The organism is Shewanella morhuae, assembly GCF_900156405.1.
Lineage (GTDB): Bacteria > Pseudomonadota > Gammaproteobacteria > Enterobacterales > Shewanellaceae > Shewanella > Shewanella morhuae.
This window is the reverse complement of sequence record NZ_FTNN01000010.1, coordinates 115,344-160,608: the sequence shown is the minus strand read 5'-3', so window position 1 is coordinate 160,608 and position 45,265 is coordinate 115,344. Positions and strand designations below refer to the sequence as shown.

Sequence of the window (45,265 nt, the reverse complement as noted above, 5' to 3'; positions counted from 1 at the left end):
AGCCTTTTTTAGGATTTCTTTCTCAAGGTTAATACGCTCAATTTCTCGTTTAAGTGCCCTTATTTCAATCTGCTCAGGCGTCATGGGTGAGGCTTTAGGAGCAAGCCCTTTACGTTCAACCTGAAGTTGCGTTACCCACTTACTGACCGTTGATTTACCTACGTTCATGGCTTTGGCAGCCGCTTCTTGTGTATAGCCCTGGTCAATGACTAATTGGGCAGTTTCGAGTTTAATCGCTGCGCTATATCGAGCACGTTTACTTTTATTCATTTTGTCACCTAAATTCGCTATGAATGAGATCATAACATTTCTTATTAGGTGGCCAAATTCAGTGTACCACTAAACACCAATATATAAAAGATCGTTACGATTGCTGATAACATTTAACAAGCCACTTAAATTCATTCCAACCACTAAAAGCGTGGCCTACACCTGACTAGCTAACGCTCGCAATTTAGCGGAGCGTTATATTTCTTAGTAAGCATTGTACAAAGGAGTTAAACGGATGTTCGAGTACAAAATGGTACAAATCCCACCAAATATAGCTGTTCAGATGAAGGCTCACAAAGGGAATGAGGCAGCTGCGTATCTTGAAAATGTTGTAAATAAATATGCGTCTGATGACTGGGAATTTCAGCGTGTAGATAGTATAGGGGTTCAAGTTCAACCTGGCTGCATGGATTCGCTTTTGGGTAAGAAAACCGAAAATAGTAGTTACTATGTGATTACGTTCCGGAAGGAAAAATAATTTTGGTTTGGCTCTCTATAAAGTTGATTCTAATGTATAGAGTCATAGCGCCAACAAGGCTAAGAGAATCATGCTTATTTGAGCCCACATGCTCTGAGTACGCGATTATCGCTTTAAAAAAATATGGATTTCTAAAGGGGTGGTTTCTTTCAATCAAACGTATTGTAGGCTGCAAGCAACCCCATGGTGGGGTTGATTATCCTTAAATAAAATAAGGAGAATCAAAATCGCCCACAAAGTAACGTGGGCTGAACTTTGCTATTGTTCAACTTATTTTGGAGCTTTAACCCATACAAATATTAATTCGAAACACGCCAATTAACGTACTGGCTATATCATGCTTTTGTCCCAAAGCGTGCTGCGTAACGCTTTTAAATCTACAGATTACGCGAATGCACGAAAGGTGAGCCATGGTGATTGGCGAGACGACCGTCCGCCCCATGGACGGGGCGGTCGAGCATCCAAGGATGGACTGGCTGCGAGTCGACGAGCAAATACTATGGCAAGCCTGTGTGAGTGGATATCAGCAAACGCTAAACTGCTAACAACTGAAATTACTGATCCCAAAACACTACTTTTCAACACATTTCTGTCCAAAAGCGTGCGGCGTATCGCTTTAAATATACAAGTTATGCTAGTGCGCAAAAAGGCGTGTCATGGTGATTCGCGTGACGACCGTCCGCCCCATGGCCGCTTTTTGGCATCCATGCCATCGCGGCATTTGTGAATCCTTTCACATCAGACGGGGCGGTCGGGCATCCACGGATGGACTTGAACAACATCCTTATTTAACTGCCAGTTCGCCGTCCATGGCTCTCGTTCATAAGCTCAGAAACCCTAGGTTTCTATTCACCGTGTCGATGAGTGAATGACATGGCAAGCCTTTATGAGTGGATATCAGCAAACGATAAGCTGCTAACAACTGAAATTACTGCTCCCCAAACACTACTTTCCAACACCTATCTGTTCCCAAAGCGCTATCAAGCTCTACGCTAAAACCACTCAAAACTGAGAATGAGATGCTGAAGGTTGAATTGGGCATGAAACAAGACAATAAAAAAGTGCTTTATTTTTCAATAAAGCACTCATTTCTAAGCTATTCAATCATTAATCAAATTACTAAATTTATTAATGATTAAAGTGATATGTAGAGTGGCCAGCCGAGGAGGCCGACAAGACCTTCTTTGTATTCGAATCTTTCTAAGCGCTCGGGTGAGGCGTCGCTGAGTAAGAGTTCGCGATAGCTTTTCGCAAAGTGCAGAGTACGCAGCAGGGCGGGAGCAAAGTTTTTACCGAGATCTTTACTGATGGTTTCAGCGAGTTCTGCGGGTAATTCTGCTAACGCTTTCTGGGTTTCCAATTCAATATGCTCACGGGTAAACCACTCATCTTTTAGAGTGATTTTGCCGATACGCTTTTTCAAATCCTGCCTGACTTTGGCGCCATCAAACAATAATCGATACAGTACCACTTCGGCTAATACACTCTCTAGATTGAGAAAATCTAGCGGGTCATAGCTCGATTGCGCGTAAAATTGCGCGAATAAAGCTCCAATTGACTGTTGGCGCTGATGCTCAAGTAGGGCATCTTGATAGGCTTCATAGCCTAACCATTCTTCTGCATCTGGCGGGCTAGACACTTGTTCAAGCAAGAACTTATCGACATCACCGTACAGTGACTTGCCGTTGACGAGTTTATGCTTGCTGACAGTGCTGAGCATGCTCCAGCCTTTTTGAAAGCATTTGACTACGCCATCGGCGCTGAGCAATAAACGTATTGCTTGCTGCGGATTTTGGCTGGATAACTCCAGCAAGCCAAGACTGACTACGCCAATCACATCGTGCGCTGCTTGTTCGAGCAGGTGCATTTTGTATTTGTTGTAAAATTTATCGGCCAGTTTGAGGCTCATCAAAATAGCTTTGGATTTGATTTGTGACAGCTGTTCATCGCTCAGCGTGTCGTCTGCTTGGCCTTGGGCTAATACCTTGCTCAGGTAGGGCCCTTGATCTACATCACGCAGTACCAATTGCATCAAATAATTCCTTAATCCAAAAAGCTAAACATATCATCGACTTCAGCGTATTCATCCGTCACTTGGTTTTTCTCTTTGGCTTGAATTACCAGTTCGTTAACAAACTTACTGATGATCATTTCCCAACCTGAGCTTTCGTTACGCAGTAAACTCTTGATGGCTTTTTCAACATCGGGCGCGAGCTCGTGGATTAAGGCCATTAGGCTGCGTGGGTCGTCTATGCTGAGGCTGTGAGTATCTTCACTGGCAACGCGGCTGTCGTAGCCGATGGTTTCAGTGTCTTCTTCGTCATCATAGAGATCGGTGTAGCCGTCTTCATCTTCATGCTTCTCGCCTAACATCATTTCGATGAACGGGATCGATAAGTAAAAGAGGCCAGCAGGATCGTCGGCGATACATTCTAAAATGGCAGTTTGTTTTTCTTCGCTATCCTGGATACGAATTAAATAGGTCAAAAAATCAAAGGTATGCTGAATCAGTTCTTCGGCATTGTTTTTAATTTTTTCTTCCCAGTACAAAGGCTGTTGACAGACGATGTCGCGAATTTGTTCTGGCGTCATGAGTTCAGACATGATCGAAGGGCAGGAGATATCATGGTGACTGTTGATTTGTGTCAGCGTGACGATATCCATGTGTTCGATAACTTCGACTAATTGCGCGTCGCTCATGGTATTGGCGATGATTTCAAAGCGTTTACTGGCTTGTTTTGGCTCTACATCCGCTAACTGCTTAATTTCAGCGACGGTAATCTCAATGAGACTAGTGTTCATTAGCGGTCCTCGTCATCATAGTGATCGTAATAGCCATCTTCTTCTTCGCCTTCATCATCATCGTCGTTATCAGACGTGCCAACATAGTCGTTGTCATCATCTTCATCGTCGTGATGCTTTGCTGCTGGTATAGCTTTACCTTGAGTTTCAAGTAAATACAATACGGCGCAGCTTTCTATCAATAAGGTTTCAGAGTAACTGCGTACGGCCAACACCAGAGGTAAATCGGCATTGTTAAAGCCAATAGTGACTTTGAATTCATCCCACTCGGGTTGAGTTGCCGTATTTATCCACTGTGCCCACTTGAGCTTAGCTTCAGCGGGAAACTTAATTCGACCATAAAGTGCAACGGGCAGGTACTCAGGCACAGTATCGAGTATCTTAGGATCGGCTTCTAACACCTTTTTGATTTGGCTAGTAAATTGCTCTAGCGCTTTAGGTGTATCAGGATCGTCTTAGGATTCGATATTGTCGTAGGCATTATTTTTTAGCTCATTAATGCGTGAGATATTCAATTTTTTAACCATTTGGCACTACTCTAGAAAACGCTCAAGGATAAAATTGGTCCCACAGCTCGCGCATGGCGCTGGCGGGATCGGTCACTATTACGTTATTGAAATCTTTAATAAACGCATTTCGTCGCTTAGGATCTGACAACACATCATAAGCATTTTTAACGCGTTCAAGTTGTATGGCAGCTTGCTGCTTTTCCTCTTCTGAGGCGCCTAACAACTTGTCGGGATGATATTTGTTTGACAGCCGTCGATAGGCTTTTTTAATGTCGTCTTCTTTGGCACTGGGTTTTATGCCGAGCACACTAAAGTGGTTAATCATGCTTATACCTACAAGGCGATGGTTCTGATATCGCAAGATAAAAAGGGTTTGACTCTGATCATCTTTAAATTCGTGGAATTATATCAGTCAGCCGTGGATCATAGCAGAAATCCCTACTCAGCGGCAAACGCGCGAGCAGGAATTTATGCTTTAGTGGCAGGTAAAAATTCTTTTAACTTTAATCTGTTGCGACTCATTACGTTAGCACGCTGTTATGTCGCTTAAATCTTGTATCCAAGTCAGAATTACACCTAATGCTAACTTAAGCTCGATACTAAACGTAGGTTCATCCCAAGGGTGAGCATTTGTTTTTGTTCACGCTGTAAGTCTTTCATAAATAAGCTGATTTTTCGCTTGTGGCTTGGTAGTACTAGCATCAGTCCATCAGGAATGACCTTGATATGATCTAAGGTCAGCGTTTTGGCGATACGACCCAGATTAAGTAATATTGCGAGCCGTAGTAGGCATAGTAGTCGATTTAATGTGAGTTTATGGCTGGGCTCAAGCTCAGTGAGCATCAAGGCATTGGGCTTTTTTCGATGGTTGCTGATAAGCCGTGCTAAATCTAATTGTAATGCTTCGCTAAACCCAGGCAAGTCACTGTTACTGATGATATAGCCACCGTGTTTATGCAAAGACTTTGAATTAATGTGTAGCCCAATTTCATGTAAGGTTGCGCTGTAGGCGAGTAGGCGCGCGTGCGGCCTTAATTGCCAGTCATGGGCTACCTGTTCAAACAGCGCCATAGCGGTATCGCGCACCTTAGTGGCGTGGGCCATATCGATATGATAAAGCTGGGCAATACTATCAACGGTGCGGTGGCGAATATCTTGATACTGGCCAATTTTTGCCAGTTCATAGAGTACGCCTTCACGAAGGGCGCCTGTGCTAAATTCCAGTTTATGTATTGGTAAGCGCCTAAAAAAGCTGATTAAAATAGCTAGGCCGGCGGGCACTAAAGGCGTGCGTTTATCATCAACATGGGCAAATTTTATCTGGTCAATATGGCCACATTTTATCAACTTGACCTTGAGTTTTTTTAGCCGTGACAGTGTGATGGTTTCATCGACGTGTTCTTCTTGAATCGCTTCGCAGATGGCTTTGACGGTACCTGAGCTGCCTAAGGTGAGCTCCCATCCGCCGGCAAAATATTCCTTTGAGAGTGAGGCAAACTGTTTATCGGCCGCGCTTTGTGCATCACGAAACGAAGCTGAGGTAATACGGCCATCGGTAAAAAAACGTTCATTAAAACTCACGCAGCCGCAGCGCAGGCTCGATAATTGTGTTGGGGTATTTTTATGACCGATCACAACCTCGGTAGAGCCGCCGCCTATATCTATGACTAAATTACTTTTTCCAAGCACTTGGCTTTGGGCAATGCCATTATAAATTAAGCGCGCTTCTTCATGGCCCGAAATCACTTCTACCGGATAGGGTATAATAGCGAGCGCCGCTTGGATAAATTGTTCGCGATTTTTGGCAATTCTCAGAGTGTGAGTCGCGACTAAGCGTACTTGGGCTTGGTCGAGATTAGAAAATCTTTGATTAAAATCTCGTAGGCAGTTGAGGCCACGTTCAATGGCTGCATCGTTAAGCACATTGTGTGCATCGAGCCCCGTTGCGAGCTGAACCTGTTGTTTTTCTTTGTGCAAAATTTGCAAGCTGCCATCTTGCTCGCGGGCAATAATAAGATGGAAACTGTTTGACCCCATATCGATGGCGACAAAATGGTTCGAGGCTGATGGTGTCAACATGTTAATTGGTGACTGTGTTTGCGAATGAGTAGCGCCCAATCAGATTATCCTTAAGCAATGGCAGTGAAATAAAGTCAGCATTTAGCCAACGTTGGCCTGTAACTGTTGATTTATATCGGGCGCAGCAGAGTCATCTTGCTGAGCATCCTCATCATGGGTTTGCTGTTGTAAGGCATTGAATTCTTGCTGTTGACGCTTTTCATAATTAATCAAATACTGATAAATGGCAATTTGAGAGCGTACTTTTCGCTTGTTACCACGATTGCGATAAGGATTACTTTGATCCTTATTGATGATGCGAGCTTTAGTATTGTCATTGAATTGTAATGATAAAATATCCATGACCATCTGTTTTAAGCGCAGATCATAAATAGGTACACTTACTTCAACACGATTATCAATATTGCGGCTCATCCAATCCGCGGAGCAGAGAAAAAGTTTATTTTCGCCGCCGGCATGGAATAACATCACGCGGGAATGCTCGAGGAATCGGTCTACAATACTGTAAATTTCGATATTATCGCTGATCCCCGGAATTTGAGGAATGAGCGAACACATACCACGAATCAGTAGCTTGATTTTGACCCCAGCTGCGGATGCTTCATACAGTTTTTGCACCAACGACTCATCGAGTAAGTTATTTAATTTTAAGGTGATCGCTGCTTTGATATGGTTTTGAGCATTGATGATTTCATTATCAATCAAGCTACTGAGTTTTTGTCTGGCATCGTAGGGCGATACGATTAAGTGCTGGAAGTTATCGCGGCGATATGGATGTTCAATGAGATCAAATACTTGTTCAACCTCTTGGGCAATTTTTTGATTGGCGGTAAACAGCGATAAGTCGGTATACACTCGCGCCGTGCCCTCGTTAAAGTTGCCTGAGCCGACGTGACAATAGAGTTTAATTTCCCCTTGTTCTTCGCGGCCAATTAAACACAATTTAGAATGCACTTTTAAGCTGGTAATTCCGTGATGAACCTTCACGCCCGCTTCGGCCAAGATGCGTGTCCACTCAATATTAGATTGTTCATCAAATCTAGCTCTGAGCTCGATAACCGCCGTAACCTGCTTACCGTTTCTCACTGCATCGACAAGCGATTGCACCACATGGGATTTTTTAGCTACTCGATATAAGCTAATGCGAATAAAACGTACCGCAGGATCATATGCCGCTTGGCGCACCATTTCGGTAAAGTGCGAAAACTTATGATACGGATAGTTAAGCATAATATCGCCCATCCGAATGGCATCGAAGCTGTTGGCACAGCGGCCAAAACCTGCACTATTGAGTGCGGGTAGCTTTTCATTTTCGAGATAATCTCGGCTTGGGTTTGGAAAAGCAATAAAGTCTTTAAAACTGTGATAACGCCCACCAGGGATCAAGCATTCGGTCGAGCTGATGTTCAAATTATCTTTGAGCATAACCAACATATGTTCAGGCATTTCTTTGTCATACACTAACCGTACCGGCTCGGCGGTGAGACGTTTTTTAAGGCCTTTGGTCATTTTTTCGAGCTGAGTTTGCTCTAGCTCGTCGGTGATATCAAAATCGGCATCACGGGTTAATTTCATTGAAAATACTTCAATGGCATCGTACTCGAAGAAGGGGCCAAAGAGCTCATCTACGCAATGGCGAATAATATTGTCGAGTAAGATTAAATACTTTTTTGTTTTACTCTTTTCAGTCGGGAGTTCGATAAAACGCGGTACATTTTTAGTGGGCACTTCGACTAGGGCATATTGGCGGCGCGCTTTAGTAAATAAACAGACACACAGATAGGTGGCATCATCGTTGATTTGTTTAACTAAACCGCGGTTATTGTTGACAATAAGCGGGGCAATATGTCGTTTTAAATGGTCTCTAAAATGCTTTTTTAGCCAGTCGCTGTGAAACTCGCTTAGCTGTTTTTCATTGATTAATAGAATATTACGCCGTACAAGCTCGCGCATTAAGTCCGTGTATATGCCGTCGAACCTTTCTTGCAGCGCCATCACTTTAGATTGAATTTTAGCCATTAAATGGCGGCTGTTACTGCGACCTTCCTGTAGGGATGAAAGCAGCATTGAGCGCCTAACCGAAGCGACACGCACCCTGAAAAACTCATCCATATTATTGGAGAATATACCTAAAAAGCGCACTCGTTCCACTAACGGTACATTATGATCGCAGGCTTCTTGCAACACTCGCTCGTTAAAAGATAGCCAAGAGAGTTCTTTATCAATCGAAAGTTTGTCGGTATTGGGGGGCACTGCACAGCTCCTTTAAGCAAGCGTCATGGCGCGATATACAATAACACTCATCCGTGTTTGTGCAATCAGCTTTAGGTGATTAAATTTGTTGTGGTATTAACGCTACTCCTAGCTTTTTGTTAGGTGAAACTTGATGGTGTAACGTGGCTAATGGTGCACGTTAACTCCTTGGGCATTATTGCAAACTATGCTATTGTGCTCGGCTTTTTTATCGCGGGAGTAAAGGTATGTTTGTTGGATTTGATTATGGAAGTGCTAACTGCGCCATAGGGATTATGCAGGGTGATACTGTGCAGTTATTGGCCTTGTCAGAGCAATCAGCTTATTTACCTTCGACCTTATATGCGATGGACAGAGAGCTCATCGCCGAGGCAGTTTATCGCGGTCTTCCTACTGAATTTAAGGCCGATTACGCTAATAAACGTGCCGCGCAAATAAGTCGCGCCCGTATGGTGCGCCACGAGTTAGATCTCGATGCCAACACCCAAGCGGTCTTTGTTGGTGAGCAAGCGGTAAGCGCCTATTTAGACATGCCGGAGGAAGGGTTTTATGTCCGTTCGCCAAAATCTTTTTTAGGTGCAACGGGTTTAAGACCCGAACAGGTTGCCCTGTTTGAAGATATTGTTACCCTGATGATGATGCATATTAAAGTGCGCGCCGAATCGATATTGGTTGAAAAGGGTTTGGCTAAACCCGGCGCAGAGGCGACAATTACCCATGCAGTGATTGGTCGCCCAGTGAACTTTCAAGGCATAGGCGGCGAAGAAAGTAACCGTCAGGCAGAAACGATTCTCACCTTAGCGGCGAAACGTGCGGGTTTTATCGGCGTTGATTTTTTGTTCGAGCCGCTAGCGGCAGGAATGGATTATGAAGCGACCTTGACCGACAACAAAACCGTGTTGGTTGTTGACGTGGGCGGCGGTACGACCGACTGCTCAGTAGTCAAAATGGGGCCAGCTCACAAATATAAAGCGGATCGCAGTGAAGATTTTCTCGGTCACAGCGGCCAGCGAATCGGCGGTAACGATCTTGATATCGCCCTTGCAATGAATGCTTTTATGCCGCATTTTGGTTTAGGTTCGTTAATGATTAATGGCAAACCTATGCCCAGTAAAGCATTTTGGAATGCTGTGGCGGTGAACGATATTAGCGCCCAGCGAGAGTTCAACACGTTAAGTAGTCGTAAACTGATTGATGAATTGATTAAAGAAGCCGAGCAGCCACAGTTACTGAAGCGATTGTTAAAGGTGCAACAGCAGCAGTTAAGCTATCAACTGGTTCGCCAAGCCGAGCGTGCGAAAATTGCGCTGTCAGATACCGATAATACTGATGTTAATCTGGATTTTATCGAAGCGGCGCTGCACGCGGATGTGAGTCGTGAATTGTTTGAAAATGCCATTGAGCCGTCGCTGACAAAAGTGGAAGCCCTGATGCACCAAGCGCTCACGCAAGCTGCAAAAACTTTGGCAGCAACAAATGTCGCGGTAAACTGCTCTGCAACAGAGGATTTATCCGCTGAAGCAGAGTGCAAACCCGATGTGATTTACGTGACGGGTGGCACGGCACGAAGCCCTGCGATTTATGCGAAAATCAGCGGTATTTACCCTGATATACCTGTCGTGGTTGGTGATCATTTTGGCTCAGTAACGGCAGGGCTAACCCGCTGGGCACAAAAGCTATTTGCTAAGCACTAACATATAAGCAGCACTAACGTAAAAGGATGTATGTATGAGAACACGACTTAAGTGTGCGTTTGCGGTAACGGTGGGTTTATTACTCGCTGGCTGCGGTGACGATGTGGGTAAGGTGAGTCTAGGGCTTTTTACCACCAAAGATGTGATTATTGATGCGAAACAAGATCCTAAAATCCCAGGCGTAACTTGTCATATTAGTCGTATTGAGGCTAATTTAGATTTTGCCGATCCCTCCGACATGAGCATCAGTTGCCGTCAAACAGGGCCAATTAATGCAGCCGATCTCGCTAAGATTGACATGGGCAAGCACGGTGAAGTGATTTTTACTGAATCCTTAAGTATTTTGTTTAAGTCATTAAAAGTGCGCCGAATTTATGATGCGCAAAACCAGACGTTGTTGTATTTATCCTATTCGACCAAAGAGACTAATGGCAGTCATAAACATGCACTCTCAACCGTGCCGCTTTATGGCTCGGCGGCGTGGATCGATCCTGCGTTAAAGGTGGGTAAAGCGAATTAATCTAGGCTCATTGAATAAGTTAGCTTTATTTATTAGCCTAAATATTTACAGTAAACAGAAATAAAAAGGGGCGGAATATTGATTCCGCCCCTTTTTTTATATGCGAGCACTTGCCACTAAACCGCTTCGTTATTCAGCTAATCACCTAGTCGGTTGTAGGTAATAGGTAATAGGTAATTACAGCGACGTTGAAATATGGCTACTTCGCTTTAGCCGCCAACACGGCATTAAAGCGTTCAAAGCCTGCGCTGAGATCGGCAATTAAATCCGCGGGATCTTCTAAACCAATATGCACACGAATTAACGGTTTACTTGCATCCCACTGCGTTGCCGAGCGGATTTTATCAATGCCAAAAATACCAAGTATTAAACTCTCGTAGCCGCCCCAAGAGAAACCCATTTTAAAGTGATGCATATTTTCAACCAGTGCGGTAACTGCATCGGCGTCGCCTTGTTTTAATACAAAAGAGAACAAGCCGTTTGAGGCACTAAAGTCGCGTTTAAAAAACTCGTGGCCGGGGCAGGTATCAAAGGCTGGATGCCGTAGATGATCAACTTCTGGCCGAGTTTTCAACCAGTTGGCAACTTGTAGGGCATTTTTTTCATGTTGCGCCATACGCACGCCTAAGGTGCGCAGGCCGCGGGCGGCAAGATACACATCGTCTGGTGAGGTGGTTTGCCCCATTAAATAACTGTGTTCACGTAATTGTGGCCAGTATTGTTCATTGGCGGTGGCGGTGCCTATCATCACATCCGAGTGACCAACGATATATTTGGTTGCCGCTTGAATCGAAATATCTACGCCCATTTCAAAGGGCTTACTATTGATGGGTGAGGCCCACGTGTTGTCGAGCATAGTAATCAGCCCATGTTCGTGGGCGATGCGGCATAACGTTGGCACATCTTGCACTTCCATGGTGATAGAACCGGGAGACTCTAAAAATAACACTTTAGTATTGGGGCGGATAAGCTCGCTAATTCCAGCGCCAATCAGCGGATTGTAATAGGTGGTTTCAATACCAAAACCGCCGAGAATATGGGTACACAAATCTCGCGTTGGCTCATACACGCTATCAACCATTAATAGGTGATCGCCCGCTTTTAAAAATGACAGTAATGCAGCGCTTATCGCCGCCGCGCCAGAAGGATAAAGTGCCGTGCCTACGCCGCCTTCCAATTCGGCAATCGCCGCTTGAAACGAAAAATGAGTTGGAGTACCACGGCGGCCATAAAACATTTCGCCATTAGTTTTGTTTTTAGCGGCGTGGCGCATTTCTTCCATCGTTTCAAACACAATAGTCGAAGCACGAAAAACGGGCGGATTGATTACGCCTTTGGTCCATTTTTTATCTCGACCTAAGCTGACAATTTGGGTGGCTTGATGAGGTTTATCTGTCATTGGAGAATTACCTTGGCATGTAGGGTGAACAAATCAGTTAGGCAAGTTTTGAAAAACACTTACGCTTAGAGAACACTTAATTCTTTTGAGACAAGCTACTTTCAAAAGCAGCGACAAGAGAGTGTAATCTGTTGTTATATTGGCCATCTTAGCATTTGCACGCCAAAATGACAGGAGGCGTGGTGATGAGTTTGACTCATGTTATTGCCTCCGGCATGTGCGATTTTAAGATAAAAATCGCCCGTGCTGCTGAGTAAGCGTAATGGCTGTTTATCTGCGCCAATATTAACTTTTACCCATGCACAGCCATTTTAGCTTAAAGGCAGCGTCACTAGAATATCTACGCCATTACGCTCACTACGATTACGGGCGAGGATTTGTCCCTGGTGAAACTCAGCAACTAATCGGGCGATATACAGCCCTAAACCAAGATGGGGTTTGTCTTGGACTTGATTTATCCTTACCGACACCATGGAGTCAAAAATCTGCTCCGACATATTAAGTGGGAGTTCTGGCCCTAAATTACTAATCAGCAATGTGGCTTGCTTGCCGACTTGGGTGAGCGTGACTTCGATAGCGCTGTCTTTATCGCAAAACTCAATCGCGTTGGCGATAAGTTTGTCCATCAACTGCGCTATGTATTCGGGCACGCCTTGCATCATCAGTGGTTGTTCAGGCACTTTTACACTAAAGCGCTGTTCTGGATAGGTCATTTGATAACCTTGCATACAACCACTAACCACTTGGGAGAGTGGGAATTTACAGATATCAGCTTGAGTTAAACTCTGCTCTAAGCGGGTTGCTTCGCTCATATTATTTAAAATCATGCTTAAACGACTAACACCTTCTTGGGCGCGGTCGACATATTTCTGCGTGTCTTTATCTAATGTTTGCAGATTTAAATGCTCAAGGGATGAACGCACAACGGCTACGGGGGTGCGTAGTTCATGGGACAAGCGTGATGACATATTTTCTAAATAGTGTGTGTATTGCCCTAAACGTCCAACGATGCTGGAAAAGCTGCGTGATAAATCGCCAATTTCATCCCGTGCTTTAGATGGCTTGAGGTGATTGCGTACTCGACCTTGGCTATCAATGGCATTTTCTGCTTCATCGCGCAGTTTGCGAATACGATTTGAAATACTTGAGGCGAAGAAAAATAGCGCTAAAGTGCCCATGCTCATAATGGTTAAAATCACGTTAAACAGTTTTTCTAGCGCACGGTTACGTAGTGAACGGATGCCGTGGGTAGTTTCTTCGGCGACAACCGCGCCCATCACATTGTTGTCAATCCAAATTGGACTGGCGGCAGTGAGTACGACGGCTTTATTATCTGGAGTTAAACGCCACGTTGAACCTTGCTGACCCGCGAGCGCCTTTTGGATATGACTACCGTCAAGTTCAGTCGAGTCTTGTAAGGCATCAATAAAATCTTTGGGCGGTTTTGTGAGGATTTTATAATACAGTGGACGCAGGTAATCGCGCTTGAAGGTTTGCCATAACGTGGTGCTTTTTTCATCCTCTAAAGTGCGAGTCCACACACTATTATTTGCGCGAATATCGCCCGATTTAGCCAGTACGCGGCCATGTTTATCGACTACCCATATACGTGAGCTGTTATGGCTCATGCCCTTGATAATACCTTCAATTTCAGGCGACGGTACCAATACTGTACCGAGGTTATCGACCGTATCTAAGGCTGAGGTTCCGACTACAGCAACCACATCGCGGTATTTACTGTCGTTAACATCAGCAATGGCAAATCCAAGCTTGCTGCCGACCATGTTTAAAGGGATGCGCAGCTCGATATTGTAACCCACATCGGTAGTCGCCCATTGGCCTTGAATACGCACCTCTGGAGTGACGGGCACCGTTTGTTTAGGGTTAGCGGGTAATTCAAATGCGCTAATCCAACCCGGTTGCGTAGTGGTAATGATATAGCGTTTGAATTTATTGTCCGGTGACAGAGTCGCAATCGAGAGATGATCGTTTCTATCGACACTTAAGGCATTTTTCCCACGAAAAACGACGCTTGGGTCGATGACCTGAAAAAAAGCATATAGATAACCATCGTACTGGCCGACCATGTGGGTAAAACTTAAGGTGAGTGGTGTATTTGGGTTGGCGCGCATGATTTGATGCGCTTCACCGTATTGTATAAATCGGTGCTGATACTCCTGCCACTCGTTGAGTTTACCATCGAGTAAAATTGCTCCTGCTAATGGATAGGCATATAAATCGCGGCTTTTCTCTACTTGTTTTAAAAAACTCGCCTGTCCATCAAATAATTTAGGCCGCTCGTGTAGTGCTGTAGCCAGTGCTTGAGTTGTGCCCTCTAATGTGCGTTCCTGACCGTGGCGTAGATATTTTTCCATTTCCCACACGTATTGATACCCCAGCCAAGGTAGGCAGAGCAAAAACAGGCTAAGGCCGATGACTTTAGTGCGAAGACCAAAGGGGAAACGTATCATCATTTAGGTATCAGTATTTATAGAATTAAAGATAGTCTGTCTATTTTTACCCATTATATCAATGGTCTAAATAGTCTGTTGCTGCGCTTAGGTTAGGATAAATGAGTCTAGGCTAAACTATCCCAGCGATAACCCATGCCATAGACAGTATCAATACAGTCAAACTCTGGCGCATTAGCGATAAATTTTTTGCGAATACGTTTCACATGGGAGGTGATCGTGCTGTCATCAACAAAGATTTTAGCTTCTTGCATTAATTCATGTCGGCTGCGTACATGGCCAGGATGTTTAGCTAACGCATGCACCATCCAAAATTCGGTGACGGTAAGTTCAATCGGTAACTGGTTCCAATAGACTTGCATGCGGTTGGCATCAATTGTCAGTGGCCCTCGCTCAAGCAGATATTCCTGCGGTGTTTGGCTTGCGGCGAGCTCAGAGCGGCGAAATAAAGCGGCTAAACGCGCTGTCAAATGCGGAAAACTGACTTCTTTACTTAAGTAATCATCGGCGCCTAAACGCAGACCACACACAGTATCAAAGTCACTGTCGCGGGCAGTCAAAAAGATGATGGGCAGCGTGCTAGACATCGCACGCAGCGACTGACATAGCATAAAACCGCCGTCAATTTCATTACCTAAACCAATATCAATAATGGCTAAATCTGGTAAACGGGTGTTAAAGGCTAACATGGCCGAGGGTCTGTCGGCATAGGTTTGCACGCTATAACCGTGTTGTTGCAGCACGTCCTTGTAATTCTCACGAATGGCCGCTTCATCTTCCACTATAGCGATACGCTTCATAGAGCCATATTCCTATTGCCTTTGGGACTTAAGTTTTCGTGACTATACAGGATTTTACCCGAGAAAAAAGACCACAAATACAATTGCCATTTTGTTGCCACAATTGATAGTTGCATTGCCATTTTCTATCCCTGCTCATGCCATTCCATTTGTGTTTAATAGCCTTATTAGCTTTGCACCTGTTTGACCTGATGCGGTTTTGAATTTGAGATTTCAGGGATGAGTGCAGCATCGAGAATAATCAGAAAGGAATGGATGATGAAAAAAACGCTAATTAATCTATTGGTGTTAAGTCTATTAAGTGCGCCCGTAGCCAGTGTTTTTGCGCGGGTTTCATTAAAAAACCAAGCGCTTGGACAAGATCAAACCTTAGAGCACGCTGCCAATGTTAACGATATGGCCACAGACAATGAATACAGCCATGAAGATGACGAAGTTGAAACCTTAATCGGCTTAGGTGGTGGGGCATTGGTCGGTGTATTGGTTGGTGGTCCTGTTGGCGCAATTATTGGCGCTCTAACCGGTACCTTGATTGGTAAATCCGTTGGCGACACTGACACGTTGCAAGTTCAGCAACGACAACTCCACCTGCAACAATCTGAGTTATCTTTGCTGAGTGCAAAGCAGCAAAAAACTGAAAAACAGGCGAGCGAATATGCCATGGCGCAGCAAGAGCTTGATCAATTGTTGTCAGCACAGCGTCAATTACTCAGCGAATTAGCATTAGGACTTAACGTGCAGTTTCGTACGGGCTCCTCTGAGGTCGAAGCACACTTTTTACCTCAATTAGACGATGTGGCCGAGGTGATGAATTTATCACCAGAGCTTAACTTAGAGCTTAAGGGCTATGCCGACCGCCGAGGGGATGTTAGCTACAACCAAGCACTTTCTGAGCAGCGTTTACTGGAAGTACGTAGTTACCTTATTCAGCAAGGCGTTGCTGCACCGCGCATGACCACCCAAGCCTTTGGCGCATTATCGCCATTGCAAGCCCTGCAAGATAAAGAATCGGATGTATTTGATCGCCGCGTAACCTTAACACTGCAACCACACATAACCATGATGGCACAGCGCACAGCTGAGTAGCGGCCTCGTAACGTCATCTATTTTATAGCGTTTATATTAAATGCAACCAACGTCAGTTTATATTATTTAATAGAAGGAAGCCTTTGTGATGGTCACAGGGAAAAGGGTAAAAGAAGTCAGTGAAACCATAGCGATACTGCTGATTAGTGCTGCTGTGTGTTGGTGTTTGCCCTTTGTGGCATTAGCTTCACCTAATAGCACTGGCACACTGCCAGAGCCACAAAATATAGCTTCGACTCAGATAAATATTATAGAGCCGCAAGCCATTAATTTTGATGATATTACCCAAGGCATGTTGCTTTACCGTCAACAGAGTGGTGCTTGGGTGCCATCCTTGCCACTTGATACCCAAGTGGTCATGCAAGTCTCTGGATTAAGTAACCGCGTCAGCGTGAAACAAGTTTTTCGTAACAACACTGAGTTTGTGTTGAATGGACAATATTTGTTTCCGTTACCCAATGAGGCTGCTGTGGATTCGCTGCGATTACACATAGGCCAACGAGTGATTGAAGGACAAATTCACCCGAAGGCCGAGGCTAAGCAGATTTTTGAGCAGGCAAAAGCGGAGGGAAAACGTGCCAGTTTAGTCAGCCAAGAGCGGCCGAATATGTTCACCACTGAAGTGGCAAATCTAGCACCTCAAGAGGAACTGATAGTAGAAATTAGTTACCAAGAGACCATTAAATATGAAGATGGTGTGTTTAGTTTACGTTTTCCGCTGGTGGTCGCGCCTCGTTATATTCCGGGCTTAACCTCTGGCGTAAGTGGTAGCGATTCAAGTGATCCTATAGCACAGGGAAGCCAATCGAGCCGAGTGACTAGCTCACAGGTATTTGATGCCGACCGGATTATTGCGCCAGTGCGAGATGCAGCAAGTGGGCGCGATCCTGTACTTAATGCGAATATCCAAGTGCTGCTGGCAAAGGGTGTCGATGAAGCGTCGATTGAGAGTCTTTATCATGACATCAACCTTAATCAAGCCAATAGCGGCGCCGTTGATGTGTCACTGGCTCAAAGTGTGCCCACAAACCGTGACTTTGTATTGCAGTGGCGTGTAAAGCAAGGCACAAGCCCTATTGCTTGGGTATTTAATCAACAAGGTAAAACTTATCAATCTAATAGCGATACCGTCTCTCAAAATACGTTTGACACAAGCAAAGATAAGAAGGCAAGTGACGATAACTACAGCTTAGTGATGGTACTACCGCCTAAGGTTGAAAAAAGTAACCAGCCGAGTTTGCCCCGTGAACTAATTCTAGTGATTGATACGTCGGGCTCGATGGCGGGAGATTCTATCGTTCAAGCTAAAAATGCACTGTTGTACGCGTTAAAGGGACTTAAACCAGAAGACTATTTCAACATTATCGAATTTAACTCAGAATTATCTCAGCTGTCTGCAACGCCATTAGCTGCGACCTCGGCTAATTTGTCCCGCGCTCGTGAGTTTGTGAACCGTTTACAAGCTGATGGTGGCACTGAGATGGCGTTGGCACTGGATGCTGCATTACCCAAGTCGATGGCTAATGAAGCGACAAAATCATCGCAGCCTCTACGCCAAGTGATTTTTATGACAGATGGCTCGGTGGGTAATGAACAAGCCTTGTTTGACTTAATCCGCTACCAAATAGGTGAGAGCCGTTTGTTTACTGTTGGCATAGGTTCAGCGCCCAATTCACATTTTATGCAAAGAGCAGCTGAGCTCGGTCGTGGCACTTTTACTTATATTGGTAAAGTTGATGAGGTCGATGAGAAAATCAGCACTTTGCTGAGCAAAATTCAATATCCCGTGTTAACTGATATTCAAGTACGGTATGACGATGGCAGTGTTCCCGATTATTGGCCGTCACCGATTGCTGATTTATATCGAGGTGAGCCTGTGCTCGTTAGCCTTAAACGCGGTGCCCGTGAGCCGCAGGAGTTGGTGATTTCAGGACGTCAAGGTCACAAAAATTGGCAACAGTCATTATCATTGCAGGATAACGCCGCGGACCTTATTACCCATCAAAGTAAGGGGTTAGATTTGTTCTGGGCCCGTAAACAAATCGCCGCATTAGAGCTCAGTAAAAATGGCGCCAATGATGACAAGGTCAAACAGCAAGTTACGGCTCTATCGATGAACTATCACTTAGTCAGCGCCTACACCAGTTTAGTGGCAGTTGATTTAACGCCAATCGATTCAACTGCGACCAGCCGTGATGCTGTGGTGCGTCAACACTTACCTCTAGGCTGGCAGCCATTTGGCGTATTACCGCAAACCGCCACTTCAAGTCGTTTGGATATGCTGCTTGGTGCGTTTACCTTGCTACTAGCCTTAATGCTGGCAAGGTCGATTCAGCGGCAAAGACAAGAAGATAAGGCCGCCTTAATGACATTGGTTTGTGAACAATGAGTTACGAGCGATGAGCAAAGTGAGAACGCAGCGATTTTTAGTGGTGGGATTATGTTTAATTGGCGCAACATTATTAGGAAAGGGATTCTATATGCAGGCTAAAGCACACTTTGCCCAGTATTTGATTGAACAGGCATGGACTAAAACATTAGCGGATGGCAAATCCCATAAGCCTTGGTCATGGGCGGATACTTACCCAGTTGCAAAATTGTCTATTTACCGCCAGCCCGCGGCGAATACGGTTAGTGAGGCTGAGCTTGATGACAGTTTATATGTCCTGGCGGGGGCTTCTGGACGAAATTTGGCTTTTGGCCCAAGTATGATGTTATCCAGTGCGCCAGCGGGACAAATAGGTAACACTGTGATTGCCGGCCACAGGGACACTCATTTTGCAATACTCAATGGTATGGCGGTAGGTCGCCGTTTATCACTACAAACGCTCAAGGGAAATAACATTATTTATGAAGTAGTTGCTACTCAAGTCGTGCATGAAACGGCAACCCAATTTATGGCACCGTCCGATGATAATCGTTTAACCTTGATTACCTGTTATCCCTTCGAGGCGCTTCAAGGTGGCGCTGAATTGCGGTTTGTGGTGCAAGCCATACCGGTCGATGATGAGCTACTGCAAACGGGTCGTAAAGGTATACCCGCTGCAATAGAGAGTGAGTCGCAAGGAAATGTTGTCAGTGTGTCCCGCTTTACACATTAATATAAAGATAATGTAAGCCTTAGCCTAAGTTTGAATCCAATTTAGGCTAAGGTAGCAATCAACTACTAATTGGTAATACTCGATTTCGGCCTAAACGCTTGGCGTCATAAAGCAATTTATCCGCCGCTTCAATCAACTGCATACCCGTTTGTTTATCTTGCCATTGTGCAACGCCAAATGAAGCACTGATATTATTGATACGTTCATCTTTGCGTCTGTCTTTCAAACTAAGTTTTTCAAGACCACGGCGCATGCCTTCGGCTAGTTGCCTAGCGACACGTAACTGACTTTTAGGCACAATAATCGCAAATTCTTCACCGCCAAAACGATACAGTTTCACGCCATCACGACAAGATTCCTGCAAACGTTTAGCCACAGCTCGCAATACTTGATCGCCAAGCTGGTGGCCATAGGTGTCGTTAAATAGTTTGAAATGGTCAATATCGACTAAAATCACGCAGGTGCCTAATGGGGCTTGCGCCAACATACCGCTAAAATCGATGTCAAAAGCGCGGCGATTAAAACAGCCTGTTAGGGCATCGTAGAGTACATCTTTTTCTGTTTGTTCGAGTTTTTTCTTTAAGGCATCGATTTCGGTTTGAGCTTTTTGCAATTGGCCCGTAAAAAACTCTGTGCTAGAACGAATATTGTCAGACTCTTTCACTAAGCTGCGTACTAAATCAAGTACCTGTTCGACACTATAGCCTTCATCTTCAATACGATTGAGTTTTTCAAAATTACTATCAATACGCGACTGAAAGTCATTAGCATCCAAATTAGTGTCTTTGAGTGATTGGGATAACTCAGTCACCATAGCATCTAAACTCTGGCGCATTCCTCTTACATCGAGCTCGACCGGATCGGCAACATATTGGCGATATAATAGTTCACTACTAACGGGAGGGCAGGTGTTGTACTGGGAAATCACTGTATCGAGTTGTCGATTTAACTCAGGGTTTTGCTCTCCAACATAAGTGTACCAAAGTGCATAGTTAACCGGTGTAGTCGGAATTTTATGTTTGAGCATCAAAGGCACTGCTTTTTTGAGATTGAGTGCCGCAATTTGTAATAACTCTAACGACATATTGTTACCTTACTCAATGAAAATGCACGGATATTAAAAATTTTTTACTATTTACGTCGCCTCAGCGATAAAAATATCGGTACGTAAAAGGTGTTATTATTGTTTTTACCTAGCAGCAGTGATTCTGTTTACGCATGGCTGCCATCATAAATAGAAGATGATATGGTAAAGTTTATCCTTAAAATCAAATAATGATAATAACTTGGGAGAAAGTTGTGAAAAATATCATCTTAGCCACCAGTCTGATGGCCACGGTCTCATTTCCTGCCTTTGCTGAAACAACATTTATGCAAAGCCTCGATCTCGCGCAATACCGAACCGATGTTAAAACGCTAGCGAGCGATGCCTTTGGTGGACGCGCGCCCTTATCTGAAGGTGAGACATTAACTTTAGACTATTTAGTAAAAGCATTTAAAGATATGGGTCTAAAGCCCGGATTTGGCGACAGTTACTTACAAGCGGTTCCTTTAGCGCAAATTAGCGCAGATCAACATATGCAGCTTGATATCGGTGGTCTTAAGTTTGCCAATGGCAGTGAATTTACTGCCAGAACCCAAAGAGTCTCCGAAAAAGTCAGCTTAAATAATAGCGACGTAGTGTTTGTTGGCTACGGTATTAATGCGCCGGAATATGGCTGGAATGATTACCAAGGGGTAGATGTAAAAGGCAAAACCGTTATTGTACTCGTCAATGATCCTGGCTTTGCTACTCAAGAACCCGCAGTGTTTAAAGGTAATGCCATGACCTATTACGGCCGCTGGACTTATAAGTATGAAGAAGCCGCGCGTCAAGGCGCAGAGGCTGTGTTTATTGTGCACGAAACAGCTCCGGCAGCCTATGGTTGGGGCGTGGTGCAAAACTCTAATACGGGGACTAAGTTTACATTGGTTGATGCCAATAATAACCAAGGACAAGTTGGTATTATGGGCTGGGTTCAGCACGAAACTGTGCAAAAAATCTTTGCTAAAGCAGGGTTAGATTTTGATCTTTTAAAACAGCAAGCAGCAAAACCAGCCTTTAAGGCAATACCGCTTAAGCTCACCGCACAACTTACATTAAATAATCAAATTGAACGCGCACAGTCCCATAACGTTGCTGCATTATTACCAGGTAAAACTCGCCCTGATGAGGTTGTCATGATGCACGCCCACTGGGATCATCTTGGCACTGTGATTGAAAACGGAAAACCTGAGGTTTTAAATGGTGCGGTCGATAATGCCAGCGGTGTGGCTGGTGTTCTAGCATTGGCTCGATACTTTAAGCAGCAATCGAGTTCTGCGCCATTAGAACGTTCTATTCTTTTTAGTGCTTTCACGGCAGAGGAAACCGGTCTGATTGGCGCGCAGCATTTTGCTCAGCATCCTAGTGTGCCAACAAAAAATATTGTCGCCTTTTTAAATATCGATGGCATGAATATGAATCAAGGCGTGAATTACATCTTGGGTTATGGGGAGGGAGTGTCTGAGTTAGAACAATACTTAGATAAAGCCGCTAAGGCGCAAGACCGCTCGGTAAAAGCCGATCCAAGACCGCAGAATGGTTTGATGTTCAGATCCGATCACTTTGCGCTAGCCCAGCAAGGTGTCCCAGGACTGTTATTCATGAGTCTTGGGGATACCGATCCCGATTATATCACCCATAAATACCACCAAGCCGCGGATGACTATGATCCTAGTTGGTCATTGGCAGGCGTGAGGCAAGATCTTGATTTAATCGCCAGTATGCTTACCACGTTAGCTAATGGCACTGATTGGCCTCACTGGCTTGAGTCATCAGACTTTAAAGCCAAACGTGAACTAGATGGCCGTAAATAGTTGAAACGCGTTTAAGTAAAATGGCGTCGAGTAGACGCCATTTTGTTGTGCCGTTTTAGATATTTAATAATACACAAAGAAGAATACTTATTAATTAAAAGGTATAGCTAACTGAAAGCATAGGGCCAGTAAAGCTGTAATAGATATTATAGTTCGCAATTTGTGTGTTTTTAGTGGGTGAATTTTGGGCGATATCAACGTCAACTTCGTAGTAATTATAGGCCACATTCATACGCCAATTCGGAGTAATTTGTGCATCAACACCGAGCTTAATATCAACGAGATTACCTTTTACATCATTGAGTTTTACATAAAAATATTGTGCATGGCCGGTAAATTGCCAACCGGGGATAAACTCATAGTGGCCATATATACCAACATCTGGCAGAGGTGCGGTGACACTTTCGTCAACAATGCGCGGAATAGCTTGGCTACCACAGACATTATTCACTAATTCTGAAGAGGAACAAACTCCGATTACCCCTTCAAATCCCATTTTGATAAACATGGTATGCAGTCCAAACGACAAACCTACGTCATAGTTACTACTTTGAAACATATCATAGCCATAACCTAATCGCAGCACATCAATATTTAAAGTCGAATTCAGTCTGCCACCGGCTTTAATATCATAAATATTATCATTAATTTCGATCAGAAAGGGCTTAGATAATGCTTGGGTTTCGGCGTTTCTATGGAGTTTCTTCCAGTCTAGGTAGATATTGTGACGTTCGTTAAAGTGGTAATTTAGCTCGATGAAAGGTAAAAACTCGTTTTCGGCTAACTGTAGGTCAGACTCATAGTCCAAGGTAAAATTATTACCTGAAATAGGGTTTGTAACTTCCATATTTGTATCTGATTGCGAATAGAAACCACCGAACTCAATAGTAAAATCATCGGCTTGCACTTGAGTGCTCACGAGTGACGCTATGATTAGGGGTAACAAGCGGATCGACATATTAAGTAGTGACTCCAGCATTATTTTTATTATGTTTAATGATTAGATTTTGCTGTTGTTAAATATTCGATAAAAAATCGACTTTGGCAGTCTAACAGCAAATATAAAAATGTGAATAAAATGTTTTTAACACGCTGTTTTTTTGTGATCAAAAATGGTTTATGTATAACTTTTATGCGGCTGTGTGAAATTTGAGCGATAAATCACATTCATTTTCGATTGAAGCTTAAAGATGAGCAACATATTCGCGGTAAATTATCGAAGTTATTATTGCTAGGGGTAGCGGAACAATTTGAGTGATACTAATGAAGATGAAAGATAAGGTAAATAAATGCAGGGGAGTCATTAGCTTTAGAATATCTAGCGGCAGATACCGCTAGATATTATGCTTATTTAAATATTTTCTTCGGTCTTAAAGGTCGATAGAGGCTAGCTCGATGCCAGCGTTGCCATATTATTAGTTTCAATATTAGCTGATGTACCGTCTGCCACTATTTTAGGGCTACTTGGCTCGTCTTTATTAAACATGCCTAAGCGGATACGAATAAAGTGTAAAATTTGCGCCGCTATATCCACATTTAAACAAGACTCCAAACCTTCAAATCCTGGAGATGAATTCGCTTCACAGATTTTATAATGGCCGTTATCGAATAATAAATCGATACCCGCAACATCAAGATCGAGAATATTGGCTGTTTGGGTGGCTAACCATTCAATTTCAGGTGTGATCTGAAATGGGCGCGCTGAGCCACCCGCACTCACGTTAGCTTTAAAGCTATCTTCCTGACCGCGCCTTTCATAGCAACCCGCAACACGACCCCCAATCGTAAATACCCGTAGATCGCGGCCATGACTATTAGCAATAAACTCTTGCAAAATAATGTTAGCGTTTTTGTTGGTCGCTTCAATTAATTGCATTAAATCATCGAATTCTCGTGCCTTATGGGATAAAAATACGCCGCTGCCCTGTGAGCCTGAAAGTGTTTTAATCACCACAGGAAAACCTAGGTGACGTTCCACCAGATTAATATCGACAGGGAATTTAACCAGCATGGTTTTAGGCGTTGGCAAATTTTTCTCGGCCAACAACTGCTGGGAGAATAGCTTGTCTTTAACAATTTCAATGGCTTTAGAAGGGTTAAGGCAATACACGCCTAATCGCTCTAAGTGGCGAATAATGGCTAAAGCAAAGTAAGTCGTACCTGAGCCCATTCGCGGAATAATAAAATCAGGCAGCTCGACGGCTTGCCCATTCAATAAAATACTCTTGTTATCTTCTCTGGTGACAGTTAAATCAAATTCATCTGGTGCGTAAACTGTCAACTCGATGTTGTCAGCTTTGGCTGCCGCCAGTAAACGATCAATTTCATACCATTCAGGTTTTAGCTGAGTCGCAGTTTCTTTATATAAAATCCAACCACGCATTTAGTAGCAAACCTTAATTATCATTCTTTATCCTCAGGTTCAGGTTCATCCTGAACATCATCTTCAATATCAAATACAGCATCGGCTTCGAGTTCTATTTCGGGCTTGGTTGCAGGCAAATGCACTGTACCAACCACGGCATAAAAGGGCTTCCCCATGGCGAGCCTGCGATACTTTACCCAGATCTGTTCTAACAAGCTACTGGGCGCGATATTTCCTTTGGCGACTTCGACAAATTGGGCTTCTTCAGCGGTACAAGGTAAGGTTTTACCTTCGGCTAAATTCTTCATCGCATGCCCATACAATTCAAGAAGTTCAGCTTCTTTATTGGTGAAATCACCGCTGCGTTTAAAGCCTTTGGGGAAATTAGCATCATCGTAAAAACGTTTTTGAGAGTTAAAACTTACAGTAGCTGAGCCGTTAAACGTCTCAGAACCCTTGTTAGCGCTTAGAAAAGTCTGTTCAGACATGGCAGTTACCTTCTGGTTTTTGATACACAAAGATTTGCAACTGGAGTATTGGCTAGTATTATTGATTTATAAATCAAAAAAATTTGTCTATGTTGGTCAAGAATTTTTATGGATACTGATTTACTAAAAACCTTTCTTGAAGTCTCCCGTACTCGCCATTTTGGTAAAGCGGCAGAAAACCTTTATTTGACTCGCAGTGCGGTGAGTTTTCGGGTTAAGCAACTTGAAAGTATCTTGGGTGTCGCGTTATTCGAGCGTCAACGCAATAATATTCAACCTACGCCAGCGGGCGAGCGTATGCTCGGCCACGCTGAGGCGGTACTGACGGCGTGGGAGCGGGCTAAACAAGATGTTTCCTTAAGTCAGTTACAATCGACTCAGCTTGCTATTGGCGCAGGGCCGAATATTTGGGACGCCTATCTGCAGGGTTATTTACAAGGATTGCATGTGGGGTTGCCTGGCGTTGCACTGCGCACAGAAGTCTTACCGACCAATGCGATGACGCGCCAATTAATGGATCGTACTCTTGATATCGCGATTTCATTTGATCCCCCAAAACTAGAACAATTTGAATTACAGCAACTGGGACAAATTAATCTGCTGTTAGTGTCGAGTATTAACGATCAAAGCGTCGATGCCGTTGTGGCGGGACAGTATGTGAAAGTAGATTGGGGAACGGCGTTTAATATTGTCCATGCGCAGGAGTATGCTTCATTGCCGGTGCCTACACTCCACACCAGTTCGGCGAGTATTGCTTTAGATTTTATTTTAAATAATGGCGGCTGTGCATTTTTGCCTGAGCATCTAGTACAGCATGCTTTGCGCCGCGGTGAATTACATCTTGTTAATGGCGCAAATGCGATTTCACGTAATGTGTATGTGGCTTATTGGGCGGAAAACGATCGCTTAGCTCAAATAAAACAAGCCATCGGCTTTTTAAAGGACGATGGCTCAGTGTTTGCTCATGCGACTATCTAAACATCGGTCTAAACGTCGGTGTTAGAGCACCAGAGGCGTCAATACGACCAGCCAAGTTAACCCGCACAGCGCAAGACTCATAAAAACGGCTGCCGATGCTATGTCTTTGGCTTGGCCGCTGAGTGGGTGGATTTCGCTACCAACCCTATCAACCACGGCTTCAATCGCCGAGTTGAGCAATTCTACAATCAATACGATAAATAACGTTAGAATCAGCATTAGGCGTTCAATCGTACTGATATTGACCCACAGCGCCACAGGTAACATCACGATTGCTAAGATTAATTCCTGTCTAAAGGCGGCTTCGTGTATCCAAGCCGATTTTAAGCCCTTCATTGAAAAGCCTGTAGCTCTGACAATGCGTTTAATGCCGTGATTGTTGGCTGGTTTCATCATGTTTCCAATTAACATTAGCGCCAAAGCGCTGAGACTTTGCTGGTTCAAATAAGAGCAATCAAGCAAAAAATACCCGTTTGTAACATTTGACCAAGTTAATAAATTGCGCCGCAGTATAGCCTGAGTTCATAAGCGTATAAACACTTAACTGAGCAAATTGATGGTTAACATTCTTTGTTAACTTAGTGGGTTAGTGATTTTTGTGGTTATTTTGATGCAATTTTAGTTGTTCGATCTAAGCTTGATGTTGGAGCAATACTAGAAGCGAGCAAAGGAATGACTCACATGAAAAAGTTACAATATTTAACATATTACTCATCGCTTAGGTGGTATGTCTTTACTCTGCTATTTAGCTTGTTTCAGTGTTTGCCTGCTTTTTCGGCTGTACAAGTGTCGCCGCCAATACAACTGGCAACCGTGTTTGATGGTGATAAAGTACAGCAAGACATTAATATTAAAGATTTTTTGATCAGTGAAAAACTCGACGGAGTTCGAGGTTACTGGAACGGTAAGGCATTATTCACTCGACAAGGTTATGTTATTGCTGCGCCTACTTGGTTTACTGCGAATTTTCCGGATTATCCTTTAGACGGTGAATTATGGCTCGGTCGAGGTCAGTTTGAAGCCATGTCGAGTTTAATCCGGCAAAGTGTTGCTAATGAGGAAGATTGGCGCAAGGTACGGTTTATGATATTTGATGTACCAAAGGCGGGTGGTGACTTCAATAGTCGTTATCAATTTGCGCAGGCCAAACTGAGCGGTAAATCGAATTACCTTGAAGTCATAAAGCAGTTCCAATTAGCAAGTCTTGAGGCTTTGTATCAAAAACTGGATACCCTTGTGGCTAAAGGTGCTGAAGGATTAATGCTCCATCGCAGTTCTGCAATGTATATGATTGGCCGTAACCCTAATTTGATGAAGTTAAAACCTTATTATGATGCTGAAGCTATAGTCATTGCCCACATTCCGGGTAAAGGCCAATTTGCAGGGCAGATGGGCGCATTGCGAGTACAAACACCAGATGGGCGAGTTTTTAGTATTGGCACTGGTTTTAGTCTTGCACAGCGTCAACATCCCCCCGAATTGGGCGTGACTATTACCTATAAATATCTAGGCCTTACAGTGAACGGCTTGCCCCGTTTCGCGAGTTTTTTACGAATACGCAGTGATGTGACTACAAATAACATTCAATAGTCGAGCATAGATTGACTCGCGACTATTTATCAAAATTATGCTTATGAAGTCAGTTTTATGTTGTCTTAGATTGATAATCTAGGCTCAAACGACATCCCATCACTTTATGATGGCTGTAAAAGCGCTTTGACGATAGAGGTATACAAGATAATGAAGCAAGCAAGAGTGCAACGCATATTAATGGTGTGTATGGGCAATATCTGTCGCTCACCTACTGCAGAAGCAGTGTGCCGCGCTAAGATTGCGCAGCGCAGGCTGAATATTGAGGTGGATTCTGCTGGTATTATGGGCTATCACCAAGGCGATAAACCCGATAGTCGTGCTATTGCCGCGGGTAAAATGCGTGGTTTTAGTTTTGAAGGAATGCGGGCTCGGCAGATTGTAGATGCTGATTTTGAGCATTTTGATTTAATTCTTGCGGCGGATAAGGCCAATTTAGCGGATCTGCGGTATCGTTGCCCGCTCGAGTATCAGCATAAATTACAGCTAATGCTTGCTTACGGTAATACGCAAGTCAGTGAGGTGCCGGACCCTTACTACGGTGGTGCAGAAGGTTTTGAATTAGTGCTAGATTTATTAGAGCAGAGCATGGATACCTTGCTTAATAATCTTGTATCAAGCACACCAAAATAACGGTGAGTTAACGCTTATATATTGCTAAATATCTCGTAATAAAAAAGCCAGCACATTGAACATACTGGCTTACTGCTCAACTGCTCATTGATTAATCGTGGCGTTTGCCTGAACGTTTAAGCCGCTCATTAGCCAGTTTAGCCTCTTTCTCTGCTTCTTTTATGGCCAAAACACGGGCGACTTCAATCTTCTCAATCTCGGCCATCGCAGGCGTTTCTAATGAGAGTAAACCGATTTTTCCTGAGCGGTATTCATGCAGTAATAATTCAGATGCTTTGTGCATATCAATACGACCACCGGGACGCAGGGCGCCACGTTTACGGCCAATCGCTTCAAGTAAAGCCACATCATCTTTGGGTAATTCGCTGAGGTTGTAACGCTCACAAATCTCTTTGGGATAGGCGGTTAAGAAATACTTCGCGGCGAACAGGGCCACATCTTCATATTCCATCGCCGTATCTTTGATGGCACCCGTGACGGCGAGACGATAACTACTGGCTTCGTTATCTACTTTGGGCCACAAAATACCTGGGGTGTCCGATAGCACGATACCGTTACGCAAATTGATGCGTTGTTGGGTTTTGGTCACTGCGGGTTCGTTACCGGTTTTAGCGATGACACGGCCAGCCAAGGTGTTGATGATGGTGGATTTACCTACGTTGGGAATGCCCATTATCATAGTGCGAATATCTTTTTCAGTTTTATCGCGACTTGGCACTAACTTGCGGCAGATATCAGGGATTTTTTTCACCATAGCCGCTTGCAGTGTAGTGATTGCGGTTGCCTTAACGCCTTGCTCACGCTCTAAGTATTCAATCCATTGCGCGGTGATCTCAGGATCAGCCAGATCAGATTTATTCAGCAGTTTAATACAAGGTTTGTCGCCTCTAAGCTGAGTCACCATGGGGTTTTCGCTACTGTAGGGGATACGCGCGTCCAGCACTTCGATAACAAGATCGACCTGAGGCATTGCCTCTTCAATCTCTTTGCGTGCTTTGTGCATATGCCCTGGATACCACTGAATTGCCATGATAACGCCTTGTCCTAAATAACTTAAAGAGCGGCTATTCTACCTTGAAGGTGACAAATATCATAAAAAAAGCGCCCGAGGGCGCTTCAATTGCTTAATCCTTGACTGTCTCTGGGATTAATTCAGGTTTTATAGCCGTTTTTAAGGCTTAGATAACCCCGAGTTCGCGCAGTCTTTCCATCAGATAACTGTCGGCGGTATAACGCTCTGACAGCACAACGGCAGGATTGGGATGCAAGAATAATGGTAGTGAAATCCGTGCTTTGGTTTTATCTGCGCCCTCTGGGTTAATTACGCGGTGTGAAGTTGATGGGAAATAACCGCCAGAGGCTTCTTGTAGCATGTCGCCGATATTGATAATAATGCTGCCAAAATCACTGGGAACATCTAACCAAGTACCATCTTTAGCTTTCACTTGTAGCCCTGGCTCATTGGCTGCAGGTAGTACAGTGATAAGGTTTATATCCTCATGAGCCGCGGCGCGAATGGCGCCCATTTCTTCACTGCCCGTCATCGGTGGGTAGTGCAGAATGCGTAATAAGGTTTTTTGGCTATTGGCAATCATCTCAGGCAATGGTATTGAAAACTTAGCTTTTACATCGTCTGGTGAGTAGGTTTCAATCCACTCTAATAATTCAGCGGCCAGCGCGTTGGCTTTTTGGTAATAGGCAAGAATATTGGCGCGCAGCGAATCGGGAATTCGGCCCCAAGGATACACGTGGTAATACTCTTTAATATCTTTGATTGTGTTGCCTTTGGCAGTTTCAGAAATTGATGCAGGAAAGAAACCGTCGTGGGTTTCTTTTTTAAACATATAGTCGTGTTTAGCGTCTGAATTAAAGAAGGCTTGCCACTCGGTATAGATATCTTCAACTAAGCGTTTATCAATCGGATGATTCGATAAAACACCAAAGCCTGTTTCCCTTAGTGATTCAACAAATTGTTGAGCACTATTTTCAGCGCGGTAATCAATGGTTTCTAATTTCATTTAAATTTCTACTTATTATATATAGTTATAATTTGACCCGCAGCAAGTGTAGCCGTGCGCTGGAGTAGGTGCAAATACTCAGCGCGGGTGAGTGGTAGCAACTGCTGTATTTTTCATCGCTTATACAATCGACGACATCAAGACTTATATTAGGCCTTGCTTGAACGGCAAGATTTTAGCCGCTAAACCCGTTAGTATGGTGCATTGAATTTATTGCCATTGGCGCGCTTAACATAAGCGTTTTGAAGGCAACTGCAATAAATCTTGCTTGGAGTAGGTCTTATTTTTAACTTCCTAATGAATTTGCTCCTTAATCAAAGAGTATCGAAATAGACAACGACGTGAGTTGAAAGGGCACTAATATGAATAAACTGACCGATTTTGAACACTATGTTATCGAAGAGAAAGGCACTGAGCGCCCCTTTAGTGGTGAGTATTATGATCATGATGCTAAGGGTTTGTATTTATGCAAAAAATGCCATGCGCCTCTGTATCGTTCCGAGCATAAATTTAATGCCCATTGTGGCTGGCCAGCTTTTGATGATGAGATAGCCGGCGCAGTGACTCGTAATATCGACGCCGACGGGCGCAGAACCGAAATTGTCTGCAGCCAATGCGGTGGTCACTTAGGCCATGTATTTGAAGGTGAGATGTTAACACCTAACAATATTCGTCATTGTGTTAACTCCGTTTCTATGGTATTCAAAGGGATGGATGATGCTGTTGAGCAAGCATCAAATAGCTTTGCAACTTTTGGTGCGGGTTGTTTCTGGTGCGTTGAAGCGATTTTTAACAATTTGAAAGGCGTAGTAAATGTCACCTCAGGTTATGCTGGCGGTGAAGCCCATGATGCCGATTATAAATCCGTTTGCTCGGGCCAAACTGGCCATGCAGAGGTTGTGCATATCGAGTTCAACCCAGAGGAAATTGATTTTACAACCTTGTTGCAGGTCTTTTTTGAGAGCCACGATCCGACCACACTTAACCGCCAAGGTAATGATAAAGGTCCACAATATCGTTCTGTGGTGTTTACCCACAATGCTGAGCAGATAGATCAAATCACTGCAATGCTGGCTAAATTGGAGGCGGCAAAAGTGTTTGATGCGCCAATAGTGACCCAAGTGTCAGCATTTGATACTTTTTATCCTGCTGAAAATTATCATAACGATTACTTTGCCTTACACGGCGAGCAGCCTTATTGCCAAATGGTCGTGCGGCCTAAGGTCGAGAAAATTAAAGCGTTATTTGCGGAATTACAAAAGGCGTAAGCTATTTAGCGCATAAAATGTTAAATAAAAAATGCCACTGCTAAAGTGGCATTTTTTTATGCGCTTTATTAATCAGAAACGTAATTAACGGCTTTCAGCTAACCACTGGGCATATTGTTTAGTGTAATAGCTAACAATTAGATCCGCCCCAGCACGCTTTAAACCAATAAAGGTTTCAGTGACCACTGCGCGCTCATCTAAAGCACCAGCAAGGGCGGCAAACTTAATACCTGCATATTCACCGCCGACTTGATAGGCAGCGAGTGGCAGATGAGTTTCTTGTCTTAAGCGGCTAAGTACATCCAAATAAGGTGTACCAGGTTTAACCATCAGGATATCGGCGCCTTCGGCTTCATCTAATGATGCTTCTAACAGGGCTTGGCGGCCGTTGGCATAATCAAGCTGGTATCCCTTGCGATTACCGCTGAGTTCACAATCTACTGCGGCTCTAAAAGGGCCATAGAAGGAAGAGGCGAATTTTGCCGAGTGGGCTAGAATCGCCACATGCTCAAACCCTGCGGCATCGAGACCTTGGCGAATCGCCTTAACTTGGCCGTCCATCATAGCTGATGGCGCTAGCATATCGGCGCCTGCTGTAGCGGCGGTGATTGATTGTTTGACTAAATTCTCAACAGTGAGATCGTTACAGACTTCATTATTGTGTACCACGCCACAATGACCGTGATCAGTGTATTCACAAAAACAAATATCGGGGATCACCATCATCTCTGGTACGGCAGCTTTAATGGTACGCACCATGCGGGCGAGTAGACCATCGTCGTTCCACGTGTCACTGCCTTTATCATCTTTAGTATGGGATATACCAAAGGGCATTACATAGCGGATCCCAAGTGCATATAGTTCGCGAACTTCTTCTGCCAGTGCACTTTCAGGTAAACGGCTAATGCCAGGAAGCGTTGAAATGGGCACTGCGTGGGTGATGTGCTCTTCAATAAATAGGGGATGAATAAGATCGCTCAGTGAAATATGTGTTTCGCGCAGCAGATCGCGCATGGCTTCTGAGCTACGTAAGCGTCTTAGACGACGTAATGGAGGAGTGTTTAACATGGGTTTTCCTTATCGAAGGCGGGTTAATGCAATCGTACAATGGCAAGGGATGGCTTCAATTTATACTTGTCTGCTCTGACAATCAAAGAGAAAAATGTTTCCTAAAAGAATGATAATGGGGAACGGGTTTATTGATCATTGACTTAGATCACACTTATTACTCTCGTGCTCGCTTGCAGCTGCATGTTATCCGAGCGTTATTTTAATGGAGTTGCGTGTATAGGCCTTTGTTTTCGGGGATTTGATGTTATTATTTGCGTCAGTTTCCTCATGGCATATTCGCAAAATACAACAACAGTTAATTTGATGCGATATTTTGCCCGCTATCCGGTTTTGAAATGACAATAACACACGAACACCCAGCTTGTATTTTGGCCCTAGATACTTGTACTGAATCTTGCTCCGCGGCACTGCAATATCAAGGTCAGATTTATGCTGAACTTGCCGACGCCCCACGTGAACACAGCCAGCGCTTGTTACCTATGGTCGATTCAGTGCTTAAACAAGCAGGTATTAGCGTAGATAAAGTGGCTGCAATTGCCTACGGTCGAGGCCCCGGCAGCTTTACGGGCATCCGTATTTGTACCAGCATGACTCAAGGTTTGGCACTGGGTTTAGATATACCTGTCATTGGTATTTCAACCTTAGCCGCAATGGCACAAATGGCGATACGTGAACATCAAGCTGAGCAAGTGTTATGTACTATTGATGCACGCATGGGCGAAGTTTATTGGGGGCAGTTTGTGGCCATCAACGGTATTGCCACTTTAATCGGTAAAGAAATGGTTAGCGCGCCCGCTGACGTGCAACTTCAGCTCGATACTCAAGCGCCAATTGTGGGTTGTGGCACAGGTTTTGACGCTTACCCAGAATTACTCACCCTCGGTGAAGGTATTTTAGTGCTTAATTCCGTGAAATATCCCGATGCACGCGCTATGCTGATACTGGCTGAAATAGGCATAAAAGCTGGTTTGGCAACCACTGTAGATGCGCTTGAACCGGTATATTTACGTGATACCGTCACCTGGAAAAAATTACCGGGTCGTGAATAAGCAGTTATTGGGCTTAGTTTTGACTCAATCGCCGCGATAAGATCTCAGCTAACAGATGCTAATGTTATTAACGATGCATGGTATAAAACTTAAGGCTTCTTGATGCAGATTAATGTGAATCAAACGAGTTTGACGAACGCGGTAGCGAGTAATAGACCCGCTATTGCTCAGGGGCTAACGGCGCCTGAATCGTTACGCCCAGTGATTGAGCAAGATGCCGTCGAAGCCGCCAGTTTAGATAAGCCTAAAAACGCTGCGGGAAATTTACAATCAAGACTTGGTGCACATCTTGAGTATGAACAAGATACCCGCGGTCACCAAGGGGCAATAGCCCAGTATTTACAAACCCAACATGCCGCCAAACGCGATGAAATTCAGCAAATGGTGGGTGTGGATTTATATGCTTGATGATCAAAAAACGCCTCATCGTTCTGCCTCACTATTCTCCTCTTCTAAATTAACCGCTACTGCCGCCAGCGGTGTTCCTAGCCGTGGCCTGTTTATGATCGAACTGGTTTTTGCCTTATTGATCACCCGTATTCCCTATTTAAGCGTGCCGTTCAAATGGCTTGAAAGTTATTTTCATGAATTATCCCACGGCATTGCGACTATTTTAAGTTCGGGCATTGTCAGCCATATACAGCTGTTTCCTAATGGTGCTGGCTTTTGCTTTAGCCAAGGGGGTTCGCCGCTATTGATTGGTTTTGCGGGGTATTTCGGCGCAGCTTGCTGGGGATATTTAATCTACTTACTCGCGACTTGGCCAAAGGGGATCCGTGTGAGCTTTGCCTTACTGGGCGCTTTAGTGGTGCTAAGCGGCTTACTTTGGGGTAGAGATCTTCTCACATTAGCGATTTTAGCCGTGTTGACCATCATTTTGTTATTACCGCTAAAACTTAGCCAAAACAAAATCTTGACCCAGTTTTTACGTATTATTGGCTTGATGATCATGCTCAATGCGCTGGCAAGTCCAACGGTGTTGCTAGGACTTGGTCAAGGTGATGCGGTGATGTTAGCGGAGCGTTCTTGGATCCCCGCGTGGATTTGGGTAGGACTTTGGTTATTAACCAGTGCCTGCGCCTTGTATTTGACGTGGCGCCGTGTCGATAACGCTGCAAATCGATAACTCATAAGGTCTTTTAATACCTCAGACGTATTGTGCTTTCTTCAGGTATTTTTATGTTTTGCGGTTTGTGGGTTTAGATAAAGATTAATTGACTCATCACTTTGAGCCATAACCACCGGTGTCACTTAAACCTAGGTTTTACGACTTCTATTCCTTGGATTTTTGGCTATTGACTGCTAGCTTAGACTTTCGGTATCCATGGAGAATTATAATGAAAAAAGTTACCTTAGTTGCCAGCTTACTGATGGCTGGTTTATGTTCGAGCGTAGTCTACGCTGATGAAAGCTTAGATAAGGTTTTAAAAAGTGATTTTCGTCAGGCTAAAAATGTCAGCCGTGATGTTTATCGTCACCCCGCAGAAACCTTACACTTTTTTGGAATCACACCAACACAGACAGTGGTTGAACTTTGGCCAGGTAATGGTTGGTATAGCGAAATATTAGGACCTTATTTAGCTAAAGAAGGTCATTATATCGCGGCCAGTTTTGAAACTGCACCTGCAACAGATACTCCCGGAAATCGTTATCGCGCTAATGCAGGCACTAAATATAATGCGTGGATGACGGCGAATAAAGATACTCTCGGTAATGCCACTATGATTACGTTTGATCCGCCATATAAGATGGATTTAGGCGCCGATAGCAGTGCTGATCTGGTATTAACTTTCCGTAATCTACACAACTGGGCATCGGCTGATCAGCTAGAAGATGTGTTTGTCGCCTCGTACAAAGTACTAAAGGATGGCGGTATTTTTGGTGTAGTAGAACATCGAGCGAATGAAGGCATGAATCTCAGCACTGGTTATATGGATCAAACCAGTATGATTGATTTAGCTAAAAAAGTCGGTTTTACCTTAGTTGAAACCTCAGAAATAAATGCCAATCCAAAAGACACTAAGGATTACGCTAAAGGTGTTTGGGCTTTACCCCCATCATTTGGTTTGGGTGATACAGATAAAGACAAATATCAAGCGATTGGTGAAAGTGACCGTATGACGCTTAAATTCGTCAAAAAATCATCTTAATCGGCTGACATTAGAGGCATTATGTGGCAATCTTTCGCCCCCAAAAATCAAATCGAATTTGTATTACCTCATATTAAGCTTTCGGGGCGATTATGGGGGCCGAAGGATAAACCGTTATTACTTGCTTTGCATGGCTGGCTAGACAATGCCAACAGTTTTGAGCCTTTAGCCGCATATTTACTTGAGTACCAAATTCTCGCGATAGATTGGCCTGGACACGGTTTTTCGGCACATAGGCCGGGTCATTACCCCTTGCATTGGGTTGATTATCTGTATGATTTAGATGTGCTATTAACTGCTTTACCACAAAAGCCTATTGCGATAATCGGACATTCACTTGGGGGAATAATTGCCTCGGCTTACACTGCCACCTTTCCTGAAAAGGTCAATAAGCTGGTATTAATTGAAGCTTTGAGTCCACTGTCTGAGCCAGCAATGCAAGCTAAGGCTCGATTGAGAAAAAGCTTCTACCAACATGAGAAGTATTTAACGCAGCAGCATCTGCAAGTAAAGCGTTATGACAGCATCGACATTGCAATAAAGGCAAGGGCACACTTAACTGGGTTGGCTGAGCCTTGGTGTCGTCTGTTAGTTGAGCGCAATATGCAATCAGAAGTTGAGGGCGTGAGTTGGCGTAGCGATCCACGGTTGAGGTTTGATTCACCCCAGCGTATCACCTTTGCCCAAGTTGATGCCTTGATGCAGGATATCTTGGTGGAGACTTTGCTGGTTTGTGGAGCGCAGGGTTTTAACCAGTTACAGAGCGCAATACCTAAGGCTCGAACGTGGTTTAAGCATTTGTCTGAACATATTATTGAGGGCGATCACCACGTACACATGGGTAATGCAGCAGGCGTTGCTCGCTTGATCCAAGAGTTTGTTTAATGCGTCACTTTTTAGTCACATAAAAAGGCACTAGGTTTTTTGTTTTTTTTATGTGATGATGATCAAAATTAAAACGCTCGTATGATTTTTGACGAGTAAATCAATAACTATAAAATGTAAGCCGGTATTTTAACTCGGTATTTATCGAGTATTGACGCTTGTATGGACATCGTTTCCACAATTGTGGAGATATAGGAGAGAGTAGTGGATCAGCCTTGGATTAATCATTTGCCAAAAGATGTGCCTGCTGAAATAAATGTTGAGCAATACTCATCGCTCGTCGATATGTTTGAGACTGCGGTGGCTAAGTATGAAGATCAACCTGCATTTATCAACATGGGTGCCACGTTAACCTATCGCAAATTGGAAGAACGTAGCCGCGCATTTGCTGCATATTTACAAAATGAATTAAAACTTGAAAAGGGCGATCGTGTTGCTTTGATGATGCCAAATCTATTGCAATATCCCATTGCATTATTTGGAGTATTGCGTGCCGGTATGGTTGTCGTTAACGTTAACCCGCTTTATACCCCCCGTGAACTAAAACATCAGTTGATTGACTCAGGTGCTAAAGCCATTGTAGTAGTGTCAAACTTTGCGCGCACCTTAGAAGAAGTGGTTGATCAAACTCCAATAAAAAGTGTGATCATTACCCGTCTTGGTGATCAATTAAGTGCGCCTAAACGCACCTTAGTGAACTTTGTAGTGAAGTACATTAAAAAATTAGTGCCAAAATACGATTTACCCCATGCTTTATCGATGCGCGATACCCTATCAAGGGGTCGTCGTATGCAGTACATCAAACCTGAGGTCACTAACGACGACTTAGCTTTTTTACAATACACAGGTGGCACTACTGGGGTTTCTAAAGGCGCTATGTTGACCCATGGCAATATCGTGGCTAACGTACTGCAGGCTGATGGTGCTTATTCTCCAGCTTTAGACGATGGCAGCGAGTTTGTTGTCACGGCGTTGCCGCTGTATCACATCTTCGCGTTGACTGTGAATTGCCTCTTATTTTTGCACAAAGGCAGTCAGAACTTACTCATCACCAATCCTCGTGATATTCCAGGGTTTGTGGCCGAGTTAAAAAAATATCCTTTCACCGCATTGACTGGTGTAAATACCTTATTTAATGCGCTGGTAAATAGTGAGGATTTTGCTCAACTAGATTTCTCGGGCTTAAAACTGTCTATCGGCGGCGGTATGGCAGTACAAAAAGCGGTGGCGGATAAGTGGCAAGCTCTTACTAAAACCCGTTTACTCGAAGGTTATGGTTTGACAGAAGCGTCACCCTTATTAACGTGTTGCCCCTATAATTTAGCCGGCTACAACGGTTCTATTGGCTTTCCAGCTCCTTCAACACTCATTCAAATTCGTGATGATAATGGTAATGTGTTAGCACAAGGCGAAAAAGGCGAGCTGTTTGGTAAAGGCCCACAGGTAATGAAGGGCTATTGGCAACGTCCAGAAGAAACGGCCAAAGTGATAGACACTGATGGCTGGTTAGCCACGGGCGATATCGGCTATATGGATGAAAAGGGTTTCTTTTATATTGTTGATCGTAAAAAAGACATGATCTTAGTTTCAGGCTTTAACGTATTCCCAAATGAAGTGGAAGAAGTTGTCGCTATGCATCCAAAAGTGATCGAAGTAGCCGCAGTAGGTGTACCAAATGAAGCCAGCGGTGAGCTAGTTAAGGTATTTGTGGTGACAAAAGATAAATCTTTAACCGCAGAGGGCATCATTAAGCACTGCCGTATTCATTTAACGGGATATAAAGTGCCGAAGCTGGTAGAATTTAGGGACGAGTTACCTAAAACTAACGTGGGTAAAATCTTGCGACGAGAGCTTAGAGACGAAGTTAAGCACGCGTAAGATTGAAGCCGGCATTTGCCGGCTTTTGTTTTTATGGACTGTGATTGACCCACAGGATCTGGAGAAGAATTTGTCAGCGTTTCAATATGTGAGTGATGAAGCTAGCCTTAATGCCCTCGTTGCCCAATACCAACAAAGTAAAATACTCGTCTTAGACACCGAGTTTGTCCGTACCCGTACTTATTATGCCAAGTTAGGTTTGATTCAAGCCTATGACGGTAAAACCTTAGCATTAATTGATCCGGTTGCATTACCGGATTTATCACAGTTTTGGGCGCTGTTAGCAGATCCTAATATTATTAAGCTTGTGCATTCTTGCAGTGAAGATTTAGAAGTCTTTGCCCATTACGGTAAATGCCAGCCCACGCCATTGTTTGATAGTCAAATAGCCGCCTCGTTATGTGGAATGGGTCATGGGGTAGGTTATGCTAAATTGGTTGAAACTTGCCTTGGTGAAATCATTGATAAAGGCGAGTCACGTACCGATTGGATCCGCCGTCCGTTAACGGAAGCTCAATTAAGCTACGCCGCGAATGACGTCCTGTATTTGTATCAACTTTATCCTCAACTTGAAGCTAAACTCAGTGCAAAAGGGCGCTTAGCTTGGTTATACGAAGAAGGGGAACGAATGACTCAGGGCAGGCTTACTGATCCCGATCCTGACACCGCTTATTTGAAAGTAAAAAATGCTTTTCAGCTAACCGAAATTCAATTGGCTTATCTTAAAGTGCTGGCTAAATGGCGTCTTGAAAAAGCCTTAGTACGTGATTTAGCTTTAGGTTTTGTTGTTAAAGACCATGGGCTTATCGCCCTAGCCAAGAAGCAACCTAAAACCTTAACCGATTTGTTTAAGCTTAATGATTTAACTGAGCAGGAAAAACGCATTCACGGTAAAGACCTACTACGTGTATTACAAACTGCTGACTTGGTGAATTTACCTGAATTAATGGATGTGTTGGCGTTAAAACCAAGTTACAAATCGGCCTTTAAAGCTATTAAAAACTGCTTGGTTACGTTGTGTGAACAGCATGATGTACCGCAGGAGATGCTTGGTTCTAAACGTCATATTCATGAGTTTTTGCAATGGCGTTGGGATAAACAACAAGGGGATTTACCCGTAGTATTATGCGGTTGGCGAGGTGAATTAGCCGCGGAATCTCTAGCAAAGCTTGAAGTCTAGTAGCTTAAGTGTTTGAAATGATATTTGAAAGTAACCAAAAAAAGCATCATCTTCGACAGAAGATGATGCTTTTTTATTATCGACGTATCACTTATCTGTCAGGCAAAGTGACGTTTAACTCAAGCACTGATAGGTTATCGTCGTTTTGATCTAACTGTACAGACACTTGATCATCAGAAATCTGCACATATTTACGGATAACGGCAATAATTTCTTGCTTCATCTGCGGGAAATAATCAGGAGTATCCCTTTGTCCACGCTGATGAGCCACAATGATCTGTAGGCGCTCTTTTGCCATTACCGCAGTGCTAGGCTTTTTCTTGCTTTTGAAATAGTCGAGTAAAGACATAATTAGCTACCAAATATCCGTTGTAAGAAACCTTTCTTTTCTTCTGTAATAAAGCGTACTGGAACATCTTCGCCCAGTAAACGCGCGACGGTGTCACTGTAGGCTAAGCCGGCATCACTTTCTTGATCGATAATCACAGGGACGCCTGAGTTAGAGGCCTTTAGTACCGATTGTGATTCAGGGATAACGCCAAGTAATTCAATTGCTAGAATCTCTTTGACATCGTCCACACTTAACATTTCACCCGATTTTACGCGGCTAGGTGAATAACGAGTCAGCAATAAGTATTCTTTTATTGGTTCAAGATTTTGCTCCGCGCGGCGTGATTTACTTTGCAGCATACCTAAAATACGGTCTGAGTCGCGCACTGAGCTGACTTCTGGGTTAGTCGTCACAATGGCGACGTCGGCGAAATACAATGCCATCATCGCGCCTTGTTCAATCCCCGCTGGTGAGTCACACAAAATAAACTCGAAGTCTTTGGCTAAATCGTCTAAAACGCGGCCGACGCCTTCTTTGGTTAATGCTTCTTTATCACGGGTTTGCGAAGCGGGTAAAATAAATAATTTATCGCAACGCTTATCTTTAATCAGTGCTTGGTTTAAATTTGCTTCACCATTGATAACATTGACGAAGTCATAAACGACACGACGTTCGCACCCCATGATTAAGTCTAAATTCCGTAAACCAATATCGAAATCGATAACGACGGTTTTGTGTCCTTGCATGGCAAGACCGGTCGCAATTGCGGCACTCGATGTGGTTTTACCTACGCCGCCTTTACCTGAAGTGACAACAATAATTTGTGCCATGTTTCTCTCTGTCCTTTGTTCTGCCATTTTAGAGGGGCAATGATTCAACCATAAGCGACTCACCGTTTAGGCGAATACAGCCGCTTTTATCTGAGCTATGTTGTTGTAGATTTTCAGCGAGCCAATATTGTCCAGCTATTGAAACGAGTTCGGCTTCCAGAGAGTGGGCAATAATAACTGCACTGGTATCGCCCGCCGCGCCCGCCATGGCTTTTCCCCGCAATGCGCCGTAGATATGAATGCTACCATCTGCGATGACTTCTGCGCCATTACCTACCGCACCAAATATGATTAAATCACCATTTTTAGCATAGACTTGTTGGCCTGAACGAATATTTTGCTTCACTATTTTAGTTTGGCGTGGCGCTGGCGGAGGAGTGCTGCTTTGTTTTCCTGCCTTGACTATGGCAAGGCCTAAGTCTTTGGCCTGTTTACTAAGCACGGTTGTCGCGCCCGTTATGCCAACAATCACTAATTGACGTGAAATCAACAGATCTTTTAACGCACTTAAATTTAAGCTGTCGTGTTGAATGGCGCTGAGATTAACAACCAAAGGTGCACCCAGAAAAAACTGAGGAGCCTGTGCTAATTTGCTGTCTAACTCAAGCATGACAGCCTGTAAATCACTGCTATTAATATGAAGCACTGAAAGAGTAAAAGAAGCGCCTTTTAACTCTACGCTAGGTTTTGACATCCCGGCACTATTCTCCAGAAATCATCAGTCGGTTCGCTGATTTTACAATTAAATTACTAGGCGACCATGTTATAGTGTGCCCCAGTGACTGGCAAGTTTGAACTATTGGATATTTGTACTCTTATGCTATGTGCCGTTTATAAAAGTAGTCGAAAGGCTGATACTTATTTATTTGTGAAGAAAAGAGATTTCTTTGACGATGTACCAGCGCCTTTAATGGAAATGTTTGGTGTACCCAAGCTGGTGATGGTGTTTCCTATTGCTAAACGTGATGCGTTAGGTATGGCCGACATTGAAAAGGTAAGGGCTGCAATGGCTGAAAATGGCTTTTACTTACAAATTCCACCACCTCAAGTTAATTTACTCACCGAGCATAAACTCAGTCTTGGTATTAAAGATTGAGCTAATATGGGGATATATTTTTTTATGAACTTGGCTGCGGCTGAACACTCGTTATTTTGAGTAGAGCTATCTAAACTTAAATTAGTGTAAAATAGCCCGCATTACGCGGGTGTTTTATTAAGAAGATATCGTTAACCATGGCATTTTGGCAAAGTAAGACATTAGCGCAGATGAGCGCAACCGAGTGGGAATCACTGTGTGATGGTTGTGGTAAATGTTGTTTAAACAAGTTGATTGATGATGAAACCGAAGACTTGTATTACACCAATGCCGCCTGTCTTTTACTCGATCATCAAAGCGCAAGTTGTCAGCAGTACAGTGACCGTTTCAGCTATGTACCTCAATGTACTGTGATTACGATTGATAATATCCATGAATTGACTTGGCTGCCCGATAGCTGCGCTTATCGTCGCCTCTGGGCAGGTCGTGAGCTACCAAGCTGGCATCCATTGATTACAGGCTCCAAAGAAGCTATGCATCTGGCTGGCATGTCGATTCAAGGCAAGGTGATTGACGAAAGACGCGTGAAAGATATCGAAGATCATATCGTGCTATGGCCGCTAAAAGATATGGATTAATTGCTTTGCAGTCAGTTTGCAGATTTAGAGTAATAAATAAGGGAGCGATTATCGCTCCCTTATTTATTATGAGTCTCAGCTAATTTGTCGCTAGATTTTTAACCCTACCATTAGCTGATCAAGTTGTCCTGCTGTTGCTTGCAGCTCATCACAACCCGAAACCGATTGGTTAGCTGATTGTTCCACGTCGTGGGACTGGTTACGAATTTCCATTAAATTGGTGGCAATTTCGTTGGCCACTGCCGATTGTTCGTCGGCTGAGGTGGCAATGAGTACGCTCATCTCAAACACTTTATTACTGTGGTGAGCAATTGCATCGAGATCTTTACCGGTTTGCAACACATGTTGTTTGCCCTCATTGGCTTGAGTCACTGTTCGTGACATCACTTGAGTCAGATTGCGTGTGCCCGATTGCAGCGATTCGATCATGGTTTTAATTTCAACCGTGGCTGTTTGAGTACGCCCCGCCAGTGTACGCACTTCATCAGCCACTACCGCAAAACCACGCCCTTGTTCACCAGCGCGCGCCGCTTCAATTGCCGCATTGAGGGCAAGCAAATTGGTTTGCTGAGAAATAGCATTAATGGAAGAGACCACCTCATCAATTTTACTGGCATTATCATTGAGAATACCTACCGCATTTGAAGCGGCAGATATTTCATCCGATAATACATCGATAGCTTTAACTGTGGTTTCTATGTCTTTACTGCCAGCACTAACTTGTTGATTAGCTTCTTGGGTTTCGGCGGATGATAGCTCAGCATTGCGGGCGACTTCTTTCACTGCGGCAGTCATTTCTTCCATTGCAGTGGCTAAAGAGTCCAAATGTTGTCTCTGATTAACCGCTAAGGATTGACCTTGCTGCGCCGTGTTACGAAACGATGATACGACTTCGCGGATTTTAGCGGTCGATTCGGCAATTTGCTTGACTAAGGTGTGTTGACGTTCTACTAAGGCATCAATACTGATGGCTAAGATACTGAACTCATCTTTTACTTCAAAAAAGTTTAATCGTCCGGTCAAATCACCCGATGCCGCTCGTTTTAATGCCATCACTGTAGTGTAGAGCGCGCCGCCAACGAAGGTTGAAATGTAATAGCTGAATAAAAATAATACCAATAACAATACTGCTATTAGGCCATAAACCAATAAATTATCTTTTGCGAGTAGGGCATTAAGTTCATTGTTATCTAATGGGATAATAGTGATGAGATTTTCACCGTTAACGGAGCTGACCGCTCTGGACTGTCCGTTACTGTCATCAATGCCGCCGCCACTACGAGCAATAGATTGTATTTTACTGTCGGCTTCATTGATTGAAACAATACTGACATTACCTTTGTTGTCGTGACTGAGCTGACTCAACACATTTTGGCGCTCTTGCTCGGGCAGTTTGTTATATAAACTGCCCGTCACTTGATTTATTTGTTGTGCCGCGTTTTGTAAACTTTTGAGTTGCCCTTGCAGTAAAGTTTGCTGCGTTTGTTGGTTTAAGAAAAGCGCCATCCCGATAATCATTAGCATAGGGATAATAGAGAGAATAGCGAACTTAGTTTTTAAGGTCATATGAATAAGATATTGATCTACCCAGCGAAATTTAACTTCTTTCATTAGCGCCTCGATAAAATTGGCCGAGAACCGAATATAAATCGGTTAGGTTGCCATAAGCTTTACGTTGTCTGCCTTGTAAGCAAATACCTGTGTTGATGTTAATTCTTTGCAGTCATTATGGTTTTGTTTGCTGCAATTTTAGCAGGGTACAGATGTGAGTTTACAGTTTAGTTACATGCTGGGCTAGAGGGGCAAAGCGGATGTTCTTGCGGTAAAAACTATCCTTTGGTTTCTACTGGCGTAAAACCCGCGCTTAGATTTGGGGTAACACATGAATTTACATAATAAAAACCCCTAATAAGCCCTAGTAATATGTCGCTCGCTCGCGTAAAATTTCTATCCTTTTATTTCGTTATAGCTAGCAAAGCGTCTGGCATTAACGCCCGATAACCTGAGCACCCAAATAGCCTGAAAGTTTGGCGCCCATAGCACTTGTTTATCAAGCGCGACTATGCAGTGGAAGAGAAAATGCAGCAGTTAACTGAGATCGTAGAACAAGCCTTAGTCATTATTGACCAGGCCAGTGATCTAAAAGCACTGGATGATATCCGTGTCGATTACCTTGGTAAAAAAGGTAAAATAACCGACATGATGAAAATAATGGGTAGCTTAAGCCCTGAAGAAAAGCCAGCCTTTGGCCAAGCGGTCAATGATGCTAAACAGGCGATTCAACAAAAATTAACTGAGCGCATCGATGGTCTGAAAAGTTCGGAACTGGAAGCTAAATTAATCGCTGAAAAGATTGATGTGACTTTGCCAGGCCGTACTCAAGAGATTGGTGGCTTACATCCTGTGACTCGTACCATTGAACGTATTGAAACTTTCTTTGGGGAATTAGGGTTCTCAGTCAAGCATGGACCTGAAATTGAAGATGACTTTCACAATTTCGACGCACTTAATATCTCT

The 45,265-nt window shown here is 43.8% G+C and carries 44 protein-coding genes and 1 pseudogene (1 of these 45 running past the window's edge); 23 read left to right on the top strand and 22 right to left on the bottom strand.

What is annotated here, in order from left to right:
* The coding region (locus tag BW947_RS13085; protein ID WP_143562247.1) for a transposase at positions 1 to 270 on the bottom strand (270 nt) is incomplete at its 3' end.
* Between the two features lie 235 nt (positions 271 to 505).
* Between BW947_RS13085 and BW947_RS13080 the strand changes: the two genes are divergently transcribed.
* The 3 genes from BW947_RS13080 (at position 506) to BW947_RS18645 (ending at position 1,475) form a co-directional block, all read left to right on the top strand.
* Positions 506 to 748, top strand: a complete 243-nt coding sequence (locus BW947_RS13080) for a DUF4177 domain-containing protein (RefSeq protein WP_076500262.1) — start codon at positions 506 to 508, stop codon at positions 746 to 748.
* 2 nt (positions 749 to 750) lie between these two features.
* Entirely contained in the window at positions 751 to 954 is a 204-nt protein-coding gene (gene yidD, locus BW947_RS19085; protein ID WP_076500261.1) for a membrane protein insertion efficiency factor YidD, read from the top strand.
* Between the two features lie 131 nt (positions 955 to 1,085).
* Positions 1,086 to 1,475, top strand: a complete 390-nt coding sequence (locus tag BW947_RS18645) for a hypothetical protein (protein ID WP_143562246.1) — start codon at positions 1,086 to 1,088, stop codon at positions 1,473 to 1,475.
* A gap of 408 nt (positions 1,476 to 1,883) precedes the next feature.
* Here the strand turns inward: BW947_RS18645 and atcC are convergent, their stop codons facing one another.
* The 6 genes and pseudogenes from atcC to ppk1 form a co-directional block, all read right to left on the bottom strand.
* Positions 1,884 to 2,780, bottom strand: coding sequence for a cold adaptation protein AtcC (atcC, locus tag BW947_RS13070; RefSeq protein WP_076500259.1), 897 nt, complete (start codon positions 2,778 to 2,780; stop codon positions 1,884 to 1,886).
* A gap of 11 nt (positions 2,781 to 2,791) precedes the next feature.
* The gene (gene atcB / locus BW947_RS13065) at positions 2,792 to 3,550 is read right to left on the bottom strand and encodes a cold adaptation protein AtcB (protein WP_076500257.1); all 759 of its coding nucleotides are present in this window, start codon (positions 3,548 to 3,550) and stop codon (positions 2,792 to 2,794) included.
* Positions 3,550 to 4,077, bottom strand: a pseudogene (gene atcA / locus BW947_RS13060) (cold adaptation protein AtcA). The gene atcB and the pseudogene atcA overlap by 1 nt, the downstream one beginning before the upstream one ends.
* A gap of 22 nt (positions 4,078 to 4,099) precedes the next feature.
* Positions 4,100 to 4,384, bottom strand: a complete 285-nt coding sequence (gene atcJ, locus BW947_RS13055) for a cold adaptation protein ActJcold adaptation protein ActJ (RefSeq protein ID WP_076500256.1) — start codon at positions 4,382 to 4,384, stop codon at positions 4,100 to 4,102.
* A gap of 257 nt (positions 4,385 to 4,641) precedes the next feature.
* Positions 4,642 to 6,177 (bottom strand): exopolyphosphatase, encoded by a 1,536-nt coding sequence (ppx, locus tag BW947_RS13045; RefSeq protein ID WP_076500253.1) that lies wholly within the window; start codon positions 6,175 to 6,177, stop codon positions 4,642 to 4,644.
* A gap of 42 nt (positions 6,178 to 6,219) precedes the next feature.
* On the bottom strand, positions 6,220 to 8,391 hold the full coding sequence (ppk1, locus tag BW947_RS13040) for a polyphosphate kinase 1 (RefSeq protein ID WP_076500251.1): 2,172 nt from the start codon (positions 8,389 to 8,391) through the stop codon (positions 6,220 to 6,222).
* Between the two features lie 227 nt (positions 8,392 to 8,618).
* On the opposite strand from ppk1, the gene yegD reads away from it, so the two are divergent.
* A complete protein-coding gene (gene yegD, locus BW947_RS13035; protein ID WP_076500250.1) occupies positions 8,619 to 10,085 on the top strand; it encodes a molecular chaperone in 1,467 nt (488 codons plus the stop codon).
* Positions 10,086 to 10,119: 34 nt separating this feature from the next.
* Positions 10,120 to 10,605 carry a CreA family protein gene (locus tag BW947_RS13030; RefSeq protein WP_076500249.1) on the top strand — a complete coding sequence of 162 codons (486 nt, stop codon included), beginning with the start codon at positions 10,120 to 10,122 and terminating at the stop codon, positions 10,603 to 10,605.
* A 199-nt stretch (positions 10,606 to 10,804) separates the two neighbouring features.
* On the opposite strand, the gene BW947_RS13025 is transcribed toward BW947_RS13030, so the two are convergent.
* The 3 genes from BW947_RS13025 to pdsR all read right to left on the bottom strand — a co-directional run bounded on the left by BW947_RS13025 (position 10,805) and on the right by pdsR (position 15,275).
* Positions 10,805 to 12,004, bottom strand: coding sequence for a cystathionine beta-lyase (locus BW947_RS13025; protein ID WP_076500248.1), 1,200 nt, complete (start codon positions 12,002 to 12,004; stop codon positions 10,805 to 10,807).
* 311 nt (positions 12,005 to 12,315) lie between these two features.
* Entirely contained in the window at positions 12,316 to 14,475 is a 2,160-nt protein-coding gene (gene pdsS / locus BW947_RS13020) for a proteobacterial dedicated sortase system histidine kinase (protein ID WP_076500272.1), read from the bottom strand.
* Between the two features lie 107 nt (positions 14,476 to 14,582).
* Positions 14,583 to 15,275, bottom strand: coding sequence for a proteobacterial dedicated sortase system response regulator (pdsR, locus tag BW947_RS13015; RefSeq protein ID WP_076500247.1), 693 nt, complete (start codon positions 15,273 to 15,275; stop codon positions 14,583 to 14,585).
* 255 nt (positions 15,276 to 15,530) lie between these two features.
* On the opposite strand from pdsR, the gene pdsO reads away from it, so the two are divergent.
* The 3 genes from pdsO to BW947_RS13000 all read left to right on the top strand — a co-directional run bounded on the left by pdsO (position 15,531) and on the right by BW947_RS13000 (position 19,462).
* The gene (gene pdsO / locus BW947_RS13010) at positions 15,531 to 16,361 is read left to right on the top strand and encodes a sortase-associated OmpA-like protein PdsO (RefSeq protein WP_076500246.1); all 831 of its coding nucleotides are present in this window, start codon (positions 15,531 to 15,533) and stop codon (positions 16,359 to 16,361) included.
* Between the two features lie 88 nt (positions 16,362 to 16,449).
* Positions 16,450 to 18,750 (top strand): marine proteobacterial sortase target protein, encoded by a 2,301-nt coding sequence (locus BW947_RS13005; RefSeq protein WP_076500245.1) that lies wholly within the window; start codon positions 16,450 to 16,452, stop codon positions 18,748 to 18,750.
* A gap of 10 nt (positions 18,751 to 18,760) precedes the next feature.
* A complete protein-coding gene (locus tag BW947_RS13000) occupies positions 18,761 to 19,462 on the top strand; it encodes a class GN sortase (RefSeq protein ID WP_076500244.1) in 702 nt (233 codons plus the stop codon).
* 58 nt (positions 19,463 to 19,520) lie between these two features.
* Here the strand turns inward: BW947_RS13000 and BW947_RS12995 are convergent, their stop codons facing one another.
* On the bottom strand, positions 19,521 to 20,546 hold the full coding sequence (locus BW947_RS12995; RefSeq protein WP_076500243.1) for a GGDEF domain-containing protein: 1,026 nt from the start codon (positions 20,544 to 20,546) through the stop codon (positions 19,521 to 19,523).
* Between the two features lie 191 nt (positions 20,547 to 20,737).
* Between BW947_RS12995 and BW947_RS12990 the strand changes: the two genes are divergently transcribed.
* Positions 20,738 to 22,360 carry a M28 family metallopeptidase gene (locus BW947_RS12990; protein WP_076500242.1) on the top strand — a complete coding sequence of 541 codons (1,623 nt, stop codon included), beginning with the start codon at positions 20,738 to 20,740 and terminating at the stop codon, positions 22,358 to 22,360.
* Positions 22,361 to 22,454: 94 nt separating this feature from the next.
* On the opposite strand, the gene BW947_RS12985 is transcribed toward BW947_RS12990, so the two are convergent.
* From BW947_RS12985 to BW947_RS12975, 3 genes are all read right to left on the bottom strand, one after another.
* Positions 22,455 to 23,318: a hypothetical protein gene (locus BW947_RS12985; RefSeq protein WP_076500241.1), complete on the bottom strand. Its 864-nt coding sequence runs from the start codon at positions 23,316 to 23,318 to the stop codon at positions 22,455 to 22,457.
* 429 nt (positions 23,319 to 23,747) lie between these two features.
* A complete protein-coding gene (locus BW947_RS12980) occupies positions 23,748 to 24,743 on the bottom strand; it encodes an ATP-grasp domain-containing protein (RefSeq protein WP_076500239.1) in 996 nt (331 codons plus the stop codon).
* Positions 24,744 to 24,763: 20 nt separating this feature from the next.
* Positions 24,764 to 25,213 (bottom strand): MaoP family protein, encoded by a 450-nt coding sequence (locus BW947_RS12975; protein ID WP_076500238.1) that lies wholly within the window; start codon positions 25,211 to 25,213, stop codon positions 24,764 to 24,766.
* Positions 25,214 to 25,321: 108 nt separating this feature from the next.
* Here BW947_RS12975 and hdfR point away from each other — a divergent pair, with 108 nt between their 5' ends.
* Positions 25,322 to 26,191, top strand: coding sequence for an HTH-type transcriptional regulator HdfR (gene hdfR / locus BW947_RS12970; protein WP_076500236.1), 870 nt, complete (start codon positions 25,322 to 25,324; stop codon positions 26,189 to 26,191).
* Positions 26,192 to 26,212: 21 nt separating this feature from the next.
* Here hdfR and BW947_RS12965 read toward each other — a convergent pair whose 3' ends face one another.
* Positions 26,213 to 26,584 (bottom strand): diacylglycerol kinase, encoded by a 372-nt coding sequence (locus BW947_RS12965; RefSeq protein WP_076500235.1) that lies wholly within the window; start codon positions 26,582 to 26,584, stop codon positions 26,213 to 26,215.
* A 279-nt stretch (positions 26,585 to 26,863) separates the two neighbouring features.
* Between BW947_RS12965 and BW947_RS12960 the strand changes: the two genes are divergently transcribed.
* Together BW947_RS12960 and BW947_RS12955 are read left to right on the top strand one after the other, a co-directional pair.
* Positions 26,864 to 27,781, top strand: a complete 918-nt coding sequence (locus tag BW947_RS12960; protein ID WP_076500233.1) for a DNA ligase — start codon at positions 26,864 to 26,866, stop codon at positions 27,779 to 27,781.
* A 150-nt stretch (positions 27,782 to 27,931) separates the two neighbouring features.
* Entirely contained in the window at positions 27,932 to 28,414 is a 483-nt protein-coding gene (locus BW947_RS12955; RefSeq protein WP_076500232.1) for a low molecular weight protein-tyrosine-phosphatase, read from the top strand.
* A 91-nt stretch (positions 28,415 to 28,505) separates the two neighbouring features.
* On the opposite strand, the gene ylqF is transcribed toward BW947_RS12955, so the two are convergent.
* On the bottom strand, positions 28,506 to 29,444 hold the full coding sequence (gene ylqF / locus BW947_RS12950) for a ribosome biogenesis GTPase YlqF (protein ID WP_076500230.1): 939 nt from the start codon (positions 29,442 to 29,444) through the stop codon (positions 28,506 to 28,508).
* A gap of 148 nt (positions 29,445 to 29,592) precedes the next feature.
* Positions 29,593 to 30,432 carry an isopenicillin N synthase family dioxygenase gene (locus tag BW947_RS12945; RefSeq protein WP_076500228.1) on the bottom strand — a complete coding sequence of 280 codons (840 nt, stop codon included), beginning with the start codon at positions 30,430 to 30,432 and terminating at the stop codon, positions 29,593 to 29,595.
* Positions 30,433 to 30,794: 362 nt separating this feature from the next.
* Here BW947_RS12945 and BW947_RS12940 point away from each other — a divergent pair, with 362 nt between their 5' ends.
* Positions 30,795 to 31,700: a bifunctional methionine sulfoxide reductase B/A protein gene (locus BW947_RS12940; RefSeq protein WP_076500226.1), complete on the top strand. Its 906-nt coding sequence runs from the start codon at positions 30,795 to 30,797 to the stop codon at positions 31,698 to 31,700.
* 84 nt (positions 31,701 to 31,784) lie between these two features.
* Here the strand turns inward: BW947_RS12940 and hemB are convergent, their stop codons facing one another.
* Positions 31,785 to 32,768, bottom strand: coding sequence for a porphobilinogen synthase (gene hemB / locus BW947_RS12935; RefSeq protein ID WP_076500224.1), 984 nt, complete (start codon positions 32,766 to 32,768; stop codon positions 31,785 to 31,787).
* A 338-nt stretch (positions 32,769 to 33,106) separates the two neighbouring features.
* Between hemB and tsaB the strand changes: the two genes are divergently transcribed.
* From tsaB to rnd, 7 genes are all read left to right on the top strand, one after another.
* The gene (gene tsaB / locus BW947_RS12930) at positions 33,107 to 33,820 is read left to right on the top strand and encodes a tRNA (adenosine(37)-N6)-threonylcarbamoyltransferase complex dimerization subunit type 1 TsaB (protein WP_076500222.1); all 714 of its coding nucleotides are present in this window, start codon (positions 33,107 to 33,109) and stop codon (positions 33,818 to 33,820) included.
* Between the two features lie 102 nt (positions 33,821 to 33,922).
* Complete coding sequence (locus BW947_RS12925; protein ID WP_076500220.1) at positions 33,923 to 34,228, top strand: hypothetical protein; 306 nt, start codon at positions 33,923 to 33,925, stop codon at positions 34,226 to 34,228.
* Positions 34,221 to 34,946 carry a M50 family metallopeptidase gene (locus tag BW947_RS12920; RefSeq protein WP_076500218.1) on the top strand — a complete coding sequence of 242 codons (726 nt, stop codon included), beginning with the start codon at positions 34,221 to 34,223 and terminating at the stop codon, positions 34,944 to 34,946. Before BW947_RS12925 ends, BW947_RS12920 begins: the two co-directional genes overlap by 8 nt.
* 211 nt (positions 34,947 to 35,157) lie before the next feature.
* Positions 35,158 to 35,970, top strand: coding sequence for a class I SAM-dependent methyltransferase (locus BW947_RS12915; RefSeq protein ID WP_076500216.1), 813 nt, complete (start codon positions 35,158 to 35,160; stop codon positions 35,968 to 35,970).
* Positions 35,971 to 35,991: 21 nt separating this feature from the next.
* A complete protein-coding gene (locus BW947_RS12910; RefSeq protein WP_076500214.1) occupies positions 35,992 to 36,855 on the top strand; it encodes an alpha/beta hydrolase in 864 nt (287 codons plus the stop codon).
* A 204-nt stretch (positions 36,856 to 37,059) separates the two neighbouring features.
* Entirely contained in the window at positions 37,060 to 38,733 is a 1,674-nt protein-coding gene (fadD, locus tag BW947_RS12905) for a long-chain-fatty-acid--CoA ligase FadD (protein WP_076500212.1), read from the top strand.
* Between the two features lie 70 nt (positions 38,734 to 38,803).
* A complete protein-coding gene (rnd, locus tag BW947_RS12900) occupies positions 38,804 to 39,913 on the top strand; it encodes a ribonuclease D (protein ID WP_076500210.1) in 1,110 nt (369 codons plus the stop codon).
* A 91-nt stretch (positions 39,914 to 40,004) separates the two neighbouring features.
* On the opposite strand, the gene minE is transcribed toward rnd, so the two are convergent.
* Genes minE through minC form a run of 3 tightly spaced genes read right to left on the bottom strand, consistent with a single transcriptional unit; the run spans position 40,005 to position 41,768 of the window.
* Complete coding sequence (gene minE, locus BW947_RS12895; protein WP_007648439.1) at positions 40,005 to 40,262, bottom strand: cell division topological specificity factor MinE; 258 nt, start codon at positions 40,260 to 40,262, stop codon at positions 40,005 to 40,007.
* 2 nt (positions 40,263 to 40,264) lie between these two features.
* On the bottom strand, positions 40,265 to 41,074 hold the full coding sequence (gene minD / locus BW947_RS12890) for a septum site-determining protein MinD (RefSeq protein WP_076500207.1): 810 nt from the start codon (positions 41,072 to 41,074) through the stop codon (positions 40,265 to 40,267).
* A gap of 28 nt (positions 41,075 to 41,102) precedes the next feature.
* Positions 41,103 to 41,768, bottom strand: a complete 666-nt coding sequence (minC, locus tag BW947_RS12885) for a septum site-determining protein MinC (protein ID WP_076500205.1) — start codon at positions 41,766 to 41,768, stop codon at positions 41,103 to 41,105.
* A 123-nt stretch (positions 41,769 to 41,891) separates the two neighbouring features.
* On the opposite strand from minC, the gene BW947_RS12880 reads away from it, so the two are divergent.
* Positions 41,892 to 42,170 carry a YcgL domain-containing protein gene (locus BW947_RS12880; protein WP_076500203.1) on the top strand — a complete coding sequence of 93 codons (279 nt, stop codon included), beginning with the start codon at positions 41,892 to 41,894 and terminating at the stop codon, positions 42,168 to 42,170.
* 137 nt (positions 42,171 to 42,307) lie between these two features.
* Positions 42,308 to 42,748 (top strand): YcgN family cysteine cluster protein, encoded by a 441-nt coding sequence (locus tag BW947_RS12875; protein ID WP_076500201.1) that lies wholly within the window; start codon positions 42,308 to 42,310, stop codon positions 42,746 to 42,748.
* A gap of 90 nt (positions 42,749 to 42,838) precedes the next feature.
* Here BW947_RS12875 and BW947_RS12870 read toward each other — a convergent pair whose 3' ends face one another.
* Positions 42,839 to 44,359, bottom strand: a complete 1,521-nt coding sequence (locus tag BW947_RS12870) for a methyl-accepting chemotaxis protein (RefSeq protein ID WP_076500199.1) — start codon at positions 44,357 to 44,359, stop codon at positions 42,839 to 42,841.
* A 468-nt stretch (positions 44,360 to 44,827) separates the two neighbouring features.
* Between BW947_RS12870 and pheS the strand changes: the two genes are divergently transcribed.
* Positions 44,828 to 45,265, top strand: partial view of a phenylalanine--tRNA ligase subunit alpha gene (pheS, locus tag BW947_RS12865; RefSeq protein WP_076500197.1) — the 5' portion only. 546 nt of this gene lie beyond the right edge of the window; only the first 438 of its 984 coding nucleotides appear in the window; the start codon lies at positions 44,828 to 44,830; the stop codon falls past the right edge of the window.

Coding starts and splice junctions, on each gene's coding strand:
- BW947_RS13080 (WP_076500262.1), top strand. CDS start 506: ATGTTCGAGTACAAAATGGTACAAATCCCACCAAATATAGCTGTTCAG.
- BW947_RS18645 (WP_143562246.1), top strand. CDS start 1,086: ATGCTTTTGTCCCAAAGCGTGCTGCGTAACGCTTTTAAATCTACAGAT.
- atcC (WP_076500259.1), bottom strand. CDS start 2,780: ATGCAATTGGTACTGCGTGATGTAGATCAAGGGCCCTACCTGAGCAAG.
- atcB (WP_076500257.1), bottom strand. CDS start 3,550: ATGAACACTAGTCTCATTGAGATTACCGTCGCTGAAATTAAGCAGTTA.
- atcJ (WP_076500256.1), bottom strand. CDS start 4,384: ATGATTAACCACTTTAGTGTGCTCGGCATAAAACCCAGTGCCAAAGAA.
- yegD (WP_076500250.1), top strand. CDS start 8,619: ATGTTTGTTGGATTTGATTATGGAAGTGCTAACTGCGCCATAGGGATT.
- BW947_RS13030 (WP_076500249.1), top strand. CDS start 10,120: ATGAGAACACGACTTAAGTGTGCGTTTGCGGTAACGGTGGGTTTATTA.
- BW947_RS13025 (WP_076500248.1), bottom strand. CDS start 12,004: ATGACAGATAAACCTCATCAAGCCACCCAAATTGTCAGCTTAGGTCGA.
- pdsS (WP_076500272.1), bottom strand. CDS start 14,475: ATGATACGTTTCCCCTTTGGTCTTCGCACTAAAGTCATCGGCCTTAGC.
- pdsR (WP_076500247.1), bottom strand. CDS start 15,275: ATGAAGCGTATCGCTATAGTGGAAGATGAAGCGGCCATTCGTGAGAAT.
- pdsO (WP_076500246.1), top strand. CDS start 15,531: ATGATGAAAAAAACGCTAATTAATCTATTGGTGTTAAGTCTATTAAGT.
- BW947_RS13005 (WP_076500245.1), top strand. CDS start 16,450: ATGGTCACAGGGAAAAGGGTAAAAGAAGTCAGTGAAACCATAGCGATA.
- BW947_RS13000 (WP_076500244.1), top strand. CDS start 18,761: ATGAGCAAAGTGAGAACGCAGCGATTTTTAGTGGTGGGATTATGTTTA.
- BW947_RS12995 (WP_076500243.1), bottom strand. CDS start 20,546: ATGTCGTTAGAGTTATTACAAATTGCGGCACTCAATCTCAAAAAAGCA.
- BW947_RS12990 (WP_076500242.1), top strand. CDS start 20,738: ATGATAATAACTTGGGAGAAAGTTGTGAAAAATATCATCTTAGCCACC.
- BW947_RS12985 (WP_076500241.1), bottom strand. CDS start 23,318: ATGTCGATCCGCTTGTTACCCCTAATCATAGCGTCACTCGTGAGCACT.
- BW947_RS12980 (WP_076500239.1), bottom strand. CDS start 24,743: ATGCGTGGTTGGATTTTATATAAAGAAACTGCGACTCAGCTAAAACCT.
- BW947_RS12975 (WP_076500238.1), bottom strand. CDS start 25,213: ATGTCTGAACAGACTTTTCTAAGCGCTAACAAGGGTTCTGAGACGTTT.
- hdfR (WP_076500236.1), top strand. CDS start 25,322: ATGGATACTGATTTACTAAAAACCTTTCTTGAAGTCTCCCGTACTCGC.
- BW947_RS12965 (WP_076500235.1), bottom strand. CDS start 26,584: ATGAAACCAGCCAACAATCACGGCATTAAACGCATTGTCAGAGCTACA.
- BW947_RS12960 (WP_076500233.1), top strand. CDS start 26,864: ATGACTCACATGAAAAAGTTACAATATTTAACATATTACTCATCGCTT.
- BW947_RS12955 (WP_076500232.1), top strand. CDS start 27,932: ATGAAGCAAGCAAGAGTGCAACGCATATTAATGGTGTGTATGGGCAAT.
- ylqF (WP_076500230.1), bottom strand. CDS start 29,444: ATGGCAATTCAGTGGTATCCAGGGCATATGCACAAAGCACGCAAAGAG.
- BW947_RS12945 (WP_076500228.1), bottom strand. CDS start 30,432: ATGAAATTAGAAACCATTGATTACCGCGCTGAAAATAGTGCTCAACAA.
- BW947_RS12940 (WP_076500226.1), top strand. CDS start 30,795: ATGAATAAACTGACCGATTTTGAACACTATGTTATCGAAGAGAAAGGC.
- hemB (WP_076500224.1), bottom strand. CDS start 32,768: ATGTTAAACACTCCTCCATTACGTCGTCTAAGACGCTTACGTAGCTCA.
- tsaB (WP_076500222.1), top strand. CDS start 33,107: ATGACAATAACACACGAACACCCAGCTTGTATTTTGGCCCTAGATACT.
- BW947_RS12925 (WP_076500220.1), top strand. CDS start 33,923: ATGCAGATTAATGTGAATCAAACGAGTTTGACGAACGCGGTAGCGAGT.
- BW947_RS12920 (WP_076500218.1), top strand. CDS start 34,221: ATGCTTGATGATCAAAAAACGCCTCATCGTTCTGCCTCACTATTCTCC.
- BW947_RS12915 (WP_076500216.1), top strand. CDS start 35,158: ATGAAAAAAGTTACCTTAGTTGCCAGCTTACTGATGGCTGGTTTATGT.
- BW947_RS12910 (WP_076500214.1), top strand. CDS start 35,992: ATGTGGCAATCTTTCGCCCCCAAAAATCAAATCGAATTTGTATTACCT.
- minE (WP_007648439.1), bottom strand. CDS start 40,262: ATGTCTTTACTCGACTATTTCAAAAGCAAGAAAAAGCCTAGCACTGCG.
- minD (WP_076500207.1), bottom strand. CDS start 41,074: ATGGCACAAATTATTGTTGTCACTTCAGGTAAAGGCGGCGTAGGTAAA.
- minC (WP_076500205.1), bottom strand. CDS start 41,768: ATGTCAAAACCTAGCGTAGAGTTAAAAGGCGCTTCTTTTACTCTTTCA.
- BW947_RS12880 (WP_076500203.1), top strand. CDS start 41,892: ATGCTATGTGCCGTTTATAAAAGTAGTCGAAAGGCTGATACTTATTTA.
- BW947_RS12875 (WP_076500201.1), top strand. CDS start 42,308: ATGGCATTTTGGCAAAGTAAGACATTAGCGCAGATGAGCGCAACCGAG.
- BW947_RS12870 (WP_076500199.1), bottom strand. CDS start 44,359: ATGAAAGAAGTTAAATTTCGCTGGGTAGATCAATATCTTATTCATATG.